Below are 57,347 nucleotides of genomic sequence, written 5' to 3' on the forward strand. Positions count from 1 at the left end.
CACGGGTTCAAATCCCGTACGGGGTACAAAGATACTCCCCAGTCAGTCGGCTGGGGAGTTTTTGTTTTTTAAGAATCGAGGCGGCTATGACCAGGGGCGACTATGACCAGTGAACGTTTCGCACGACTGAAGCTACTCCTAGGGGAGGAGGGGCTGGAAACGTTGGCTGAATCTACCGTCATGGTTGTCGGACTCGGAGGCGTGGGATCCAGTTGTGCCGAAGCTCTCGCGCGAGGTGGCGTGGGCAACCTCATCTTGATTGACGGTGACGTCGTGGAGCCAAGTAATCTCAACCGCCAGGCGCTGGCGTTTGTCTCTACTATTGGCCGCGTTAAAGCCGAGGTCATGGAGGCAATGGTTGCCGATATCAACCCGGACTGTACGACCTACGCCCGCCAGATCTTCCTTACCCGTGAGAACCTGTCAGAGACCTTCGAGCAGTTCCCGTGTCCGGATTACATCATCGACGCTATCGACGATGTCACCGGGAAAATTGAGATCGCGCAGTGGTGCGCGGAAAATCGTATCCACCTCATTTCCGCTATGGGCGGCGGAAATAAGCTCGACCCATCTCGGCTGACCTTCTCAAAAATCAATAAGACAAAGGTCTGTCCGCTGGCGAAGGTCGTCCGTCAGGTGTGTATCCGCCGACGCATTCGCGGTCTTGAAGTGCTGTACTCCTCCGAAGAACCAGTGAGAATTGCGGACAAAGGCAGCGGCACCAAAGCGGAAACCCTCGGTACCATGAGCTACATACCGCCAATCATGGGGCAGATGCTGGCCGGAAAGGTCATTCGCCGTCTGCTCGGTTTCGAGGAAACCCCGCTGGCCCCGCGAATCGGTGGTCCGGCCGACGAAAACCAGCCACCAACAGAAAAATAATGCGGCTCATCGATACCCACTTTCACTACGATTTCCTGCCACCGGCGTCGCGCGAGCGCTTCAAAGCCGGTATCGCGCGGGAAGGAGTGGAGATCATCGCGCAGACGGTTCGGCCCTCCGGATTTATCGAGCTAGAGCGCGAAAACCTACCCATGGTCGCCGTGGGCTATCACCCGTGGTACATCGATGATAATTATGAGCGTGAGCTCGAGATCTTTCGCGAGGCTCTTCCACGCACCCGTTTCGTCGGCGAGATTGGTTTGGACTTCGCGCCCCGCAGGCTTGACGACGTTTCCGCCGAGACTCAAATCCATGTCCTCACCAGCATCCTGGATGCTGTCCGAGCCTCGAGTCTGTTCCATATCCTTTCCATTCACACGGTTCGCAGCGCTGATATGGTCCTCGACCTGCTGGAACCGCGCTTGGACACCAGCTCCAGCGTCGCACCAGGCGAGACCTTCGTGCCCATCTTTCACCGCTTCGGTGGCACTAGCGATGAACTGACGCGGCTGATCCGCGCCGGTGGTTATATCTCCGTCAACCCGCTCATGTTGCGGACAAAGCGCGGACGGGCCTATGTGTCGCAGGTGCCCGTCGATAGGCTCTTGCTGGAGACAGATCTTCCGCGCGAACCTAGAAGCGGTGATGGGGCGGAGATGGTCGCTGCAGAGGTAATCGCTGCATTGCGGGAAACTGTCGCCGAGGTTGCGGCGCTGCGAAATATGGATGAAGCGGAGCTTACAGACGCTCTGGCAAACAATGCGAAAACGATAGGGATTTAAGGCGCTAACCTGCGGATTTGTAGTTACTATTCGTGTCTAGTGTATTGTTTAACAAGTCCGCAGCGCGTGGATGAAAAGTTCTAAGCCCCGTTCGTCTAGCGGCCTAGGACGCCGCCCTCTCACGGCGGTAACACGGGTTCAAATCCCGTACGGGGTACAAAGATATACAAAGCACAAGCCTTCGCCCGTGATTGGGTGGAGGCTTTTTGCTTTTCGTGCTTGTGCCCCTACATTGCCTACCCCTCCACCGCGGCACTGGATTTCCACAGTCCTAGTATCGAACCTATGAAACATTCAAAACTCGTTTGTATTGGTCTCGGTCATGTCGGTTCGTATGTCCTGACATATGCCATGGAATCCGGGCTGTTCGCTGAGATTGCCACAATTGACACAGCAGCAGGTGTCGCGCATGGCGAGGCTCTGGACCAATCCCAGTCCACTGGTGTTCCCGGCACGGACTATGTCAATGTGCATGCTGGCGACTACAGCGATTGCGCCGACGCGGATATGATTATCGTCGCTGCTGGTGCGTCCATTCTCCCGGACCCGGACGACCCGGATTCCCGTCCGGACCGTGCTGGATTGGCCAAGCTCAGCGGGGAAGTTGTTCGCGATGTCATGCCGGGAATCGTGAAGCATACGCTCGATGCGATTGTCCTCTTTATTACTAATCCGCTCGATGCGGTGGTGCACTTGGCACATACCGAGTTCGATTATCCCGCGGAAAAGCTCTTTGGCACCGGCACGATGCTAGATTCGGCCCGACTGCGGTGGGTAGTTGCCAAGCAGCTGGGAATTGACCCAAAGTCAGTGACTGGCTACATGATGGGTGAGCATGGTCTTACTGCCGTACCGATTCTGTCCACGCTGAACGTGCAAGGTGTGAGGTGGACAGAACTGGAAAAATGGCATGGCACGCCGCTGCCTTCACCGCAAGAAATTCAAGATGCCGTAGTCGGGGCAGCTTACGATGTTCTCAATGCCAAGGGCTGGACTAATGCCGGTGTTGCACGCTCCGCTTTGGAAATTGCCCGCGCGGTGATGCTGGATCAAAACAGCGTCCACCCGGTGTGTACACGCTTGGATGGTGAATACGGGTTGCCGGATGTCTCGCTGTCGATGCCAGCAGTGATTGGCCGAGGTGGAATTATTCGCCGTATGTCGCCACAGCTAAACAGCTGGGAGCTGGAGCGACTGCGTGAATCTGCTCAGTACATCTTGAGCACCGTCGAGAACATGTAGAAGAAATTATGTAGATTCCACTTTTGCCGAAATAACACGGGGAAGTACTTTGCGCTCCTAAAATATTGGCATGAATTCGGCCAAGTCCACCTATGTTCCGGAGTTAACCAGTATCCGTGCAATCGGCGCATTCGGCGTCCTGCTCACGCATGCCGCGTTCTGGACTGGACATTACACGGACGATTGGTGGGGGCGCCTCAGCGGTCGATTCGAAATTGGTGTCACCATCTTCTTTGTGCTCAGCGCGTTTCTGCTTACAGGACGTTGGCTCGGTTCGCCTGACGACGTCCCCGCGAAACCGCCTAGCCTGAGGAAATACTTCATCAGTCGTGCCAAGCGAGTCCTGCCGGCCTATTGGATTGTGGTCACTGCGGCATTCCTCATCCACGCCGCAGACGACCCGCCACCGGCCGGTGGCGGTCTGCAAGGCTGGCTGCGGTCGATGTCTTTTACTCAGACTCTCCAATTCGGCTGGATTCACCCGGGCTTGCCGCAGATGTGGTCGATGGTGGTGGAAGTCGGCTTCTACTTGGTATTGCCGCTGGTGGGGCTTGCCATCTGGACGGTTACAAAGGGGCGGCTGCGCCCCGGTCCGACGCTGGCCATCATTATTGGTTTTGGCCTCATTGGCCCGGTCTGGACTGTGCTGTCGCACCAGGAAAACCTGCTGCCGGTGGTGGCACGGCTGTGGCCGATGGCGTATTTTGACTGGTTCGCTATCGGTATGCTGCTGGCCTATGGGCGAAAGGTTGGCTGGCGCGTTAATTTGGCTGCAAGTTGGCTGATAGCGCTAGCGCTGTTTTTCCTATCCACGACCACGCATGTGGGGCCAGCAACCTTGGTGCCGGATGATGTCGATCAGGCGTTGTGGAAGACCACATTGTACGGCCTATCCGCTGGTGCATTCGTGGCCCCGATTGCACTGGGTACGGAGGTAAGGTGGCTTCGTCATCCAGCCTTGATGTGGTTGGGAGAGGTCTCATACGAGTTCTTCCTCGTCCACGTGCTGGTCATGGACTGGGTGATGACGTTGATGGGCTATCAGACCTTCCAAGGCTCGATGTTGGCAGTGGCAATCGTCACCGCTGCCTTTGCCCTGCCGCTGTCGTGGCTGCTGCGACGCATCACCGATGTGCTCACGCGGAGACCAGGGCCTGAGAGCCCGTGGGCTGCCTACCGATCGTCGTCGTCAAGCGGTCCGAGCTCAGCGACGAGCACTTCCTGCGCGACCTTCATCGCGGACAGTGCAGCTGGTGCGCCGCAGTAACCGGAAGCATGGACAATGGCTTCGGTGATTTCGGTGCGGGTCAGGCCGTTGGCGAGGGCACCCTTGATGTGGCCGCGCAGCTCTTCGGTGGCGCGCAGAGCGACGAGCATTCCAATGTTGAGCAGGGAGCGATCACGCTTGGCCAGTCCTTCACGGCTCCAGACGGAGCCCCAGACGGTGGCGGTGATGTGCTTCTGCAGGGTCTCTCCGTCGGAACCAGCGTTGCGGGCGAGGGCGACATCGACGAATTCGTCGCCCATTACCTGGCGGCGAATTTGGATGCCGGCATCATAGCGGTCGGAGGAAAAGAGTTCATCATTGGGATTGCTCATGCTTGCTAAGTATAGGACTTGCAATGCGGATAAATTCCGAAATGTCCCCGCTAGTTTCGCTGCCGCGACGCATGACGGCGCTGAGGTTGCGGGTGAAGCGGGTGTCAGTGGGGACAATGACGATGCGCCCAAGTGTTACCTGATCGCGGATTGCGCCACGGGCGATGATTGTTGGCGCTGCCAGCGCAATCATGCCGGCGCGCTGTGCTGAAAGGGAACCGAATTCGCCGGCGGGCTCGGTGAGAGTGCCGAGCGTATCTTCCACCACCTGCCGGCTGCCGGAACCGGGTTCGCGAATAACAAGCGGGGTAGTGCGCAGTTCCTCGGTGGATATTGCATTATGCACCGCAGCCCGCTCAGTCCACGGATGCCCCGTCGGCACGGCGAGGACCAGTTCGTCGGTGCCGATGATCCGTTCTTCGAGGTCGTGTCGACCAGCCTCGCCCTCTACCAGGCCGAAGTCCACCGCACTGTTGGCCACTAGTTGTCGCACCTCACGGGAGTTTGCCTGCACCATCGACAGTTTGACTGCGGGATGTTGCCGGTGGAACTCGGCGGCCCAGCCGGGGTAGTAGAGCTCAGCGACAGTGTTGGACACCGCAAGGGTGAGGTGGCGGGGAACATCGTCGGAACGCAAGCTGGCGGCAATGCCCGAAAACCTGTGGCAGGCGGCGAGGAGGTCTGGGAGGGCGTCGATAAGCACTTGCCCGTTTTCCGTGGGAGATACGCCGTAGGGGGAGCGTTCGAAGACGGTGATTCCCAGCGCTTTTTCCGCCCGCGCGATGCGTGCGGACATGGTCTGCTGATTGATGCCTAGCTCACGCGCGGCCTTGGAGATCGAGCCTGCACGGGCGGCGGTGAGAAGTGCTTCGAGTTCGGCCACAGCGAAGGGGTACATGCATTTATGGTACCCCTCACAGAGTCTGGTGATAGCTGTAGCTGTGGCAAGAACAAATACGGTATGAGCATGACCAACTCTTCTCGCCGTGATGTGCTGGCACCCGCCGGGCCCGCGTGGGCAGGATCTCTGATGGGTACGTCCATCTTCGCCACGCTTGCGCACATCCATGACGTGCCGGTGATTCCGGAGCTTCTTCTCGTCATGGCGGTGGGCATTCTCGGTTTTATCGTGGTCGGCTGGTTGCGTCTTCGAAACCCGCCTTTCCGCTCGAAGCTGATGGCGCCGTGGGGCATGCTCTCGATGGGCATCATGGCTCTCGGTAGTGCTGCGACTGCGCTAGCTAGTAACTCATCGTGGCAGCTGGTGTCCTGGTGGATCGGTGCGCCGTTGGCAATCTACGTCAGCCTTCGCCAACTGCGAGGATTCGAAGGCGAACCAACTTTTCAGTGGGGCCTCGCGCTGGTTGCCCCGATGGTGGCGGCGACAAGCGGTGCACAGTTGAGTATCGACTACGGCACCTTTTATCACGTCTGCGGGCAAATATTCTTCTGGATGGCGCTAATCACCGTCCTACCAATTTTCGTACGCTGCTACGTCGCGCTGCTCTCTGGCGCCATGCGCATCCCCGATTCCATCGCCGGTACTGCATGGATCCCGCTCGGGCTGGTCGGTCAGTCGACGGCTGCCGCGCAGCTGCTTTTCGATCGGACCTTCGCTGTCGCTTACGGCGCTGTGGTGCTCATTGTCGGCATCTTCCTCGCTGCCATTGCTTTACGACGATTCACTCGCGCCGTAATCCGTTGGGCCGGCTATAGCCCTGGTTGGTGGGGTGCAACCTTCCCCGTGGGCACGCTGAGCCTTGGTACGCACATGCTGGGCGACAGCGTTGGAGCGCAGTGGCTGTACACCGTCAGTGGTGTGCTGTTGTGTTTACTGGCTGTGCACTGGAGCGCGTGCGTGGCTCGATTTGTTTGGTGGGCGCGGGAGCAGGCAGTACGGATTTAGAGTTCAACGTGTTAAACTCCTCTTAATGAAACTGATTGGCAAGAAGGGGAGAATGGGCGATTCCGCGATAGTGCGCTTGCATGATGTCGATGTATCAGCTGGCGATTTGAATGTACTCCACATCGACAAACTTGATGTTTTTCCAAAGGACATTATCGCGGTGATGGGACAGTCCGGATCCGGAAAGACGTCGCTACTTCGCACATTAAGCCAACAAGGTCTGCGTACCAGCTTTATTATGCAAGACACCTTGGCGTGCCTTAATCCTCTTGTGCGCTGCGATAGGCAAGTACGAATTCTTGCGCGTAATAGTGGTTTCGATGCGCTCGAAGCTTGTGGTATTTCCCGAGAACAGGCTCATCGCTATCCCATGGAGTTGTCCGGAGGTCAGCGTCAGCGTGTCGCAATTGCGGCGGCGCTGGCAATGAAACCGTCTCCTTCGCTGCTGCTTGCCGACGAACCTACCTCCTCGCTGGATCCGATTGCGACTCTAGAGGTAGTAGGCGCGTTGCGGAAGCTGCATGAGCGCACGCAAACAGCCATTGTTATTGCCACCCACGACGAGCGAGTAGCGCGAAAGATCGCTACACGAATCCTCTATTTGGAGAGTGGCACTGTGCAAGAGCGAGTCTGCGCATGATCAGTATCGATGGAGTTACTTGCAAAGGTAGGCTCCTCGATGTCACTCTCACGATTCCGCAGGGAAGTGTGGTTGGCATCATGGGGCGATCAGGGGCGGGCAAGAGTAGCCTAATCAGTCTCTTGACAGGTCAGTTGTGTCCTGACAGTGGCACGGTCACTATGGCACAGGGGCCAATTGGCTATATTCCGCAGAATCCAGATACCACGTTATTGCCACATCGACCGGTAATCGACAGCATTTGTGAGTTTGCAACTGGAGATGTTCGAGCGATGTTGGAATCTCTGGGACTCAATCCGGAATTTGCGTATCGACGACCCCATGAGCTCTCTGGTGGTCAGCGACAGCGAATGGCAATTGCGCGTGCGCTCATTGGTAAACCTGAACTTATCATTGCCGATGAGGCTTTTTCTGCTCTGGACAGGGATACCGCTGCCATGTTGGAAGAGGTGCTCCTCAGCACTGAGGCGACGGTACTGCTGGTATCTCATGACATAAGCAGCTTGTTGCGATTGTGTAATCACATAATTGTCATGTCAGCAGGAGAAGCGGTCTTTAGCGGCCCGGTTGGAGAGCTCCATAAGACCGATATTCCTGAAGTTGTTGAGCTTCTGTCGGCTGCAGAGGAGCTAGCGTCGTGAAGCAGTTGCCCAAAAAGATTCAAGCACTGTTGATTACGCAGCTGCTTTTCAACATCGGTTTTTACCTCGTTGTCCCGTTCATTGCCGTCGAGCTCTCGAATAATTTGGGTGCCAGCGGTGTCGTGGTTGGTCTGGTGCTCGGTGTACGAACCTTTAGCCAACAGGGAATGTTCTTCCTCGGCGGCGGTCTTGCCGATCGTTTCGGGGCAATCAAGGTGTTGCTCGTTGGAGTTGCGCTTCGCGTTGTAGGTTTCCTGGTAACTGGACTGGCAACCTCTGTGCCAATGGTGTTTCTTGGCGTTGTCCTCATTGGCTTTGCGGCAGCACTGTTCTCGCCTGCAGTTGAGTCCTTGCTGGCCGGTGGGGGTGCCGAACTCGAGAAACAAGGAGTGTGTACACGGGCACAACTCTTTGCGCTTGACGAAAGCTATTCCCGTTTGGGCTCACTCACCGGCCCCGTGATTGGTGCGCTGCTGATCCCGATCGGTTTTTCAGCTGTCTCCTTTGCCGGCGCAGCCATCTTTGCCGGCATCTTTGTCATGCATCTGCTGTTAGCACGGAGATGGGAAGGTGTACATTCAGCTGGTGGCAGTATGACCGCTGCGTGGGGGCGAATCCTTCGCAATCGAGCGTTCATTGTGTTTGCGGTGTTCTACTCGACTTATTTGCTCGCCTATAACCAGCAGTATTTGGCTCTTCCGGTAGAACTGCGTCGCGCCACAGGCAGCGATGAATACCTGAGCTGGTTCTTTGTCATCTCAGCGGTATTTGTTATCGGGCTGCAAACCACCGTGACTAAGTGGGCCGAGAAATTGCCATTAGGGGTTGCTATCGGTGGCGGTTTTGGCCTGATGGCGTTTGCCTTCGCCATCATTGCGGTCTGCGCACCTATCCGCATGGAGGGATGGTGGGCCTTCGCGCCGGCAGTGACAATGCTGCTAGTGATGCATCTCGGAATGATGATTGCAGTTCCGATAGCCAAAGACCTCGTCGGAAAACTAACCGGGAATAGGGACCTCGGTTCTGCATACGGTTTTCTCAACAGCTTCGGTGGACTCGCCGTTTTAATGGGGTCGATTGTGGTTGGCGCCACCCTGGATTGGGCCGAGACCCCACAGTTGTTGGCAGCAGCGCCGTGGGCAATCATGACCGTTTTATTGCTGATATCAGCCGTGGGGTTAATCAAGCTGAGACAGCAGCACTAGACAGCAGCACTAGACAACATCAAACAACTATTCAAAATCCACCTAGACACTTGCGAAAGAGAAGTAGCCTTATGAATCGAAAAATTGGCCTAATTCTGGCCACTGCGGCTTTGCCGTTCGCGTTGACCTCCTGCTTTGCGCAGGGCAGCGGTGATGCGGATGCGCTGCGCGTAGCCCTGCAATTCGAACCGGTTGCAGAGTTCTCGCCATACTCCGATGACGCAGTCCTGTCGACCCGCGCAGGTGCCACGGAAATGCTTGTGGCGATTGATGACGAGGGCACCGTTAAGCCCGAACTGGCAGAGAAGTGGGAAGTGAAAGATGCTCGCACCGTTGTATTCACTCTGCCGGATGGATTGACTTTTCACGATGGAGCGCCAGTCGATGCACAGGCCGTAGCTAATTCGCTTACACATGCCATTGATGCGCCGACGAGGCCAAAGGGACTCGGCAAGGACCGACTTCAGGCTACCGCGACGGGAGACCGAGAGGTTACCGTCACTTCGGATAAAGATGATCCAATTCTGGTGAAGCGCTTTGCCGACCCGGGAACTATGGTTCTCTCACCCGCAGCATTTGAAGGGGACGCGCCTGATCCCTTTGGGCATGGTACAGGTCCGTTTGAGCTCGAGACGAAGAATCCAGACGGTACCGTATCCGCACGTGCATTCGCCGACTACCGGAATGGTAAGCCGGAAACTGAGACTCTGACATTGTCTTTCATTGGGGATTCCACAGCTCGTACGAATGCACTGCGCGCAGATGAACAAGACCTGGTGAAGGGGTTGCCAATCTCATCGCTTGGCGGCCTCGATGACGTCGACGTGTCCAAGGTGGATTTACCTCGTGTCAATCTCCTGCATTTTAATACCGAAAAAGGCGTGTTTGCCGACGCCGCACTGCGTAAGGAAGTAGCCGCTGCAATCGATCCCGAACCGGTGGTTAGGGACATTTTTGAAGCTCAAGCGGTGAATCCGAAGGGGGCGATTTTCAATCGTTCAGCCCCGTGGGCGGCAACAACTCCTGAGACCACTGTCAAGCCGGGGCCGGATGGCAAGGGGAAGGAAATCCGCTTGGCTACGTGGGATTCCCGCGCGGAGCTGCCCGAGGTTGCCAATCTCGTCGCAGATCAGCTGCGCAAGATGGGATTCACAGTCGACATCACGGTAGCCGACTACAACTCTTTGGAAGCCGACATGCTCGAGGGGAACTTTGATGTCATCATCGGCTCCCGTAATTACATGCTCGGTGCGGCTGATCCAATCAGCTTCCTACAATCCGACTTCACCTGTGAGAGCTCTTATAACCTCTCGCAGCTGTGTAACCAGACCATAGATGCCGATATTGAGAAGGCCGCTGAGCTTGGCAACGATGAGGAGCGCCTGTCGGCAGCAGCTCGAATCGGCGCGGAAATTGTTGCTGATGGTGCAGTAGTTCCGCTGTCTCATGAAAAATCACTAATCGGTGCGAAGAATGTTCGTGGTATCGCACTCGATCCGATGGAGCGCCACCTGATCACAGAGAAGACGGCTAAGTGATTCGGAAAGCTTTCGCGGTAGTTGCCTCAGTTGTGGGACTTCTCGTCCTCACGGCCCTGTTGCCGTGGTTGACAGGACGGGAACCCGCATACGCCGTTCTGCGTGCCCGTGAGCGGGAACGGGAGATAACACCGGAGCTTATTGAGGCTGTTCGCAGAGAATATGGCCTGCCGACAACGCCTTGGGAGTCACTCCAGCAGTGGACGACAAATATTCTTCACGGTGATTTTGGCACCTCGTGGGTAACCGGACAAGATGCTTTCGCTCAGGCCGTGAACGGCTTCGGTATTACGTTCGCATTGACTGCGACTTCCATGGCGTTGTGCGTCTTCGTTGCGCTGGCGCTCGTACTTCCGCGGATTGCGGGGATGCGAGCCGGGAAATGGACACCTAGCGTGCTAGCGGTTCTCGCCGCACTGCCAAACTTTGTGGTGGCGGTCTTGCTGTTGTGGTGGTTGGCTGTTGAACTGCGGATGTTTCCGGTAAGCGGTTGGGCATCACCTGCGCATATGGTGCTGCCAGTGCTGGCAATTGGCCTGCCCGCCGCGGGACTCTATGGGCGCGTGCTGCTGATTTCAGCTGATACTGCGTTGGCAGAGCCCTGGGTAGAATCTTGGCGCACCAATGGCGTTCCAAAATCAACAATTATTCGATTTGTCACTTGGCGTAGCCTGCTGCCGACACTGTCACAGTTGACGCTGTTCTTTGCGGGCACGTTATCAGCCACCGCAGCAATTGAGGTCACCTTTCATTTGCCGGGCTTTGGGCGCAACGTAGTTGCGGCTGCTACTGCGGGCGATATTCCTGTTCTGCAAGCTGCGGTGACTGTGGTGTTGGGAATCGGCATAATCTGTGGATTCGTGGCTCAGGCAATACGGGGACAGTATGCGCGGAAGCTGCGAGGAAGCATCGCCACTGTTGGCCGGCCTACAGGAGGTCGACGTTTCTGGAGTCTCATCCTGTCGATTATTCCTATCGTGCTAATTGCGCTGGGAGTCCCCCGCAGCGCGGATATCGACTCTGCGCAACGCTTCTTTTCACCGTCCTGGCAACACCCACTGGGGACCGATCAACTTGGTCGTGACATTTGGGCGCGGCTTGCCGACGGCATCGGCGCCACTATCGGAACTGCAATCCTGGTGACCGTAGTGTGCGCACTCATCGCCCTTGTGATTGGGCATCTAGGGGCGCCAGTGCAGTTCTTCGGAGACGCCATGAATGCGGTACCCGCAATATTGCTGGGCCTTATTCTGGCTGGTGTGTTGGGCCGCTCGATGCTGACAGCTGCGATAGCGGTGTTCTTGGTCGGGTGGATTCCACTTGCTGTACATTGCGTCGAAGTTGCTAACGAAGCCGCTGCATCCGGGCACTACCGATTTGCGCAAACCATGGGAGCCAGCCGTTGGCACCTTTTGAAGCTGCATGTTCTTCCCACGACCATTCCAGCAGTAGTTCGCCATGCCGTGACCAGGATTGCCCATAATGCTATAGCCCTTGCAGCACTCGGCTTCCTCGGCGTAGGCGCAGGTGTAGGCAGTCCAGATTGGGGCGTAATCCTCAACGAATCCACACAATATCTCGAGCGGGCGCCGTGGCTAGCGTGGGGGCCGATGATTGGACTAGCCAGCCTCGGTGTTGCCGCAACCATTGCTACCGACCGATTCGTCGGCAAGCGACAGACTAATTAGCCCAGCTCTACCCGCCCGTTGCGGTTCTGGTCTTCTCGTGGCGCAATACCCAGCGCGGCGGCGGGGAACAGGGCCGTGACGGCAAACAGCGCGGGGAAGCCCGCAGCGGCCACAATCGCACCCGAAACCGGAGGCGTTGCAGCGTAGATAATGTTCTGGAACGTGTTCTGCGTACCCATAGCGCGTCCGGACCAGAAGGGACCTGCGTATTCAGCAACTGCGGTGAAAGCAAGACCATTCGGGCTGACCACAGCAACGGCCAGTGCGCAGACCAGCAAAGTTCCAAGCGTGCGCCAATCAGCCCAGCTGGTAATCATCATTGCGACAGCCAAAACAAAGGTTGCACCCGAGACCCAGCGGTAGGGGCGGATGCGGGATCGCACTCGGTCGGAGACCACACCCATCAATGCTCGCGATCCGGCACCGAGCAGCTGCGAGACCATCACAATTGTGCCCGCCGTGCCATCGGCATAACCCACGGACAACAGCCACACGAGAATGTAGGCGCCCATCATCGACTGCGGCCAGGACAGCAGTGCCGAGGCGATGTGGATGCGCACGAGGTACTTGCCGTCCCGGTAGGGGCTGGCCGTGACGGTGGGGTTCGAGGCATCAGGGCGTGGGGGATTCTTCACGCCTATCAGTACAAGCAACGCCAGCACGGTGCACAGGATTGCGGGCATCGCGAGTGCGACTCCGATGCTGTAATTCTGTGCGAGCGGGTGCAGGGTGACTGCGGACAACGCCGCTCCGAGGGGCTGAGCCATTTGGCGAATGCCCATCGCAGTGCCGCGCTGATGCGGTGGGTACCAGCCCGACACCACGCGGCCGGATGCTGAGTTCACGCTCGCCGCCGCACATCCGGCGAGGAAGAGTGTGGCCCCGAGCAGGGCCGGGCTTGACGACGAAGCTAGCGCCGCAAGCCCCGTCGTTAAGGCAGTAGAGGTCAGGCCGGCGAACAGAGCTGCGCGTTCGCCATAGCGGTCGACAAACCAGCCCCAGGCGATGAGCGTGAAGACAATACCGGCCGCCGGCATTGCTGCGACGAGGCCGGCGGCGGAGAGGCTTAAGCCGTTTTCCTGTAGGGATGGGATGAGAAAAGGCACACCCATGTGAACGACGGACGAACCGACCGCCGCGAACATGGACAGAAGAAGGACAAGGTGACGGTAAGCGGGCATTACAGTCGGGAGCTCATCTCTTCAGCGGCGCCGAGAACCTTTGCGCCCCAGCATTCGTAGGGCGACGGAGTCATGCGCTCCACGGGGCCGGAGACGGATAGGACTGCAATCATGCGCTGGTTGCTGTCGAAAACCGGGGCGGAGACGGAGGCAAGTGCGGGGTCGCGCTCACCCATGGACTCGGACCAGCCGAGACGTCGGCAGTCGTCGAGGTCCTGTTGGTTGAAGTCGGCGTCGGGAAGCATTCGCTCAGCGAGGTTGGCCGGGCCAAAGGCCAGGAGAACACGTGCGGCGGAGCCGGCGGTTAGCGGCATGCGAGAGCCAACTGGCACGGTGTTACGCAGCCCGGTGGCGGGCTCCATGGAGGCAATACAGGTGCGGGTGTCGCCGGTGAGCCGGTAGAGCTGCACTGACTCGCCGGTGACCTCTACCAGCTTCGGCAGGATGTGCGCTGCGGCGTCGGCAAGCAGGTCAGTGGTGACAGGCGTGATCTCGGTGAGCCCGGGGCCCGTCGTCCAGCGGCCGTCCGGCGTGCGGGTGACAAGGCGGTGCACTTCCAACGCCGTGGCCAGCCGATGGGCGGTTGCGCGGGGCAGCCCGGTGTCCTCGCAGAGCTCGGCGAGGGTGCGAGGAGTTTCTGCAACGGACTTGAGAATGAGTACCGAACGATCGAGAACTTTAATGCCACTTAGAGCTGGCGTCTCGGATGTGCTAATCTGTCCCATGCCATGATATTAACATCTCATACTTTGAGATAAAAGCGATATATCCGGAAGGCGGCTCACCCACTATGCGCACCACGGACACTAGCCCGAAGACTCTGGCCGAGAAAGTCTGGCGTGACCACGTTGTCAAGCAAGGCGAAAACGGCGAACCAGATCTGATTTATATCGATCTGCACCTCGTCCACGAGGTTACCTCGCCGCAGGCTTTTGATGGCCTCCGTCTGGCAGGGCGCAAGGTGCGCCGCCCGGATCTGACCATCGCAACCGAGGACCACAACGTTCCGACGACTGTAGCCGGTGGCCAGATTGATTTAATTGAGGAACCGACCTCTCGCACCCAGATTGCCACATTGCGCAAGAATGCCGAAGAGTTCGGAATCCGCCTGCATCCGATGGGCGACCGTGAACAGGGCATCGTGCACGTTGTCGGTCCGCAGCTGGGCCTGACTCAACCGGGCACCACCGTTGTCTGTGGTGACTCCCACACTGCAACGCACGGTGCTTTCGGCGCGATGGCCTTTGGTATCGGTACTTCCGAAGTTGAGCACGTTCTGGCTACCCAGACCCTGCCACTGAAGCCTTTTAAGACCATGGCGGTCAATGTCACCGGCGAGCTGCAGGATGGTGTTACCGCCAAGGACCTGATTCTGGCGATTATCGCCAAGATTGGTACCGGTGGTGGCCAGGGCCATGTTATCGAGTACCGTGGCGAGGCCATCGAGAAGCTGTCGATGGAAGCCCGCATGACCATCTGCAACATGTCCATCGAGGCCGGTGCCCGCGCCGGCATGATCGCTCCAGACGAAACCACCTTCGAGTACCTGAAGGGCCGCCCGCACGCGCCGCAGGGCGAGCAGTGGGACGAGGCGGTCGAGTACTGGAAGTCCCTGGTTACCGACGAGGATGCAGAGTTCGACAAGGTCGTCGAAATCGACGGTTCCGCGCTGACTCCATTCGTTACCTGGGGTACCAACCCGGGCCAGGGCGTGCCGCTGGGGGAGACCGTGCCGGATCCGGAGTTCATCGCCGAGGACTCCGACCGCATCGCCGCCGAGCGCGCACTAGAGTACATGGATCTGAAGCCGGGCACCCCGATGCGCGATGTCAAGGTCAACGTGGTCTTCGTAGGTTCCTGCACCAACGGCCGCATCGAGGACATGCGCGCCGTCGCCGACGTGCTGAAGGACCGCAAGGTTGCCGACGGCGTCCAGATGCTCATCGTGCCGGGCTCCGCAAAGGTCCGCGCGCAGGCTGAGGAAGAGGGACTGGGCAAGATCTTCGAAGAGGCAGGCGCTGAATGGCGTATGCCAGGCTGTTCCATGTGCCTTGGCATGAACCCGGACCAGCTGACCCCGGGCCAGCGTTGCGCTTCGACCTCCAACCGCAACTTCGAAGGTCGCCAAGGTAAGGGTGGTCGTACCCACCTGGTCAGCCCGGCTGTCGCCGCAGCTACCGCCGTCGCCGGTCACTTCGCAGCGCCGGCTGATCTCTAACCGCCGATCGTTGTACAACAGCCCCAAGCAGAACTTCTAAGGACCTTTCACCATGGAAAAGTTTGATACTCACACCGGCGTCGGCGTTCCCCTGCAGCGATCCAACGTCGACACCGACCAGATCATCCCGGCCGTCTACCTAAAGCGCGTCACCCGCACCGGATTTGAGGATGGCTTGTTCAGCAACTGGCGCAACAACGAATCCGACTTCGTGCTCAACCGCCCGGAATATGCCAAGGGCTCCATCCTCGTAGCAGGGCCGGACTTCGGTACCGGTTCCTCCCGTGAGCACGCCGTGTGGGCGCTGATGGACTACGGCTTCCGCGTCGTCATCTCATCCCGCTTCGCCGATATCTTCCGCGGTAATGCCGGCAAGGCGGGCCTGCTCGCCGCACAGATGCAGCAGTCTGATGTCGAGCTGCTGTGGAAGTTGCTCGAGGCCAACCCGGGCATGGAGCTCACCGTCAACCTGGAGACCCGCACCGTCGAGGCCGGCGAGCAGGTCTTCCCATTCGAGGTCGATGACTACACTCGCTGGCGTCTGATGGAAGGGCTTGACGACGTCTCCCTGACCCTGCGCAACGAAGCGGACATTGTGGCCTACGAGAAGAGTCGTCCGGCCCACAAGCCGAAGACGATGTAGGTCAAAAATGCTCTAGTCCAATCCGCGGTAGGCGTTAAACTTGCCGTATGTATCTGGCAATCACTAAACACTCTCGGCTAGGTGAATCTTCGCCTGGTGAATCGGCACGCGATTTGGGATTTATTTTGCGAAAGCATCCCGATCGCGTGCATGAGGCCGAGTTAAAGTTCGGTGTTGCCCGCGTCTTTTTCCCCACTGCAACCGATGCCGAATGCACGGCAGCCCTCTGGGTTGATATTGACCGCGATGAGTTGCTGAAACTCAAGCAGTACCGTGCCGATACGTTCAATCTGACCGGCTACATTAATGATCGGCAGTGGGCTGCGTCATCGCTTTTGACTGTGGCGTTGAAGTCGGTCTTCTCCACGGCGATGGTCATGGAAAAGACTTCGCCTTACGACGAAACCCCAAGCGATCTCACCGCGACAGTCGCGGCGGTACCCGGCACCGAGGAAGAAATCCGTGCTTTGTTTGAGCCATTGGGGTGGAAGGTCACCTGCGATTTCTTCAACAACATTGCCGGGCAGAAGTTCTCACCGACGGTGACCCTCACAGGTCGAGCAACCGTTCGTGATTTGCTCAATCACCTGTATATTCTGCTTCCCGTCCTCGACGGTGGGAAACACTATTGGGTTGATGACCGGGAAATCGACAAGCTGGCCGCGCGCGCCCAGGACTGGCTGCCGGAGCACCCGCAGCGGGAGAAAATCCTAAAGCGCTACCTTGCCGATCAAAAAGGCCTGGTCAACGAAGCCGTCGTGAAGCTTGCCGGGGAAGCTGGTGCAATCGAACTGGCCAGCGGTGACCAGACAGCCAAGCCGCTCAATCGACAGCGTCAAGACCGAGTCCTGCGTGAGGTATTTAGACTGCGCCCGCGCAGCGTGGTGGACATCGGCTGTGGTTCCGGCGTGTTGCTCGGGCCGTTGCTGGAGAATCCGCGAATCGCGCAGATCGTTGGCACTGATGTCTCTGTAGGGGAGCTTCGTAAGGCGCACAAGGCGCTGAACCTAGATCGCATGCCGGAGCGCCAAGCTGCGCGGGTAGAGCTTTTCCAATCCTCGGTCACCTATGCCGACGAGCGCATTGCGAACATGGACGTGGCAATCCTGATGGAGGTCATTGAGCATGTTGATGCCGATCGGCTGCCCGCGCTGGAGAACAACGTTTTCGGGCTTGCCAGGCCGCAGTATGTCATCGTCACGACGCCGAACAGTGACTACAACGCGTGCTATCCAAACCTAGCGCCCGGACAGTTCCGACACCTTGATCACCGCTTCGAGTTCAGCCGCGTGGAATTTCGCCAGTGGGCGAAGGGCGTGGCCGAGAAGTTCGGTTATCTGGTGGACTTTGACGGTATTGGGGACGTGCACGAAACTTACGGCCAACCGACCCAAATGGCGGTCTTTTCCTTCGACTTCACCGCAGCAGAGGAGAGCTAATTATGAGTACCATCTCGCTTACTAACCTCAGCTTGGTCATGCTGGTCGGTGTCTCTGGCGCCGGAAAGTCGACTTTTGCGGCACGACACTTCGGCCCATTTGAAGTCGTATCCTCGGATACCTGTCGCGGCATTGTTTCCAACGATCCGAATAACCAGGCGGCGACGGCGCCTGCTTTTGAACTGCTGGAGACAATCGTCGGCACGCGCCTGGAAGCCGGATTGCTTACTGTTGTTGATGCGACGAATGTGAAACCGCAGGACCGTGCCCGGTTGGTGAAGCTGGCGCGCAGCCACCATGCTCTGAGTGCTGCCATCGTTTTGAACCTTCCGTTAGCGGAGCTGAAGGAGCGGCACAGCCAGCGCGCTGACCGCAACTTCGGAGTCGAGGTGTTGGAGCGCCAGCACCGCGATCTGCGCCGAGGGCTCAAACACCTCAAGCGCGAGAAGATTCACAATGTTTTCATCTTGAATTCCGCGGCGGAAATCGACAACGTCACCATTGAACGTGTGCCGCTGAAGGTCGACCGCAGCGATCTCCACGGTCCGTTCGACATCATCGGCGATGTTCACGGCTGCTACGACGAGTTGACCGCACTGCTGGCAAAGCTCGGCTATCAGCTGTCGGCAGATGGCGGCAATGCTCATCACCCAGATGGCCGTACGGCCATTTTCGTTGGTGACCTTGTTGACCGCGGTCCCAACAGTCCAGCTGTCTTGAAGTTGGTCATGGGGATGGTCGTGGCCGGCAACGCTCTCTGCGTGCCCGGAAACCACGACTCTAAGTTGGTGCGCGCCCTCGACGGCCACAACGTCACCACTGGTCACGGGCTGGCCGAGACGCTCACTCAGCTCGCCGATGAAAGCGAGGAGTTCCGGAAAGACGTCCGCGACTTCATCGACCACCTGCCGGTGCACTTTGTGCTTGACGACGGCGCCCTGGTTGTAGCCCACGCGGGACTGCCTGAGCACCTCCATGGCAGGGCCTCCGGAAAGGTCCGTGAGTTCGCGCTCTACGGTGCCACTACTGGCAAGATCGACGAAAATGGCCTGCCAGAACGACTGGATTGGGCAGCGGACTACCGCGGTTCCGCTCGTGTCGTCTATGGCCACATGGAAGCAGACTGGCTGCGCTGGGTCAATAACACCATGTGCATCGACACCGGTTGTGTCTTCGGCGGCAAGCTCTCTGCGCTGCGCTATCCCGAACTAGAGACCGTGCAGGTCGATGCAAAGCAGACCTGGTGGGAGGCTCCATCGCGCAAGACCACCAACCGCCCGGAGTCCGAGCTGCGCATCACTGACGTGCTAGATGTCGATGGTATCCAGACTGGTCGGCATGGCCGCATTCGCATTGATAGTGACCGCGCAGCTGCAGCGCTGGAAACTATCAGCCGTTTCACGCTCGCACCGGAGAAAATTCCGTACCTGCCACCGACCATGTCACCGGCGCCGACCTCGCAGCGAGAGGGATTCCTGGAACACCCGGAGGAGGCATTCCGCTACTACGCAGCGCACACTGACCAGGTCATGTGCCAGGAAAAGCACATGGGTTCCCGAGCTGTGCTGTGCCTGATTCGACCCGGGACAAAGACTCGTTTCGGTGCTCACTCGTACGCCTACACCCGGACGGGCCGCGCCTTCTTCGACGGTAAGAATCCCGCACTCGACGAAATGACCAAGGCGGCAGTTCGCGCCGGGCTTTTTGACCAATTCGGCAATTGGATCCTGCTCGACGGCGAAATGCTGCCCTGGAATCTCAAGGCACAGGGGCTTATCGACGAGATCTATGCACCCACTGCTGCCGCTGGTATCGGTGCAGCGACACACCTCGCGGCAGCGCTGCAGGCGGCAACCGACAGGGGAGTAGAGGTCGGTGGTCCTGCGCCAGAGCAGATTCTGGACGAGCTCGAGAAGTTCCGTGCTGCCTACAACCGGTATGTCGACAGTGACAAGAAGATTCAGTTCGCACCTTTCCAAGTGCTGGCAAGTGAGGATGCCACCTGGCACCACAAGCCCCACTCATGGCACTTGGATATCGCGAACCAGCTAGTAGCAGCTGACAGTGAGATCTACCGGCGGACGCGCTGCTTCGTCCTTGACCCCAGTGACCCGGAACAGGTGGAGGCCGCATCGCAGTGGTGGTTGCAGCTGACAGAGTCGGGCGGGGAAGGGGCCGTCGTCAAGCCGATGGAAAACGCCGCAGTGGACCGGCAGGTACAGCCCGGCATAAAGGTGCGGGGACGGAAGTATCTGCGCATGATTTATGGGCATGACTACCTGCACCCGCAGCGTCAAGAGCGGTTGAAGCGGCGAAATCTGCAGCACAAGCAGTCATCGGCGCTACGCGAATATGCCCTCGGCATCGAGTCGCTGGAGCGACTAGCGGCGGGCGAGCCTCTGCATCGGATCCATGTTCCTGTCTTCGGCGTGTTGGCGCTGGAGTCAGAACCGATGGATCCGAGGTTGTAGGGGGTTACTTCACCGGCAGCGCCGAGGCGTAGTAATCAGCCGTGGTCATCACACCGTCGTTGAAGCCGAGTACCCAGGCCGAGCCCTTCTTGCACAGGATTTCCTCGTCGAAGGGCAGGGTGCCCTCGGCGGACCAAGCGGCCAACAGGTCAGGGATGGTGATGCCCTGAGAGCAGACCACGCTGACTCCGCCTAGCGCGACAATGTCCTCGAAGGCCTTCTTGGACTCGACCTGGTTGGCAATCCAGTGTTCGTCGCCAAGCCGTTCGTCGACTGTGACCTGCATGCCCAGCTCTGCGGCGAGTGGCGCGACGGTGTCCTGGCAACGCACGGGCTCGGCGGAGTAGACGCGCTCGGGGCGGAAACCCTCCAGCGCAGAGACGAGCAGTTCCGCTTGACGACGTCCCTTCTTATCCAGCGGCCGCAGTGCATCATTGCCGTTCCAGTTGGTGCGGCGGTGCGCACGCCCATGGCGAACCAGAATGAGACGGGTGTCCGGTTCCTTGTTCATGCGCTTGCGGGCCTTGACCAGCACGTCGCGGTCGAGATCGTAGGACAGCAGCTCCTCGGCTTCGTCCCAGGAGACCCAGCGAAGCTCATTGACCTCGGAGTTCTGCTCGAAGTCGCCGCCTTGCACCTCAGCGGTCCAGTACCAGACCAACTTCGTGCGTCCAGCGACAGGGTAGGAGACGTTGCCGACCAGCTTGCCCAACCGGACTCGGTAGCCTGTTTCTTCCCAGATCTCGCGGACAGCGGTGGCAATCAGGTTCTCACCGGCGTCGAGCTTTCCCTTCGGCAGCGACCAGTCGTCGTAAGAAGGACGGTGAATTACGCAGATTTCAGGGTTGTGGACATCGCCTCGCCACAGAACCGCGCCGGCCGCAAAGGTCGGCTTGGTGACATCCTGACCTGGCTTCGTCGGAATCTGGCGCAGGCGACCGGTCACGGAGGTATCGCCCTTGAGGTCCTTGTCCTCTTCGTGCATCATCGTGAATTCCCTTTCAATCCTTTGTCGCCGACCTAGTTTAGTATCGCAGTGTGAGAACGTCTCGCTAGACTTGTTGGAGATTAGAGACTAACGGAGGAAGGTCGCGGCGATGGTGCAGGTTTCAGTGATGGGCGCGGGGTCGTGGGGCACGATGCTCGCCAAGGTTTTTGCTGATGCGGGCAATCCTGTACGGCTGTGGTCGCGACGTGCAGAGCAGGCACAGCGTATTCAGATCAGCCGCGAAAACCACGACTACCTACCTGGGCTGGGACTGCCGCGAAACATTGAAGCCACCTCGGATGCAGAGGCCGCGCTGAAGGGCGCGGATGTGGTGGTGCTGGGCGTGCCCTCGCAGACCCTGCGTGACAATCTCAAGGTCTGGAAGGACTTCATCGGACCGGAGACGATTCTGCTCAGCCTGGCGAAGGGCGTGGAGCGTGAGACACATCTGCGCATGAGTGAGGTCATCGCTGAGGTCACAGACCTGCCAGCAGAGCGTATTGCGGTGCTATCGGGCCCGAACCTCGCCCGCGAAGTTGCGATGGAGCAGCCAGCGGCAACGGTCATTGCTTGCGCTGATGAGAACAACGCCAAGATGATTCAGGCGGCAGTCGCCACTAATTACTTCCGTCCCTACACCAACACCGATGTGATCGGCTGCGAAATCGGCGGTGCCTGCAAGAACGTCATTGCGTTGGCCTGCGGTATGGCCTCTGGGCAGGGCTTGGGTGAGAACACGTTGGCAACCATCATCACCCGTGGTCTGGCGGAAATCACACGTTTGGGCGACGCGGTTGGCGCAGAGGATAAGACCTTCGCGGGTCTAGCCGGTCTCGGCGACTTGGTGGCCACCTGTTCCTCACCACTGTCGCGTAACCGCACCTTCGGTGACCGTCTCGGTCGCGGTGACACGATGGAGCAGGCGCAGCACGCTACGCGTGGTCAGGTGGCTGAGGGTGTGATTTCTTCAATCTCGGTCCGTGACCTCGCTCGCCGCAATGGCGTGGAAATGCCAATTACTGAGGCCGTTTACGCTGTCTGCCACGAAGGCGCGAAGGTCGATGAGACAATTCGTAAGCTGATGGGGCGCAGCCGCAAGTCGGAATAACCAATAATGCAGGGGCGGGGCTAAACTTAGTCACCATGACTTCGTCGAATAGCTCGTCTGCAGATCGCATTTCCGTCGCCGTTATCTACGGCGGCGCAAGCCCTGAACACAGTGTCTCCTGTGTCTCAGCTGGCGCAATTATGGATCACCTGGATGAGAACCGCTTCCGAGTGGTTCCCATTGGTATTACCAAGGATGGTGTCTGGACCGTCGGCACGCGTGAGACGGACACGCTGCGCACGCAGGGGCGTACGATGCCGGAGGTCATCCCAGGCGAGGAAGTTGCGCTGAGCACCTCGCCGTCACGCCGCGGTGAGTTCCGCTATGTCACCGGTGATCGCGCCGGCGAGGTTTTCGACACTGTCGACGTCATCTTCCCTGTTCTCCACGGTCCGCACGGCGAGGATGGCACAATCCAGGGGCTCTTTGAGCTTTCCGGCATTGCTTACGTCGGCCCGGGCGTGCTCGCTTCCGCGGCGGGTATGGATAAGGAACGCACGAAGAATCTCCTGCAGGCAGCGGGGCTTCCTATCGGCAAGCAGGTCGTTTTGCACGTTGGCGAGTCGCTTTCCGACGAGGACAAGGAGACCCTTGGCCTGCCGGTGTTCGTCAAACCTGCCCGTGGCGGATCGTCGATTGGTATCTCCCGCGTCGATGATTGGGCGAATCTGGATGCGGCGGTAGAGCTGGCCCGAGAGCATGACTGGAAGGTCATCGTAGAGGCCGGTGTAGACGGTGCCGAGGTGGAGATTGGCGTGTTGCAGCGCGCTGACGGCAGCCTGCAGGTATCGGTTCCGTCCTTGCTGCGTGGCACGGAGGACTCCGACGAGGGCTTCTACGGTTTTGAGACCAAGTACTTGGATGACATCGTTTCGGCGCAGATTCCGGCTGAGCTGCCAGAGGATGTTTTGAAGGCGCTGGAGAAGGATGCTCGTCGGGCGTTCAGGGCACTGGGCTCTGATGGTCTGACTCGCGTGGACTTCTTTGTCACGGATAATGGCCCGATTATCAATGAGGTCAACACCATGCCGGGTTTCACCCCGATTTCGATGTACCCGCAGATGTTTGCGGCCTCAGGTGTTGCCTACGAGGAGCTGCTCAGCGCCCTGATTGAGCGGGCGCTGGTAGCTCGTCGATAAAAGCTGGTTCTTACTTCTCTTCGCTCGGCGAGATGTTCTCCAGGTTGTCAGCGATGACCGAGGAGAGCACCGGCATCAGAGAGCTGGCCTCCGACATTGGCATTTCAACGGCGACGAAGCGTTCACGCCCCATGGCGTACCAGGTGGCGGAGGTACCGGAGGACAGCGTTGGTTCGTTGAACCAGACAATGTCACCAACCTGTGTTAGCTGCTGCGTGGTGGTGCTGTAGCCAGCCGGCTCGTCGACACCACAGCGCAGCACCACCGGATCGGCTGGGGTACCGCCCCAAATGACCATGTCCTTCGGCATGTCAGCCGGCATTTCCGCTGCGCTCAGACGGTGACGGTTGCCGAGATCGCGGGGGAGGGCAGCTTCCAAGCCGCTACAGCGCTTATCAGCTTCCGGAGCTGCCAATTCTGCCAGCGGGACACCGCCGCGCTCCGGTTTGTTCTTGTACTCGGAATCCGGGAGCAGCGCCTCGGCGAGATCACGCAGTGCGTCGTCCGCCTTTGCATTTCCTTCGGCGGTAATCGCAACCACTGGCTCACGGCCGACGGTGAACCAAGTCGCCAAAGATTCGTCGGTACTGTCGACAACGCGCAGCCACGAAATGCCCTTGACCTCTTCGGTCTTGGCCAGTTCGTTGTACTGGTTAGGTACGTTCGCGCCACAGCGCAGCGTGATGCGGTCTTGTTCCAAGTTTCGGTACACAGCGGCACCTTCTGGAGCCGGCTCTGCAATTTCGGCGCGAACCAGACCTGCGGCGCGTTCTGGCAGTCGGTCGAGCAGTTCCGCACACTCAGGCGAGTCATTGGCGGGGAGCTCCGGGTTGGAAATCGCGACTGGTTTCGCCGCCTGACTATCCTGGTAAATCTTTGCGGCAAAAATGATGCCGAGGATAGAGATAATGGCGATAGCGAGTGCGATGCCCGCGCGTGTCCGGCTACCCTTGGACTGAACTGTTTCTCCCGATCGGGGTGCGTCTACCATGGGCCTGATTCTACGTTGTCCGGTACCAACTCCAATTGGTTGGGGGCAATGCCGAGACGGGTTCCGTTATTAACGGTTAACCATCGACTATTAGGAATGTGACTCGACACTGTGACTGAATTGACCATTGGCGATATTGGCGAGTTTGGGGTCATTGAGGCTATTCGGGCTATCGCCCCGTCGGCACGCAATGGCGACGATGCCGCCGTCTTGACGCAGACAACCCCCAACGCCCGCTTTGTCACCTCCACTGACATGCTGGTGGAAGGGCGCCACTTCCGCCTGGACTGGTCGACACCTCAGCAAGTTGGAGCTAAGGCCGCGGTACAGAATTTCGCCGACATCGAATCGATGGGTGCACGTCCAACGGCAATGCTTTTCGCCATCTCAGCACCGTTGCATACTCCGGTGAGCGTGGTCACCGGTATCGCCGAGGGGTTGTGGCAGGAAGGCAAGCAATGTCCCGCGGAGCTCGTCGGTGGTGACATGGTCAGCGGAGATTCTCTGGTGATTTCCATCACTGCGATGGGCGAACTCGGTGGGCTGGGGCGGCCGCTGCTGCGCTCAGCGGCACGCGCGGGGGATACGGTGATTGCGTCGGGGCGCATCGGCTACTCTGCAGCGGGCCTTGCGCTGCTGCAGCACTGCGGAAGCCCGGCAAAGGTTCCAAGTGAGTTTGCGCAGCTGGTGGCAGCACACTGTACGCCCGAATTTGAATCCCGCAGGGGGGCCACGGCGCGAGCCACAGGAGTGCGTTCACTGACGGACAATTCCGATGGACTGGTGGTGGATCTCCGCGCTATTGCGCAGGCCTCCAGGGTTACTTTGGAAGTTGACAGCAGTGCGATTGCGCCCGATGAGTTGCAGATTGCCGCTGGCGAATACCTCGCCGTCGATCCATGGGAGTGGGTGCTCACCGGCGGGGAGGACCACACACTGATTGGTTCGACACCGGGGGAGCCTCCGACGGGATTCCGCGCTATCGGCACGGTGTCGAAGGAAAAGTTCGATTCGGTGCTTATCGACGGCAAACCCCCTGCCCGCGATGCCGGTTGGGTTTCCTTTTAAGAGTTCGACGAGGTTTTGAGAAGAAAGGCTGCATGACATGGATCCGTTGCCGGTCGAAGAAGGGTGGCAGAAAGCGCTGGAGCCAGTGGCCGATGATATCCACCGGATGGGGCAGTTCCTGCGCGAGGAAAACGCGGCCGGCTACGGCTACCTGCCCGCGGGCACCGATGTGCTGCGCGCCTTCACTTACCCATTCGATGAGGTCAAGGTGCTCATCATCGGCCAGGACCCGTATCCGACCCCGGGGCACGCGATGGGGCTCAGCTTCTCGGTCCAACCGGATGTGAAGCCGGTACCGCGGTCGTTGGCGAATATTTTTAAGGAGTACTCCTCCGACCTGGGGCTCCCGACTCCCTCCAACGGTGACCTCACTCCGTGGAGTAGGCAGGGCGTAGCTCTGTTCAACCGTGTGCTGACCGTGCGCCCGGGTGCTGCTGCCTCGCACCGTGGTAAGGGCTGGGAGGCAATCACGGAGCATGCCATCAAAGCATTGGTCGCTCGGGACAAGCCTCTCGTGGCAATTCTGTGGGGACGCGATGCGCAGAGTTTGCAGCGTTGGCTCCCGGGCGTGGACTGCATCTGTTCGCCGCACCCGTCACCGCTGTCGGCATCCCGTGGGTTCTTCGGGTCGCGCCCGTTCAGCCGGGCCAATGAGTCGCTGATTCGTCAGGGAGCTACCCCTATCGACTGGACGCTAGAATAGGAATTCATGTCTTCGCAGATTGGTTCTGCCGCGATTGTCGGCTGGGTTGCCCGGGGTATTGATGCGCTTCAATCCCGCCGCGATGAGATCAACAGTCTCAATGTCTTCCCAGTACCGGATTCCGATACCGGGTCGAATATGCTCGCGACGTTGAGTTCGGCGTATGAGGAAGCGCAAAAGGCAGACGCTTCCGATGTTCGCGCAGTCACCGCGGCGCTGGCTGCCGGTGCGGTGCGTGGTGCCCGCGGTAATTCGGGCACTGTGCTCTCGCAGGTTTTTCGTGCGGTGGCTGAGGCAGCTTCCGGTAGCGGCATTGGTGTTGAGTCGGTGCAGCACTCGCTAAAGCTAGCTGTACAACATGTCTCCCAGGCGATTGCCAATCCGGTGGAGGGCACGATTCTGACAGTCCTGCGTCACGCCGCGATTGTCGCGGAGGAATTTGAGGGCGACTCAATTGAGGAGCTCGCCGACACGATTGCAGATGCCGCTCGCGATGCGCTGGCGAAAACCCCCAGCCAGCTCCCGGCACTGCAGCAGGCGGGTGTGGTCGACGCCGGCGGCGTGGGGTTGGTTATTCTGCTCGACGCGCTTGCCGACGAAGTCAGCGGCCGCGCAGCCGCACCGGTTGATTTACATGTCGACGCGCCGCACGTAGCCACCGTTGAGATGGAGGTCATGTACCTGATTTCCTTGGCGGATACCCAGGCGGTGGAGACACTGCGAGAGCGGTTAAACCCGCTGGGAAACTCGCTCATCATCGCAGGTGACGCTGGTAATGCGGAGACCGCACAGTACATGGTGCATATCCACACAGTGGAGCCGGGCGCAGTTATCGAAGCGGCACTTGACTTCGGTCGTCCGGAGGGCATCCGCATCGAGGTGCTCGATGAACCGGAGACAACACCTGAGTCCACTCGCATCCTCATTGCGGTAGTGCCGGACGGTCCGCTGAAAGATCTCATCACTTCCTCTGGAGCGATTGCTATCAGCCCGACCCCCGCTCCGACTCCCACATCCACTCCAACAGATCGCGCAGCCATCGCCGACCAGGAGTTCGCTGAAAATGTGGTCACCAAGGCACTGACTGCCATGCGGGGTGCGGATGAGGTAATCCTGCTGCCAAATGGTCTAGTCAGCGACCAGGAATTGGCGGATATCGAATTCGCTGCTGCCGCGGCTAATCCGACACTCGCGGTAGTTTCTACAGACTCCATTCCGGCTGGCCTCGCGGCCTTGGCCGTGCATTCGGCTGAGCTGCCGCTGGAGGTTGCCGCGTACGCGATGGGCGAGGCTGCCAATGGCACGCGAACGGCTGTAATCGCTGCGGACGTCGATAAGCCTTTGACTGACGCGCTCACAGAGATCGTCTCAGACCTGTTGGCTGGCGGCGGGGAACTAGTGACTCTGCTGCTCGGGCGCGGAGCTGAGGACGTGGACATAGAGCAAGTGCGGGCGCGGCTGGACAAGCCTGTGGAGGTCGTAGCCTATGATGCAACTGGCATCGATGAGCCGGTGCAGATAGGAATCGAGTAGCACGATGCTCGGATGGCTCGGCTCGGATTATGCGCGCACGCCCCTGAATATCGTGGTGGGTCCAAAGATTGCGAAGAAACTTCACACAGGTTTCGGTATGGAGACCGTCTCGGATGCACTGACGAATTTCCCAAAGCGCTACGTGGCGCAGGGTAAGAGCTTAGATGTGTCATTTTCCGACATTGGCGACACCATCACCACAGTCGTGGAGGTGCACAGCATCTCGCCAGCGCCCGCCTTCGCCGACCGACGCAAGCCACTGAAAATCTATGTCAGCGACGGCGTGCGCATTCTTCCGGCCGCGATTTTTGGTGCCGAATGGCTGCGCAATATGCTGCACCCCGGTGTGCGTCTGCTCATTGTTGGCACACTCAGCGAGTTCCGCAATGAGCTGCAGCTGAAAAATGTTGACTGCATGGTGCTCAAAGCCGATGGTTCGGTAGGCGCAGCCACTGGCAAGCTGGCCACACTGACGAAAACGGCCAAGGGGATTGCGGAGATGCAGCGGCTTCTCACTCGCCCTTACCTGCCCATTTACCGTGGCCGCAAAGGAGTAGCGGGTATTCACCTGGCTCTGTTCATGCAGCGCATCCTCGAATGGTTACCGCTGCAGCCAGACCCGTTGCCCGCCACACCGGAGGGACTTACCGATTTCGACTCCGCACTGCGTGGCGCACACTTTCCCTCCATCGCGGGCCCCGACATTGCGCTCACCCGGCTGAAGTATGACGAAGCGCTTGAGCTCCAACTCGCCGTTGGTGCACGTAAACGCACTCAAGAGAGCCTCACCGCTCCGGCCTGCACGGAGGTCACCGGAGGGCTTCGCGACGAGCTACGCCGAGGACTGCCGTTTTCGCTTACCGACGGTCAGGTCGCGGTCGCGGCCGATATTGCGCACGACATGTCGCAGACCAGCCCTATGAACCGCCTGCTGGCAGGTGAAGTCGGCTCGGGTAAGACCGTGGTGGCCCTGCTGGGAATGCTGCAGGCAGTCGATGCCAGCCGACAGTGCGCGATGCTGGCGCCGACGGAAGTCCTGGCCCAACAGCACTACCGATCGCTGACAGCGATGCTGGAGCAAGCCGGAGTAGCAGTGACTGTGCGACTGCTGACGGGTTCGATGTCGACGAAGGAGCGCCGGGCAACCCTGTTGGAGGCAGTCAACGGGGAGGCGGACATTGTCGTCGGCACGCATGCCCTGCTCAGTGAGGGCGTGGAGTTCTTCGATCTCGGGTTGGTGGTCGTCGATGAGCAGCACCGCTTTGGTGTGCGCCAGCGCGATCAATTGCGCAGCAGGGGACGGGGCGGAATGACACCGCATCTGTTGGTGATGTCGGCAACCCCGATTCCGCGCACGGTAGCGATGACCATTTTTGGCGACCTTGCAGTTTCGCAGTTGACGGAATTGCCACGGGGACGTCAGGAGATCCAATCCTTTGTCGTACCGACGCTGGAGAAACCCCGCTGGGAGGCACGAACCTGGGAGCGCATTGGGGAAGAAGTGTCCAAGGGCAACCGCGCCTTCATTGTCTGTCCTCGTATTACCCGCGATGAGGAACAGTTCCTCGACGAGTCTGTGGAAGCGGTGTTCGACCGAGCGAGGAAGAAACTGCCCGGTGTACGTATCAGTCAGTTGCACGGCAATATGGCACCGGAGGACAAAGACCGCGTGATGCAGGCTTTTGCCGGAGGTCAGCTGGATGTGCTGGTGTCCACCACAGTTATCGAAGTCGGCGTGGATGTACCAGAGGCCACGATCATGATGATTCGCCGCGCCGAGAGCTACGGTATCTCGCAGATTCACCAGCTGCGCGGTCGCGTCGGCCGCGGTGACCGGGGTGGACTGTGTTTCCTGTGTACACACACGCATTCTCAGACACCGGAGCGTACCCGGTTGGAACGCATTGCCACCACCACCGATGGTATTCAACTGGCGGAGTTAGACCTGGCCACGCGTAGTTTTGGTGATCTACTCGGTGATGACCAATCGGGACTGGCAACTGGCCTCGGTCTGGTGGACCTCACCACCGACGGCGAGATCATCGAGCGCACCCGGCACGACGCCACGGCTCTCCTCGACAGCGATGAGAGACTTGTGGGGGAGCTCATCTCCGATATTGATGAAGAGCAGTCGAACTACTTGGACCGCTCCTAGTTAGACCTAAGTAGACTGTTGGGCATGGTAAATGTCTGTGCACCTTTTGCAGGAGTAGTCCGCTGGGAGGTCGCCGAGAAAGACTCGGTGACGACTGGCCAGGTCATTGCGGTCGTGGAGGCCGTCAAGCTAGAAGCGCCGGTTTTAGCGCCCTGCCCGGGTACGGTCGCGGAGGTGGCGGCAGATCAATTTGTGGATGTCGAAGGTGGTCAGCTGCTGGCACGAATCACGCCAGCAACTCACAGCACGATGGCACAGAACAACGGCAACGAGAACACATCGCACGAAGGGAAGTAGATGACCCGCATTATTGCAGGTGAGGCGCGCGGTCGCAGACTAGTCGCACCCAAGGGAGAGACCACTCGGCCAACCAGTGACCGCGCGAAAGAAGCCATCTTTTCATCCTGGTCCACACGCTTTGGGTTAGAGGGAACTCGCGTTCTCGACTTGTTCGCGGGCTCAGGTGCGCTCGGTTTGGAAGCGGCTTCCCGTGGCGCGCGTTCCGTCGTATTGGTGGAAAACGATCCGAACGCCATTGCCGCCATTGAAAAGAACATTCGCACCGTGGGGCATCCCGATGTGGCCGTGTCTCCGATGAAAGTGTCATCGTACCTTGCGGGCGCGCCGGGCGAGCCTTTTGACCGCGTCATCGCTGATCCTCCCTACGAGCTGGCGGGGGAGGCCGTTACAGAGATGTTGGAGGCTCTGCGCAGCTTCCTCGCGCCGGGCGCGGTAGTGACTGTGGAGCGTCACCGCGATGACGACGAGACGCAGTGGCCGGAGGGCTATGAGCAGCTCCAGCAGAAGCTGAAGCGCCGCATTCATGGATTGGCGCGCTTCGACACCGCTATCCACAACGCTTAACGTTCTTCTTTACGCTTTACGACGGCCAAAGGTGGTTTGACCTCTATGACTCACGCATGCTGCCCCGGCTCCTACGATCCCATGACCTGTGGTCACCTCGATGTGATTGAGCGTGCCGCGCGCCAATTCGGTCAGTTGACCGTGTTGGTTACCCACAACCCGAATAAGCAGGGCATGTTCAACGTCGAAGAGCGCATGGACCTCATTCGGCAGTGCACGCAGCACCTGGACAATGTGCGGGTGGACTCCTGGTCGAAGCTGTTGGTGGACTACACCTCCGCGCAGGGGATTACCTGCCTGGTCAAGGGACTGCGCTCGGCAGCAGACTACGAGTATGAGGCTCCTATGGCACAGATGAATCGGCGCATGACTGGCATTGAAACTCTCTTTGTGGAGGCTGATCCGAAGTACGGTCACGTGTCGTCGACACTGATGAAGGAAGTTGTTCGGTACGGCGGTTCGGTGGAAGGCCTAGTTCCTGAGCCTGTCTTGCACGCCCTGCAGCTCAGACTGAAGTAGCATGTAAGTCATGTTTCGCGTCTTCGAATCTCTTGATGAACTGGTCCAGATCCTAGAAGAGGCACACGGCGTGCCACTGTCGGCCAATTGTATGGTCCCGCGCCAGCGTGTTCTCGAGTTGCTCGATGAACTGAGGGATGCTTTCCCGGCTGAGCTCGATGACGCGCAGGATGTCTTGGACCAGCGGGATGAGATTATCAACGATGCTGAAGCCCGGGCGAACAACACCATTTCGTCTGCGGATGAAGAAGCCCATCGTATTGTCGACGAGGCAGAGGCCCGCGCTAACCACACCGTTGAGAATGCCAATGCTCACGCGGCTGGCACCGTTGCGGCCGCTGAGGACGACGCTCGTCGTCTCCGCGAGGATGCTCAGCACGAGTACGACAACATTGTGGATCGTGCTTCTGCCGAGTCCGATCGCCTGATTCACGCTGGTAACGAATCCTACGAGCGTTCCGTTGCGGAAGGCCGTGAGGAGCAGGCTCGCCTGGTCGCTGAGTCGACGGTCGTCCGCGAGGCCAACGACGAAGCGAATCGTCTGCTGTCCGACGCACACGCGGATTCCTCTCGCCTCCGCGAAGAGTGTGACCGTTACGTTGACTCCAAGCTCGCCGAGTTTGAGCAGACCCTCCAGGAGACCCTGCGCAATGTCGGTCGCAATCGCTCTGTACTGCGTTCAGGGGCCGGTGCCGTCGGCGGTGGTGCAGGGGCGCAGAACGCGCCGTCTTCCTTCTCCGAGGGGCAGGAACGCCGCCGGTACGAGCGTTAGCGCATCTTCGGGGTAGACTGAGGTCTATCATGACTGACTCATCCCCATTTGTTCTGGACGTTTCGACATGTCTGCAGGGCGGCATGCCCGAGCAGTTCCGCAAGGTAGGCGATAGCCCAGTCCGCGTTGGTGTCGAGATGATTGGCATCGCCGCTGGCGAGGAGGTTGTCGTTGACGGCATTGTCACGAACCTCGGCAGTGGTGTCATGGTTGACGCGACTGTGACTGCCAAGGCCACCGGCGAGTGCGTGCGCTGCCTAGCCCCGCTGAATCCGGAGCTCAGCTTCCATATTTCGGCTGTCTTTTCCAACAACGAGGACTTCATCACAGGCGACGATGCCGAGGAAGAAGACGTTGAGGACGAAGTTGGTCAGATCGTCGACAATACGGTGGATATCACTCAAGCCGTCATCGATGAGGCGGGCTTGAATCTGCCCTTCAATCCGACCTGTCTGGATTTCGATTCCAGCTGTGCTGAGTCGGACTCGGAAGTGCCGGAACCAGACGGCATCTCGGGTGAAGAGGAGCGTATTGATCCGCGTTGGGCTGGCCTGGCGGAAAAGTTTGGCTCGCTCGGGGACGATAAGTAATCGACGACGACTTAGACGAAGACTTTAAAGGAGATATAACGGATGAGCCGCAAGCGTCGGCTAACCGGTGAAGCGGCTAGAAAGGCGGCCTTTGAGGCCGTCGATCACGCCCCGCTGCTGGAAAAACTCGGTGTTGAACTACCAGAGGAGTCCCTGAAGCTCGCTCTGACCCACCGCAGTTTCGCAAATGAAAATGGCATGCTGACCAATAACGAGCGTCTAGAGTTCCTGGGCGACGCCGTGCTGGGCATGTGCGTTGCTGAAGAACTCTACCGTCGCTTCCCGGACCGTGCTGAGCAGGATATTTCCAAGATGCGCGCAGGTGTCGTGAACATGTACGCGCTGGCTGACCTGGCCCGCAGTATCGGATTGGGGGAGCACATTCTCCTCGGTCGCGGTGAGAAGGCCACCGGTGGCGCGGATAAGCACTCAATTCTCGCTGACACCACCGAGGCACTGCTGGGTGCCATTTACCTGCAGCATGGCTTTGAGGTTGCCCGCGAGACCGTTCTTCGCCTGTTTAACCAGATGATTGACGATGCCCCGACGGAGTCTCGCGGTCGTGACTGGAAGACGCTGTTGCAGGAGCGCCTGGCAGCCAAGCAACTACCGGCTGCTGAGTACACCGTGCGCACCACCGGCCCCGACCATGACCTAACTTTCTACGTCGACGTGCTGGTTGACGGCGTGGTTAAGGGCAGCGGTACCGGCGCCACGAAGAAGGAAGCCGAGATGCACGCCGCGCATCAGGCGCATACTGCACTTGCATAATGCCCGAGCTTCCTGAAGTCGAGTCCGTACGCCGCGGTCTCGACGCTTACGTCGTCGGTGGCCGCATCGAGGATACTTTCGTCTACAACGCTCGTGCCGTGCGGCGCCAACCCGGTGGTGCCGCAGAGTTTATCGGTCGTACGCGCGGGCGCACGGTTATCGCTACGGATCGCCGCGGCAAGTTCATGTGGCTCACGCTTGACGACGACTCCGCAATTGCCATCCACCTGGGTATGAGCGGCCAATTGCGTGTGGAAGCTCCGTACACGCCCGATACGCTGCCCGGACGCCACACCAGGGCCGCATTTGACATAGCCCTGCCGGACGGCGCTCGGCACCTTATCAACTTCAACGATCAGCGCACCTTTGGTTGGGTCTGGGCCTGTGAAATGGTCGAATACCACGGTCGCTTTGTTCCGGAACCCGCAGCCAAGATCGCGCCCGATCTATTGGAGCCAACTGTCGATGTGGTTGCACTTGCACACCGCATGATGAAGTCGCGTTCGCCAATCAAGGCGGTATTGCTCAATCAGAACATCGTGTCCGGCATCGGCAACATTTATGCCGACGAAATGCTTTGGGCGGCGAAGGTTGATGGTCGCGTGCCGGCGTGCGACCTTTCGGTCCGTCGATTAGCGAAACTTCTGCGGGAGGGCCAAGCGGTACTTCAGCGGGCGCTAGCGGCCGGCGGCACGAGCTTTGACGCACTATATGTACATGTCAACGGCGAAAGTGGCTATTTCGAGCGGAGCTTGAACGCCTATGGCCAAGCGGGGGAGCCGTGCTCGAGGTGTGGGCGCGCAATTGTACGTCTGCCATTTGGGAATAGATCGAGTTATCTGTGTCCCACCTGTCAGCGCTAGAATTCCCTTATGAGCTTCATGGAACAAGCGACCGATTGGGTCAACGCCTGGAATGACAAGTACTGGCTGTTCATGATTCTGCTACTCAGCGGTGCAGGCCTGTACTTCTGTTGGCGGACCATTGTGGTGCAGCTCCGGTACATCCCGGAGATGTTCAAGGCAATTACCGAAAAGCCGTCTGACATCTCCGAGGGGGTCAAGGGCATCTCGGCCTTTAAGGCCTTCACAATCTCTGCTGCCTCGCGTGTCGGTACCGGTAACGTCGCAGGTGTGGCGGTGGCAATCACTACGGGTGGGCCAGGTGCCGTGTTTTGGATGTGGCTACTCGCTGCGATTGGCGGTGCTACCAGCTTCGTGGAGTCGACGCTGGCGCAGCTGTACAAGGTGCGGGATAAGGACTCTTACCGAGGAGGGCCCGCGTACTACATCACCAAGGGGCTGGGAGAGAACTGGCGCTGGATGGCGTCGCTGTTCGTCATCGCGATCACGGTGACCTACGGTTTTGTGTTCAATGCGGTGCAGTCCAACTCAATCACGGCGGCTGTGGCTGAGTCGACTGGTCAGGAAACGCCGATCTTTAAATTCTGCGTCGGCATTGTGCTGGCAATCTTGGTCGGCGTCATCATCTTCGGTGGTGTGCAGCGTATTTCGGCGGTGACACAGATCATCGTGCCGATTATGGCCGTGGCTTACATTATCCTCGGCCTGATTGTCTTGGCTCTCAACATCACCGAGGTGCCGGGCCTGATCAAGCTGATTTTTGAGCACGCCTTCGGTATCCGTGAGATTGCTGGTGCCGCTGTCGGTACCGCCATGATGCAGGGTATTCGCCGTGGTCTGTTCTCCAACGAGGCCGGTATGGGTTCCACACCAAATGCGGCGGCTACGGCGTCGGTGTCGCACCCGGTCAAACAGGGCCTAATCCAGACGATGGGTGTCTACTTCGACACCTGGGTCGTCTGTACCATCACCGCAGTTATCATCCTGTTGTCCGATCCGACCTTCGGCGGCGATGCGGAGGGCACCGCGTTGACTCAGGCTGCGCTGTCGGCGCAGGTGGGTACGTGGGCCATCCACGCGGTCACGGTTATCATCTTCTTCCTCGCGTTCTCCTCGCTGGTGGGTAACTACTACTACGCCGAGGCGAATATCCCGTTCCTGTCAAAGAGCAAGGCTGTCTTGAACACCGTGCGCGTCCTGGTTATCCTGTGCGTGATTGGCGGAGCTGTCGGTTCCGTGCCGCTAGTCTGGTCGCTTGCAGATACGTTCTCCGCACTCATGGCCACCATCAATATCATCGCGATTCTGCCGCTAGGCGGTGTCGCAGTCGCCCTGTTGAAGAACTATTCCGAGCAGAAGGCCAAGGGACTTAATCCAGTATTCCACCGCGATGATCTGCCTAACCTCCGCGGTCACGACAAGATCGAGTGCTGGGATGGTTCCGACCCGATGACGGTGCGTGAGTCCGATGCCGCTTAACGACGTCCGCCTCACCGCATGGGTACACGGACGCGTTCAAGGTGTCGGTTTTCGCTGGTACACCCGCGCGACGGCACTGGAGTTGGGGTTGGTTGGTTACGCCCAGAACTATCCGGATGGTCGGGTGTTAGTTGTTGCCGAAGGGCCACGGGCAGACTGTGAGAGTTTGCTCGCTTGGCTGGAGGGGCCGAATACTCCAGGCAATGTGACGGCAGTGGTGCCCCTATGGCAGGAACCGAAGGGGGCATTTAGCACGTTTGACCGTCGTTAAGCGGGTGCTAACTGTCTTCCTCCCCCCCCCCATGTCGGTGTAGGAAACCGAAAAATTCGAATACGTTTTATCCCTCGCTCTGTGTGATTGATTTTGCGCAGTTGGCGGGGGATTTTTTCGTGTCTTGGGGTAGTTGATTGGGGCGCTAAAGAGCTCCCGGAGCGCTAGAAAAATACGCAAGTGAGAAAAAGACTACGCAAATACGGAATCAGGGTGGTTTAAGTTAATAACTACCTACTGACAGACAGGGGAGGCACAAATGACGCCTGAAGAAGTGATTGCACAGTCGGGAAACTCAGCGTGGATGCTGATCTCGGCTTCGTTGGTCTTGCTCATGACACCGGCGCTCGCGCTGTTCTATGGCGGCATGTCGCGACAGAAGTCGGTGCTCAACATGATGATGATGAGCTTTGGCGCTGTCGGCGTTGTCGGTGCCATTTACGTCCTGTGGGGCTGGTCGATGTCCTACGGGTCGCAGCCAATCGGTGGTGTATTTGCCAACCCGTTCGAGTTCTTTGGACTGCGTAACTCAATCACGGACGATGACGGCAACTATATTACGGGTGCAAACGGTTACCCGAACATCATCGACATCGGATTTCAGCTCACGTTCTGCTCTATTTCTGTAGCGCTGATTTCTGGCGCGCTGGCCGAACGCGTGAAGTTCTCCACCTGGTTGATTTTCGTCGGTATCTGGACAACGCTGGTGTACTTCCCAATGGCATACATGGTCTGGGGTGGTGGTCTGCTGAGCCACTCTGCAGAGAGCCTTTCGGGAAAACTGTTTGGGGCCGCTGACGGCGAGGCTGCCATCGCTCCAATTGACTTCGCTGGCGGTACGGTTGTGCACATTGCTGCTGGTACCGCCGCTTTGGTGCTGGCGATTATCGTCGGCAAGCGCAAGTCTATCGATGGCAGCCAGCATCGCCCGCATAACCTGCCACTCGTCATGCTGGGTGCTGCACTGCTGTGGTTCGGCTGGTTCGGCTTCAACGGCGGTTCGGCATTTGCTGCCGACGGTGTCGCTGGTCTGGCATGGCTAAATACGACGGTGGCAGCGTGCCTAGGCATGCTCGGCTGGATTTCACTCGAGCGTTTTCGTGATGGACATCCCACCTCGCTGGGTGCTGCTTCGGGGGTCATCGCAGGGCTTGTGACTATTACTCCGGCCGCAGGAGATATGAACCCGGTGACTTCAATCATTCTGGGCTATATCGGCGGTGTGCTGGCTTGCTCGGGCGTTGGTTTAAAGTACAAGTTCAACTTCGATGACACCCTGGATGTGGTTGGTCTGCATCTGGTTGCAGCCATGTGGGGAACGATTGGTGTTGGCCTGCTGGCTAACGACCGCGGACTGCTTACCGGCGGTGGCATCGACGGCCTGAAATTGTTCGCCATCCAGATCATTATTGCGGTCATCGCAGCGGTGTTCTCGGGCGTGCTGACGTACATCATTGCCCGAGTTCTGAAGGTAACCGTCGGCTGGCGTATCCACGGCGAGCAGGAACATTCTGGTATCGACGTTGCTCAGCACGGTGAGTCGGCCTACACGTCGGCCAAGCAGGCGGCTGTGTAATCCAGGCTGTGTAAATGAGGCTGTGAAAACAAGTGGGTCCTTGGGTTAATTCAGCTCCAGTCCACAACTGCAGGTAAGATATTGCCCCATGTATTTGAAATCGCTGACTCTGAAGGGCTTTAAATCCTTCGCTTCGGCGACGACGATGAAATTCGAGCCCGGCATCTGCGCAGTTGTCGGCCCGAATGGATCTGGTAAGTCGAATGTTGTCGACGCCCTCGCGTGGGTTATGGGCGAGCACTCCGCCAAGACCCTCCGTGGCGGCAAAATGGAAGATGTCATCTTCGCGGGTACTTCCGGGCGAAAGCCCTTGGGGCGCGCGGAGGTTACTCTTACCATCGACAATTCCGATGGGGCACTTCCCATTCAATATAAAGAAGTCTCTGTCACGCGTCGCATGTACCGCGACGGCGCCAGCGAATACGAAATCAACGGTTCTCGCGTCCGCCTCATGGACGTCCAAGAACTCCTCAGCGACACCGGCATTGGCCGTGAGATGCACATCATCGTCGGCCAGGGCCGGCTTTCTCAGATTCTGGAGTCTCGGCCAGAGGAGCGTCGTGCGTTTATTGAAGAAGCCGCAGGCGTGCTCAAACACCGTCGTCGCAAAGAAAAGGCGCAGCGTAAACTGCAGTCGATGCAGGCCAATCTCGACCGGCTGCAGGACCTGACAGGTGAGCTTTCCCGTCAACTCAAGCCGCTAAAACGTCAGGCTGAGGCTGCCTCTCGCGCTCAGACTGTGCAGGCAGACCTGCGCGATGCCAAGTTGCGTTTGGCTGCCGCGGACTTCGTGGACTTGCAGGACAGCCTCAATGACATTGCTGGTCAAGCCAAGCTCATTGAGGAAAAAGTAGAAGCTGCCACGGAGCGTGCTGAGATTGCCGCTGAGCGCACTGCAGAACTCGAAGCCGAATTGGAGGACATTACTCCAGCTGCCGATGCTGCCCGTGACCTATGGTTCCGTCTCTCCGCACTCGGTGAGCGTATTCAAGCGACGGCCCGCATCGCCGCCGATCGCGCGGCCGACCATTCCGTCGCTCCGTGGGTAGGCCCGGACCCGGACTTCCTGGAGCAGCGTGCCGACGATGCCGCCACCGAAGAAGCCACGCTTGCAGAGGCAGAGGCAGAGGCTCGCGAAAAGCTGGAGGAAATCGGCGAAACGCTTTTCGATGCCGAGGAAACGTTCCGCGAAGCAGAGGCCGAGCACCTCGCGGCCGTTCGCGCAATCGCCGACCGTCGCGAAGGAGTGGTTCGCCTCATTTCCGCCGAAGAATCTCTGCGCACTCGCTTGGAAGCCGCCGAAGCCGAAGCTGCACGCCTTGCCGAGCAAACCAATGAGGCCGACGAACGCCGGGCCGATGCCACCGAAGCCGTGGAAAACGCCGCACAGGAACTAGCCGAGGCCGAATTCGAAGGTCCCGAGCTGCAGAGCGTTTATGAACAGGCTAACCGGGAAGCAGAGCTGGCCTCTACACGGTTGAAAGAACTCCGTGCTGACGAGCGCGACCTCGAGCGCAGCGTCTCAGGTTTGTCCGCTCGCATCGAAGCTCTAGAGACCGCCCGCACCGCTGCTGCCAACGACGGCACCGCGTGGCTACGCGAAAAGCACGAGCTCGGCGTTCTCTCTGAAGTCATCGATGTCGACGCTGGCTGGGAAAAAGCGCTCACCGCAGCCCTCGGCGCGGCCGCCGAAGCACTAGTCAGCGAGGGCAGTGGAGATTCGCTTATCGACGAGCTGGTGGCTGCAGGCAAAGGCAGTGCCGTCGTTATCAGTTCTGCGGATGCATCCGACTCCTGGCGCTTGGACATCACTTTGCCCGCACAGGCATCCTGGCTGCTCGACCATGTGACAGTGCCCGCGAAGCTTTCGGGTTCGTTGACCTCTCTGCTCGTTGATGTCGTGGCCTGCGACGACGAACTCGTTGCCCGTGAGCTGGTGACGCAGGATACTCGACTGCGCGTTGTTGACCGCGATGGTGTGCTGCGTGGCTCTGGTTGGGTAGCTGGCGGTGCTGGTGGCACTGCATCAGGTGTGGAAATCGCCGCCGACATTGCCAAGGCCCGCGAAGAGCTGGCGGAGGCGCAGGTGCGTTTGAGTGACCTCGGTGGTGTGCTCTCCGGTGCACAGGCCGAAGAAGAGGACCGCCGCACTGACGCTGCGGCCGCCCGTGCTGCGCTGCGTGAGCATCAGAGTCGTATGAAGGTCCTCACGGATGCCCGAACTCGGGCCACGGCGCAGCTGTCCGGCGTGGTGCATGATGCCGAACGTGCTGAGCAGCGCGGAGCCGAAGCCGTGGACCGAGTAACGAAGCTCCAGAAGGAATTGGCGGAGGTTGCGGACCGCTTGGCTCGCGTTGACCGTGACCCCGAGGAGGGGGAACCGTCGACAAGCGAACGTGACCGTGCCTCGGAGGCTCTGACGGCAGTGCGCGCCATGGAGACAGAGGCGCGTCTGTCGCTGCGTACGGCAGAGGAGAGGCTGTCGAGTGTACGAGGTAAGGCCGAGCGGCTTCGTCGCCAGGCTGCGTCGGAGCGCGTAGCGAAGGCGCGCCATGAGCAGGCGCAGATGGCTAAGGTTGCCCAGCGCGAATTGGCAGAAGTCGTCGCGGAGCTGGCTGAGGATTTGCATGCGAAGGTCAACGTGTCGTTGGCGCGGGCAGAGGCCGATCGCGACGATGCCGAGGCGCAGAAGAAGACGGTGTCGCAGGCACTATCGGCGGCACGGACGGAGGCAAATGGGGCGCAACGTGAGCTGGCACAGCTAACGGATTCCGCGCACCAGGGAGACATCGCCCGTGCACAGGCGCAGGTCCGCGTGACCGAGGCTGCAGAGCGCATCGTCGACCAGTTGGGGCTGTCTGTCGATGACCTGCTCGCGGACTTTGCTCCTGATGAGAACTTTGACCGCGCAGCCGTGACGAAGCAGCTCAAACAGGCGGAGAAGGATCTGCGTGTGCTCGGCCGCGTCAACCCGTTGGCGCTGGAGGAGTATAAGGCGATGGAGGAGCGCTACTCTTTCCTATCCACGCAGCTCGATGATGTCCTCAAGGCCCGCCAGGACCTCACCGATGTTGTCGAGGAAGTCGATGCCACGATTCTGCAGCTCTTCACAGACGCGTGGAACGATGTCGAGGCAGAATTCCCCGCGGTCTTCCAAACGCTTTTCCCGGGCGGTGACGGACGACTGGTTCTCACTGAGCCTGACAACCTGCTAACCACAGGTATCGAGGTTGAAGCTCGCCCACCGGGCAAAAAGGTCAAGCGACTCTCGTTGCTCTCCGGCGGCGAGAAGTCGCTGACGGCGCTGGCAATGCTCGTTGCTATTTTCCGCGCTCGCCCGAGTCCGTTTTACGTGCTCGACGAGGTGGAGGCAGCGCTTGACGACGTTAACCTGCGTCGCCTTATTGCGTTGCTCGAGGAACTCCGCGCGACCAGTCAGCTGATTGTCATTACGCACCAGAAGCCAACAATGGACGTTGCGAATGTGCTCTACGGTGTGACCATGCGGGGCGATGGTGTGACTCGAGTAATCTCGCAGCGAATGTCACCGGCATCCGCAACTCCGTCGACAGGAGCGGAGTAGGCGCGGAGTAAGTGAGGAAGAGTCGTTGATACTGCATAATGAGAGTTATGACTCCAACTCAGTGGATACTCCTTGTCGTCGCGATTGTCGTTATTATCGCGCTGCTTTTTGTTGTGGGCTATGTCCGCAGGAAAAACCAGCGCATTTCCTTTGCGAAGGAAGATACTAAGGAACTCACCCAGCAGGAGAAGTCTGGAAATTACCAGGCCACTAGTGGTTTTAACTTCGCTCCGGCCGGTAGTGGAACTGATACCCGTGAGAAGCAGCCGGTTGAAAAACCGATGCCCAAGCCGGTGGAAAAGCCCATTGAAAAGCAGGTCCCGGAACCAGTTGAAAAGCGGGCAGATGAGCCCGTTGATAAGTCGACGGATGGCTCCCTGCTGAAGCCGGAAGGCCAACTGCCTATTCCCGATAACCCCACCGAAATGGAGGGGGATCACGACCGCGTAATGCGGGAAATCCCAATCGATTTGCCTACGGCCGGAGAAGAGGAATCAGAGCCCGAGCCGGAACCACAACCAGAGCCCCAAGCAGAGCCTGAGGTAGAGGTAGTTTCTGCTCCTGAACCGGTGCCGGAGCCGGAGCCGACTCCCGAACCAGAACCGACGCCAGAGCCGACGCCAGAACCGACGCCAGAGCCGGAGCCGACGCCGGAGCCAGAAGCGGAACAGCAGATTGACTCCATTGACCCGGCTGAGGGACGTCTGGGTCGCCTGCGCGGTCGTCTGTCCCGGTCGCAGAATGCAATTGGCCAGTCTGTGCTCGGCATCTTGGGCGCGGGTGACCTTGATGAGGACGCGTGGGAAGAGGTCGAGGACATCCTGGTGATGGCTGACCTCGGTGCGGCTGCGACGCAGCGTGTCGTCGATAAGCTGCGTGAGCGTATTGCCAGCCAGAAGGTGAGCACGGAAGAACAGGCACGCGCCCTGCTGCGTGAGGTGCTGATTGAGGAGTGCAAGCCTGAGATGGATCGCTCCATTCGCGCACTTCCGCACGAGGGCAAGCCCGCAGTGATTCTGGTGGTCGGTGTCAACGGCACTGGTAAGACCACGACGACGGGCAAACTGGCTCGTGTGCTGGTGGCCGGTGGCCACCATGTTGTTCTCGGTGCAGCGGACACTTTCCGTGCCGCTGCTGCAGATCAGCTGGAAACCTGGGGCCGTCGTGTCGGTGCCGAGACCGTTCGTGGCGCTGAAGGCGCGGATCCTGCTTCTATTGCATTTGAGGCAGTTGCTCACGGTATCGAGTCCGGCGCTGATGTGGTGCTCATCGACACCGCCGGCCGCCTGCACACCAAGGTCGGACTGATGGACCAACTGGACAAGATTAAGCGCGTGGTGGAGAAGAAGGCTCAGGTTGATGAAGTCATCCTGGTTTTGGACGCGACGGTTGGCCAAAATGGTCTGCTGCAGGCTCGTACTTTCCGGGATGTTGTAGACATCACCGGCGTTGCTCTGACCAAGCTGGACGGTACCGCGAAGGGCGGCATTGTATTCCAGGTGCAAAACGAGCTCGGTGTACCGGTGAAGTTGGTTGGCCTTGGTGAAGGTGCTGACCACCTGGCGCCGTTTGAGCCGGAGAGCTTTGTAGACGCACTGCTCGGCGGCCGCAAATAGTAACTAACATCGATGAGTGAATTTTCCATTGATTGGTGAGTACAGCGTCGGTCGTTGCCCCCTCCCGGCAAAAAGTAAAGGCCTCGGAGCCACCGCGTAGATTTCTGTAGAGGATACGCGGGGCTCCGGGGCTTTTACTGTTGAGGGGCTAGGAATCTAGCGGAGAGTTGTGCTAGGAATCCTTAGAATTCTTGCGTGCGAGGCGGGTAGCTGCCACGCCACCGACCAGGAGTGCGAGAGCCGCACCGCCGAGGGCAGTCGCCTGAACACCAGTGACTGCTAGACCAGTGTTCTTGGTCCCGGTTTGCTTACCGTCATTCTTAGGGTTGTCGGGCTTGTCTCCTGGATTTTCCTCCCCAGGATTCTTGTCGTCCCCAGGCCGTTCGTCACCTGGGTTTTCATCATCCCCCGGTGCGTCATCGTCTGGGTTTTCATCGTCGGAAGTTGGACAGTAGCCGTAGACTCCGGTTGCCGGGTCGATCTTGCTCATATCCCGCGGGGAACCATCGGGGCACGTTGCGGTGTCATCGACTCCCGGCGGAATTCCGTCATTCTCTGGGGCATCTTCGTCAGGCTCCGGAGTTGGGCCGGAATCATCTGAAGTGCCACACGCGCCGTAAGCTCCGGTTGCCGGGTCAATCTTGCTCATATCCCGCGGGGAACCGTCGGGACAGGTCTGGGTGTCCTCAACGCCCGGTGGGATGCCATCGTTCGATGAACCTCCTGGATCCGGGTTTGCCGCGTCATCTACACACTGGAAAGTACCGCCAACATTTTCAAAATGTTGACCGGCGGGGCATTCCGATGGGGCGGGGTCAGGAATCTGTGCGGTGGCGGCGCCAACGCCGATGAGCATGCCGGCTGAAGCGGCAGCGGCCACCATGGTCGAAGAGAGCTTCTTCATTTGGAAACCTCACAATGTCTATAGGAAAGCCCTGCAATCAATGGGCTTAAGGGGGAACACTGTTCACACATTTGATTCTAATAACTAATTAAAGTCTTTAGTGGCATGGGTTTGGGGAGGGGGTAAAGCAAAATTGTTGACTCGTCCAAACCTCAGTAGAGGAAAGTGGGAACTTATATTTACAACGCTGAGTGTGTACACCCGTTGTGGTTGGAGCGTTTATAGAACTTGCCACTGTCGACTCGGCATAGGGCTTTTCTGTCTTCGCTAATGGAGCCGAGTCTTCTAATGTCTTATAGCTTTCGCTCATCTTTGCTGGCGAATGGTGCTTCCTAATCGTGTCGGGGTGGCGAAAGGCGGGTGGGGCGTAGCGGTTTGGTAAAAAATCGGTATCTGTGCGGTTTATGGTTCGAGCTATAGGAGTTATAACGTTTCGAAGATATGACACGCAAAAATGCTCCCGATGCTGAATTGGCATCAGGAGCAGTTTACGTTTCGCTAGCGGGGTAGAACCCTAAGCTTCTTAGCGGTTCTTGCGGGCGATGCGGGTAGCAGCGACACCGCCGACCAGAAGAACCAGAGCGGCTCCGCCCAGGGTGGTGGCGTCAACGCCGGTGGCTGCTAGGCCAGTGCTCTGAGTGGAAGAAGCCTTCTTGGACTCAGAGTTATTCTGCTCAGACTTCTTGGAGTCTGAAACCTTCTTTACGTTCTCGGAATAGGTCGTCTTCTTGGACTCGGACGCCTTCTTCTCAGCCTTTTCCTTGGCCTTCTTCTCTTCCTTCGTGCACTTGTTTTCGTTCTTGCACTCAGCAGAGATCTTGATGTCAACGTTTACCTTGACATCCTTGCCGTCCTTGCCGTCTTTGCCCGGTTTGCCGTCCTTGCCTGGCTTGTCAGTATCCGGCTTGTCCTTGCCTGGCTTGTCAGTATCCGGCTTCGTCTCGTCCTTGACGCAGGCACCGAAGACGTTCGGGTTGCCCGGAACTGGCTTGCTCATGTCGAAGTGCTCGCCCTCCGGGCACTGCTTATCAGAAATACCTGGGTTTCCGAGGTTGCCGGGCTGGGACTCATTGTTGCCCGGCGTTTCAGGCTTAGGGGCTTCCTTGTCCGCGACGCACTGGAAGGTTCCGCCGACGTTTTCAAAGTGCTGGCCGTCTGGGCACTTGTCCGGCATTGGGGCCGGAATTCCGTCAGCGGAATCCTGCTCAGGCTGGTCTGCAACGCACTGGAAAGTGCCGTCGACGTTTTCAAAGTGCTGGCCGGCGGGGCACTCGGTCGGCATTGGGGCCGGAATCTGTGCAGTAGCGATGCCTGCGCTTGCAATCATGCTGGCGGAGAAGGTGGCGGCGATAGCCGTAGTGAACTTCTTCATGAAAACCTCCCAAGGAGTCAAACGGTCAGAGACCGATGAATATGATTTCGCCGTTCATCCCTCATCGTGCACGGCGGAAAATAAAACCAGGCCAACTGCGGTTAACTAGGTTCATGGCTAACCATAAACTGGTTGATATATGCATGGCATTGGAAGTAGTTATAGGGATAACTCTAGGTGTGTAGTGGCACACTTTGACCTGCTGTAATGCTGCCGGTTTGCAATTTAGTTTGCACCATTTCGGGGGAGGCGTGCACTAGGATCGTCCTTAGTAAAAGTTGGCTATTGGCGTTACTTGTCTGTTATCTACCTGGCGGTAGATAGGTTGTGTAAACGTTCTTTATGCAGTGGGACAACCCTGTCTTAGGTCGTGTTTAATTGTCACGTTAAAATAACGAATAGTAATTTAACGTTCCCGAGAATAAAAGAGCTTCACTCTATTGCCGATTTCTACTTCCTATTGGTTACACCCGAATCGGGGTGTTTAGGGTGGATGGGATGCAATTGTTGTCGATAGGCGAAGCTGTAGATATGTGCCAAACGGAGTAGCCAGCGGGTACGGTAGAACAGTTAAGAAAAGATAAGGCAAAAGGGGAGCTGGAAACTTGTTTGAGTCTCTTTCCGATCGTTTGACGGGTGCCCTGCGGGGGCTGGGCGGGAAGGGTCGCCTGACTGAGGCGGATATTAACGCCACCGCCCGCGAGATTCGGCTGGCTCTTCTGGAAGCCGATGTCTCCCTTGAGGTTGTCCGTACCTTCATCAAGCGCATCAAGGAACGCGCTAACGAAATTATTGGCAGCCAGACGGTCAACCCGGCCAACCAAATCATTGAGGTTGTCAATGAGGAACTGATCAACATCCTCGGTGGCGAGACTCGACGTCTCAATATGTCGAAGCAGCCGCCAACGGTTATCATGCTGGCCGGTCTGCAGGGTGCTGGTAAGACCACCTTGGCCGGTAAATTGGCCAGGTACCTCACGGATCAGGGGCACACCCCAGTTCTCGTCGCCTGCGACCTGCAGCGCCCAGGTGCGGTGCAGCAGCTGGAAATCGTGGCTGAGCGTGCAGGCGTGCCGTGCTTCGCACCGTTCCCGGGCACCAGCCTCGATTCCACCCATGAAATGGGCACCAGCGAGGACAACCCAGTTGACGCCGCGTTCCGTGGCCTCGCTTATGCTCGCCAGCATCGCCACGATGTGGTGATTATCGATACCGCAGGTCGCCTGGGTATCGATGAGGTTCTGATGAAGCAAGCCCGCGATATTCGCGATGCCATCAACCCGCATGAAGTTCTGTTTGTCATCGACTCCATGATTGGTCAGGACGCGGTAGAGACCGCCAAGGCCTTCCGAGATGGCGTTGACTTCACCGGTGTTGTACTGACCAAGCTCGATGGCGACGCGCGCGGTGGCGCTGCACTGTCTATCCGTGAGGTCACAGGTAAGCCGATTCTGTTCGCCTCCACGGGCGAGAAGTTGGAGGACTTTGACGTCTTCCACCCAGACCGCATGGCCAGCCGCATCCTGGGCATGGGTGACCTGAAGACGTTGGTTGAGGTCGCTTCCAAGGAAATTGATCATGAGCAGGCTGCAAAGTCTGCCCAGAAGATTGGTTCGGGCGAGTTGACTCTCGAGGACTTCCTCGAGCAGATGATGATGGTCCGCAAGATGGGCCCAATCGGCAACATCCTCAAGATGCTCCCCGGCGGCGCGGAAATGTCCAAGGCCGCGGAAATGGTCGATGAAAAGCAGCTTGACCGCATCGAGGCGATTATCCGCGGTATGACTCCGGAAGAGCGCGAGAATCCGAAGATTCTGAACGCTTCACGACGTCGTCGTATCGCCAACGGTTCCGGTGTGTCTGTTTCGGAGGTTAACCAGCTCATCGAGCGCTTCAATGAGGCACGCAAGATGATGGCTCAGATGGCCGGTCGTTTCGGTATGGGCGGTGGCCGCCCATCGAACCGCAAGGCCAAGCGTGGCCGAAAGGGCAAGGGCAAGAATAAGCGCAAGGGCGCTAACCGCGGCCCGACGCCGCCGAAGGCAATGCGCGGTGGCGGAATGCCCGGTATGCAGGGCATGCCGGGGATGCCTAGCATGGCCGAGCTGCAGAAGCTACAGAAGCAGATGGGCAACCAGCTGCCAGAAGGCATGGAGGGCTTTGACCTCAATAATCTCGACTTCGGGCAGGGCAAGAAGTAGCTGGGGCAAGAAGTAGCTAGCCCCGCAGGCTCTCCTGGATCTGGCGGCCCATTTCGGCACTGAAGGTGGCCGCTAGTTCATCGGTGATGTGATTGCTGTCGCGGTAGACGTAGATATTACCGATAACATTGCGGCAGGTAGTCGGGCCACAGAAGATGTCGGAAAAATCTAGACTGTGCCCGTTGGGGAAGTTTGCAAGAATTTCCTCAGCGGGATTTTCTGCATTTAGAGCAGTTTTGCGGTGGATGGTGCAATCTTCGTTCGCTTCGTCGCACACGCTTGGGGAGAACTGACTCAAGTCCTCCCGTAGCGCCCACGGGTTATCGCGGATTGCGAAGAAATCAATTTCGCGTTCTTGTAGAGCAGTGAAAAACGAGACATAGCCATCCGGCGTATAGTCGCCGGGCTGCGGTGGGTCCGCCTGGAATAAGGGCCTGGTCGAGGTGGTGAAAACCATCTCTGGCTGAACCTCGTCAATTTTCTGCAGTGCCTCGAAAGTCCAGGGCACGCAGATGTCGCCGACTCCGTGGATTGGTTCTAAAGTCGCTGGACAGCCCTGTCGAAGGAGAACGACCACTCGGTAACCGTGCTTCTTGCCGTAGGCATCAATTGGGGCGAACCAGTGTTCCATGTGCGAGCCCCCGATGATGACAATCGATTCACTAGCATCCGGGTCACCGTAAACACACGGTTGGGTCTCATCGCGCCAACGGCGATTCGGCGGGAAATACCCGACGTCTTCGCCGCCTGTCACAAGGCAACCATCGAGGGCGGGTTCCGGCCAGAGGTCAGTGATGAAATCGGTATTCGGCTTTGTGGCTGCCTTCGGCACCTCGTACCCGTCGGTAAGCGCGAGCGCACCTGGATAGACCATTGGATCTAGGCTGGTGGCAGAGGCACGATTGACGCGCAGCTGCTGCACGTTGACAAGGCTGGTCATGCCAACCAACGCAATGATTACAACAGCGCCGGCTACCGCTTGGCGACGAGCCGGGTGACGATGCTTAATTGCGTGGATTGCATCGCCGACGACGGGCTGAGTCCGGGTCGGTCGGCGAGTCGATTGAGCCAGTGGCAGCTCGACATACTTGTTGGTGAGCTTGGCCAAAATGAAGGAAACGACAATCACTGCGGTGCCAAGCTTCAACCCCGGAGTATCGCGGTTGAGGTAGTTTATGGCCAGGATGAGAAGAGGCCAGTGCCACAGGTAGAGCGCGTAGGCGCTCTGGCCTATCTCGCGCATTGGGCGGCTGGCCAGGAACTTGGAGATCCAACCCGCCTCGGGGCCAGCGATAATAATCAGCGCAGCACCTCCGAGGGGCCATAGTGTCCAAGGGCCTGGGAACTGTGCGGCACCGTCGAAGATGAAACCGGTGGAGACCACCAGTGCGAGGCCGATGCCTGCTAACAGCACTCGTAGAGGCGTGGGCATGGGGATGGAGCCCCGGACAAGAATCAGTCCGAGTAGTGCGCCGAGGCAGAGTTCCCAGAGGCGGCTGACAGTGGAGTAGTAGTTCCACCCCTGGTTCTCGGAGTGCATATAGAAGGCATAGGCAAGCGAGCCGAGAGTGATAACTGCCAGCAACGGGGTGAGGATTCGGCGGAGTCTACCGCCAGTAGCGTCGGTACGCTTCGCCTCCACTGGTGAGGTGACAGTCCCGACAATCCGGGATGAGCGCGTCATCCAGGCGAGTAGGGAGATGAGCAAGATTGAGCCGAGGTAAAACTGACCCTGCACCGACATTGACCACAGGTGCTGCAGTGGGGAAGTTTCGCTCTCTGCGGCAGCGTAGTCCGAGCCCTGGAGTGCCAGTTCATAATTTTGGTAGTAGAGCAGGCTGGCGCGGAGTTGCTGGGCAATGTCAATGGTGCGAAGCGATGGAATGAAGTAAATGACAAACAGGGTTGTCGCGAAGAGGACCAGCACCAGTGTCGGGATTAGGCGACGCAGCGTGCGCCAGATGCTCCACCACGGATTGATGGACTGCCGGGGATTGATGGCATTGCGGTACTGCGCGCCGAAGAAGAAAAACCCGGAGAGCAAGAGGAATACGTCCACACCACCGGAAACGCGACCGACGTAAACGTGGAAAAGGACTACGAGGGCAATTGAAATGCCCCGTAGTCCGTCCAAGTCATACCTATACTGGGTGCCGGTGGTTTTCATAGAATGTTACGTTACCGCACTGTCAACGACGTTCAGCTTTAGTGGGTATGCAGAGTTTCGAGTGCGCAGTTTTGTTAATTTCCAAAACTGCTGGTAACATACCTCGAGTTGCCTCAATGAGAATCCTCAGCTGAGGCACGACTGCGAATTCATCGGATCCGGCCACGGCCGCCCGGTGGTCACGCGCAGTGTAAATATCCCAAGGGCAAAACCGGTTCAAGGCACCTCGTTAGTAATTACTGGTGAGCTTGGATGCATAAGTATTGTCCAGTGACATAGAAGAAAGAGGAACTCCTCATGGCAGTCAAGATTAAGCTGCAGCGCCTGGGTAAGATTCGTACTGCTCAATACCGCGTTGTCGTTGCTGATGCTCGTACCCGCCGCAACGGTGCGGTCATCGAGAACCTGGGTATCTACCAGCCGAAGGAAGAGCCGTCGATCATCAAGATTGACTCCGAGCGCGTTCAGTACTGGCTGGGCGTCGGTGCACAGCCGACCGAGCCGGTTCTGGCTCTTCTGAAGGTCACCGGCGACTGGCAGAAGTTCAAGGGCCTCGAGGGTGCTGAGGGCACTCTGAAGGTTGCTGAGCCGAAGCCGACCAAGCTCGAGCTGTTCAACAAGGCTCTGGAAGAGGCCAACAATGGCCCGTCCGCGGAGGCCATCACCGCTAAGCGCCGCGAGGCCAAGGAAGCAGCTAAGGCTGCTAAGGAAGCTGAGGAGGCCGCAAAGGCTGCCGAGGCTGAGGCTGCTGAGTCCGAGGCTTCCGAGGACGCCGAGTAATAAGGACGCTGAGTACGCCGCTTAGCTAATCCGGGCGCTACCTTATACTTCAAGACGAAGTGTTGGGTGGCGCCTTTTTGCTTTATGCGGGTGTTTTACAGAGCCTTTATAAGAGAGGGAGTGTGCGCGTGTCGGTAGCTGACATGGTGCTTATTGGCCGAGTGATTAAGCCCCACGGTGTGCGCGGGGAAGTCGTCGTTGATGCAACAACGGATGACCCGGAAGGGCGTTTCGCAGTCGGAACCACGCTGTTGGGTGTACAGGCGGGCCGTGAAGAACAGCTGACTGTGAAAACGGCGCGTCCGCACCAGGGCCGTCTGCTGGTTCGCTTCGAGGAGATTCCGGGCCGCAATGAGGCCGAGCGTTATCGGGGCATGAAGTTTTATGCCGAACCCGTCTTCGAAGACGAGGGTTTTTATGACTTTGAACTCGAAGGCCTGCGCGTTGTCCGCAACGGCACCGATATCGGCGAGGTCACTTCTATCGTCCGTGCTCCCGCTCACCGTCTCCTTGAAGTCACGCTTGACGGAGGCGGCCGGGAGGTACTTATTCCTCTGGTAGAGGAAATCGTTCCGGAAGTAGACCTTGAGAACTCAACCGTCACCATCACGCCGCCGGAAGGACTGTTGGAGCTGTGAGCTTACGTCTCGATGTAGTCACAATCTTCCCGGAGTACCTCGAGCCACTGCGTCATGCGCTGCTGGGCAAGGCAATCGAACAGGGCATTTTGAGCGTCGGAGTGCACAACCTGCGCGACTGGGCGCCAGGTGTACACCAAGCCGTGGATGACTCGCCCTACGGCGGTGGCCCCGGCATGGTTATGAAGCCGGATGTCTGGGGTCCCGCCCTCGACGAGATCGCGACGCTGAAAGTGGAGCAGTCGTTGACATCCGCTGTGCCGCATTCGGACAATGTCCGCCATGATCAGAAACTGGGTCTGGCCGAGGAATCTTCCTATGCTGCAGCGGAAGTGCCGTCGTTAAGTGAAGAAGATTCAGCGAAGCCCCTGCTGATTGTCCCGACCCCGGCGGGCGAGCCGTTTACGCAGCAGATGGCGCAGGAGTTCTCACACGAGGAGCACATTGTGTTCGCGTGCGGGCGCTACGAGGGCATTGACCAGCGCGTTATTGATGATGCCGCTAATCGTTATCGCGTGCGTGAGGTCTCTATTGGGGACTATGTGCTGATCGGCGGGGAGGTGGCGGTGCTGGTGATTGCGGAGTCCGTCGTGCGGTTAATCCCAGGTGTGTTGGGCAACCGCAAGAGCCACGAGGAGGACTCTTTCTCTGACGGTCTGCTCGAAGGGCCGTCCTACACAAAGCCGCGCGAGTGGCGTGGACTAGAAGTGCCGGACGTTCTCCTCAGCGGCAATCACGCGCTGGTGGACCGTTGGCGGCGCGATCAGTCACTCATTCGTACGGCCGAACGTCGTCCGGATTTGCTTGCCGACGTCGACCTCAGCGTCCGTGACCAGGAAATAATTCAAGAGGTCATTGGGGAAGTAACCGAGGAGAACTGCTAGTGGCACGTGTTCGAATTGCGCGACCCCGGCACGTCATTGGTTGGTTAGCTGTCCTAGGGGCACTGGCGTGGTTCACTCAAACGCAGCTGGCGGGGAGCGTAGATCAGTCGTTTGCAGGCTGGGTCAGTGACCTGCATGGGGCACGGAATGGCCGCGTCGATAGTTTGATGCTGACTTTGAGCGAGATTATCCGGCCGATTTACGTCGCGCCGGTCACGCTTGTTGCTGCGGCACTCCTGTGGTTCCGCTTCCGTGCGTGGGCGTTGCTACTGCCAGCGTCATTCGGTTCGTCGATTGCGGTGACTTATGCCATGAAGTGGTTTTTGGACCGCGACCGACCGGGCGAGGAGTTCTCGCTGGTCAACCTGCACGATGCAGCGTTTCCTTCTGCACATGTGGCAGCGGTTACCTCCAGCGGCATGGCCGCGATGCAGCTTGCCATCCCCGTATTGCGGCGCACAGCCCGCAAGCTGCTTGACCTGGCCATCGTCGCGCTTATCGGTGCCGTGGCACTATCACGCGTGTGGGTCGGGGCGCACTGGCTCACCGATGTTATCGGCGGACTTATCGCCGGAGTTATCGGCTTGGCAGTTGCGTTGTTGGTTCTTAGGAGATGGCCACGAGCACGGCGCTACGCGCTGCTTTAGTCTCCTCATAGAAAGCTAAGAGTTCGCGGTAGCGCTGCGTCGCAGTGGCTTCGTCGATAAGCGAACCATTGTCCGTGATACGGGCGTCTAAGTCGATGCTTGCCAGCGTCTGGTGCACGTCGCCGACGCGATCGGCGCGGATGACCGCGGACAGCGGCTTGCGGCAGACGCGGTCGGCGCCGAGGATGGCCTCCGCCAGCGGGTCGCCGAGCGCCTGGCCGTCGATGGGATTACCGGTCAACGTGCGAAGCAGGGACTCCCAGTCGGTGTCGATGTCCAGGGCATCTTCGTCCGGAACGTCGACGAAGTGCTGCAGGATAATCTTCTCCGCGCCGTCGTTAACAAGCCCCGCCGTGCCGCCGTCGCTGGTCGCCGCAGGTGCTGCGACCTCAACTAACCGTGCTGCCTCCTCATCGGAAATGCGCAGGTATTCGGCACAGAGTTTCTGCTTCATGGGGCTCCTTTTCCGGTGTTAACTGCGAGCCTTCTGTGGGGCGTTCGCCAATTGGTACTTCCACGATAGTAAAGTTGCCCGGGTGATTTCATCAGTAATTGCCCGAGAACTCGCCGCCACTGGTGCGGACATTGCCGAAAGTGCCGTCGCCGCCGCTATCAAGCTTCTCGACGAAGGCAACACCGTGCCTTTCATCGCCCGCTATCGCAAAGAAGTAACCGGCGGGCTCGATGACACACAGCTGCGTTTCATCGAGGAACGCGTCGTCTACCTGCGCGAACTAGAAGAGCGCAAGCAGACGATTCTCGCCGCCATCGAAGAGCAGGGAAAGCTTAACGACGACCTCAAGGCCGCCATCCTCGCCTGCGACACCAAGGCACGGTTGGAGGATCTCTACCTGCCGTACAAGAAGAAGCGCAAGACCAAGGCCGATATTGCGCGTGAGGCCGGGTACGAACCGCTGGTGGAGGAGCTACTGGCCGACCCCGCCGCGGACCCTGAGGCTCTGGCCACTAAATATGGCGAGGCAGCTGGTAAGGATGCGAAGGACGCTCTGACCGGTGCCCGTGCCATTTTGGTCGATCGCTTCGCTACTGATGCTGATTTGGTGGGCTCTGTCCGTGAGCAGGTGTGGTCTTCCGGTTCCGCCGCCGCTGCCGTGGTGGAGGGCAAGGAGACTGCGGGCGCGAAGTACCGCGACTACTTCGAGCACAACGAACCGCTGGAGACCATGCCCAGCCACCGTGTGCTGGCCGTGCTGCGTGGAGAGGCCGAGGGCATCCTGACTCTCAACATCGATGCGGGTGAAGATGAGACCTACGAACACATGATTCGTGAGGCCTTTGAGCTTCCCGACGGCGGTGCCTCCAAGTGGATTGACCAGGCCGTTCGTTTCGGCTGGCGTACCAAGTTGGAGGTTTCCGCTGCCCTCGATGCCCGCACTCGACTGAAGGAGCGCGCCGAGGCTGAAGCTGTGGATGTCTTCGCCCGTAACCTGCGCGACCTGCTGCTGGCTGCCCCTGCTGGTCAGCGCGCCACTCTCGGCCTGGATCCGGGATACCGCAATGGTGTGAAGTGCGCCGTTGTCGACTCCACCGGCAAGGTGCTCGACACTGCCATCGTCTACCCGCACCAGCCGCGCAATGACTGGTCTGGCGCCAAGGAGCAGCTGGCCACTGTCTGCGCCACTCACCGCGTGGAGCTCATGGCCATCGGCAACGGCACCGCTTCCCGCGAGACCGAAACCCTGGCCCGGGAAATCGCCGACCTGATCGCTCAGGCCGGCGGCAAGAAGCCGACCCCAGTGGTGGTCTCTGAGGCCGGTGCTTCCGTGTACTCCGCATCGTCCCTGGCAGCAGCCGAGTTCCCGGACATGGATGTTTCGTTGCGCGGTGCCGTGTCGATTGCCCGCCGCCTGCAGGATCCGCTTGCCGAGCTCGTCAAAATCGATCCGAAGTCCATCGGTGTCGGTCAGTACCAGCACGACGTTTCCCAGACCAAGCTCGAGCACTCTCTCGATGCCGTGGTTGAAGATGCCGTGAATGCTGTCGGCGTGGAGGTCAATACCGCCTCCGCGCCGCTCCTCGGTCGCGTTGCTGGCGTGTCCTCGACCGTTGCGGACAATATCGTCGCATACCGAGACGAAAACGGCGCCTTTACCTCCCGAAAGGAACTGTTGAAGGTTCCGCGTCTCGGCCCCAAGGCCTTCGAACAATGCGCCGGCTTCCTGCGCATTCACGGCGCTACCAACCCGCTGGATGCCTCTGCAGTTCACCCCGAGTCCTACCGCGTCGTCGACGCTATCGCAGCGTCGGCTGGCGTCAGCGTCCAGGAGCTCATCGGCAACTCCCGCGTCCTGTCCAAGCTGCGTGCCGAAGACTTCGTCGACGACTCCGCCGGCATCGGTCTGCCCACCGTCCAGGACATCTTGGCTGAGTTGGACAAGCCTGGCCGCGATCCACGTCCCGAGTTTGTCACCGCCACCTTTAAGGAGGGCGTGGAGAAGGTCTCCGACCTTAAGCCCGGCATGATCCTCGAGGGCACGGTCACCAACGTCGCGGCCTTCGGCGCCTTCGTCGACGTCGGAGTCCATCAGGACGGCCTCGTTCACGTCTCCAACATGGCGCGCGGTTTCGTCTCCGACCCACATGAGGTCGTCCGCTCGGGCGAGGTGGTCAAAGTGAAGGTTCTCGACGTTGACGTTGAACGCAACCGTATCGGTCTATCGCTCAGGCTTGACGACGACACCTCGGATGCCAAGCCAAAGCGTGGCGACGGTCGCCGTGAAGGTCATGGAGATGGTCGTCGTGGTGATGGTCACGGTAAGGGGCGCAAGCGCGGTTCCCAGAACAAGAAGCAGGGCGGTTCCATGGCTGACGCGCTGCGCAGGGCAGGCTTTTAGCGCTTGAGCTGTTAGCGCATAGCCTATTAGCGCATAGCGTCGATGCGGCTGTTGATCTCTCCCGCGACAGTCGCAGCCATTCCATCCGGTACGACGATGGTGTAATCGGACCCTGAGGTCTCAATCTTGACTGCCTCGCCTGACCGTGCCGCCACGGTGATGCGGCCATCATTGCCAAGTCGAAGCCCAATACCGCCACCGTCGGCCCAGTTATATTTCGCCGGTGCCGCGTACTTAACGGTTCGAAGCTCGATGCGGTGCTTCATCTTCAATGGTCCGCAACCGTTAAAAATAGTGATGGAATCTGTCTTTGGGTCGGTATCTAGTGTCATGCCGGTCTCATATGCAATGAGGAATAGCGGCGTGCACAGGAGAAAAATGATGCCAAGGATCGGAAGGAATATTGCGAGCACTATAGACACTGTGCACCAGACTGCGAGGGCAGCCTTGACGCCATTAGAGATAGTCACGCTGACATCGATGGGAGTCGGGTCTCCTTCTCGATGGGGCAACTCTGGCGATGCAGGTTCGGTGACCGTGGCGTCGGTAAGCGAAGAGTAGTCCTTGAGGCGGCGCGCCACGAACAGGGCAGCTGCTAGACCGATGACGACACCGGCGATTGCATAAAACCAGCCGATTCGGGCGGTCATAGGGTCCGTCGTGCCGATTTGCGGGATGATAATCGCGAATTCAACACCGATTAAGAAGCCGCAGAGGGCGAGATTGGTTACTGCAATTGGCTTGCGTACGACAAGCGGCGTACTGGTCTTGGCACCGAGCCAACCGATCTGTGCACATGCGATGACGATGATGGCCGTAATCAAGGTGCTTTGAATTGGCGGCATGAAACCGTCGGGAGCGTCGTTACCGCTCCAATGCGTTGCTATTTGTTCCGGTAGTCGCTCGGAAATAGCAATCACCCACAGAAGCTGTGCAATGGCCAGTACACACGGGGCGATGATTGTTCCTCGAACAATCCAGGGGTCAAAGCGTGGAATCTGCGGCATGGAGACAATTTTAGCAGTTGAGGTGGGGCGGTATTGCACGTTGGTGATGCACGTTGCTCGTGCGCCTTGGTAATGCATGGTTCGCCTCGAACAATAAGGCCGAAAAGAAGTGCGATAAAAGTTGTCAAAAAAGGGTTGCGTAATCGAACGGGAGTGCTAAAATAGGGGTAGCAAGAACATGAAGTGTTTGAGCATGTTTTCTCGGTGTTGGGGCTTTTGGGGGAACAATGTCTAATCAAATTAGTCCAGCCAACCGACCGTCCGATGTGTACGAAGCGGCTTTGCTGCCTGAAGCGCCGCAGTTTTTCCATGAGGCATCCACTAATCCGTTGGCCGTAGCGGGGATTCAACGCAATCGCCTAGAGCTGGATATTTCTTTGAGCTGTGCGCCTCAGTCGCTTGAAATAGATGTGGATGCCTACATTGCTGAGATTGCACCTGAGCTGGGGATTGCCCGCGGTAAAGCGTTGGAGTATGTGGAGGTCGGCATCCAGCTAGCCCTCATGCCTCGCCTGGGTGCTTTCGTCAAGGCTCGTGCTCACTTGCCTTTTCGGCATCTGCTCACCATCGCCCGCGCAACGGCGCCGCTGCAAAACCCAGAGGTGCGCGAGGTCGTAGAGGAAGAGATTGCGCGCTTTGTTATTCCTCGCAGACAAGGTGAAGTTCTCCGAGGAATTCGTAGTCTGCACAAGTTCTTGCAACAGGTAATCGAGCAAATTGAACCCCAGCTGCGTCCGAAAAATCTTCCGGGGGACGTTGACCCGCTACTTCCCGCCGGTGAGCGCGAGATAGTGGGGGAGAGCATCGGTTTTGAAGAAGGCGACAACTTCGCGGAAGTTTTCATGGAGCTGGAAAAGACCCGCGCTCTCGAATTCAAGACCACTCTCCAAGCTATCTCAACCTCGGCGGGCTGTACCCGTGTCGAAGCTCTAACGCATCTCATCCGTGGCACCGCGGAGGCGAAGGTCGTTCTCAACCTGTACTGTCCCGCCACCGAGGAACGCCCGCGCACGGCTTGGCTTGGTGGTGTGGGGTGGATTTCGCAGTTGGCAACGCAGGCGTGGATTGACAAGGTTACGCATATCCGCTTGCTTGCCGACGAATCTGCGGAGGGCTACACCCCAACCGAAAGTCAGCGGGCGTACATCCAAGGCCTTGACGGGACATGCCGCTTCCCCGGCTGCGATGTCCCAGCGGAATTCTGCGACATTGACCATATCGAGCCCTA

The 57,347-nt window shown here is 58.8% G+C and carries 50 protein-coding genes and 1 tRNA gene (1 of these 51 running past the window's edge); 40 read left to right on the top strand and 11 right to left on the bottom strand.

Annotated elements, in window-relative coordinates:
- Positions 1–102 precede the first annotated feature (102 nt).
- The 5 genes from HMPREF2614_RS07935 (at position 103) to HMPREF2614_RS07955 (ending at position 4,173) form a co-directional block, all read left to right on the top strand.
- Positions 103–882, top strand: coding sequence for a tRNA threonylcarbamoyladenosine dehydratase (locus HMPREF2614_RS07935; RefSeq protein WP_038628579.1), 780 nt, complete (start codon positions 103–105; stop codon positions 880–882).
- Positions 882–1,664 carry a TatD family hydrolase gene (locus tag HMPREF2614_RS07940; protein WP_038628581.1) on the top strand — a complete coding sequence of 261 codons (783 nt, stop codon included), beginning with the start codon at positions 882–884 and terminating at the stop codon, positions 1,662–1,664. Before HMPREF2614_RS07935 ends, HMPREF2614_RS07940 begins: the two co-directional genes overlap by 1 nt.
- A gap of 84 nt (positions 1,665–1,748) precedes the next feature.
- Positions 1,749–1,821 (top strand) — tRNA-Glu (locus HMPREF2614_RS07945).
- A gap of 128 nt (positions 1,822–1,949) precedes the next feature.
- Positions 1,950–2,906 carry a lactate/malate family dehydrogenase gene (locus HMPREF2614_RS07950; protein ID WP_038628582.1) on the top strand — a complete coding sequence of 319 codons (957 nt, stop codon included), beginning with the start codon at positions 1,950–1,952 and terminating at the stop codon, positions 2,904–2,906.
- 70 nt (positions 2,907–2,976) lie between these two features.
- Positions 2,977–4,173, top strand: coding sequence for an acyltransferase family protein (locus HMPREF2614_RS07955; RefSeq protein WP_236658489.1), 1,197 nt, complete (start codon positions 2,977–2,979; stop codon positions 4,171–4,173).
- Here HMPREF2614_RS07955 and HMPREF2614_RS07960 read toward each other — a convergent pair.
- Together HMPREF2614_RS07960 and HMPREF2614_RS07965 are read right to left on the bottom strand one after the other, a co-directional pair.
- Entirely contained in the window at positions 4,080–4,505 is a 426-nt protein-coding gene (locus HMPREF2614_RS07960; RefSeq protein ID WP_070432194.1) for a carboxymuconolactone decarboxylase family protein, read from the bottom strand. The genes HMPREF2614_RS07955 and HMPREF2614_RS07960 overlap by 94 nt on opposite strands.
- Positions 4,489–5,403 carry a LysR family transcriptional regulator gene (locus tag HMPREF2614_RS07965; RefSeq protein WP_070432195.1) on the bottom strand — a complete coding sequence of 305 codons (915 nt, stop codon included), beginning with the start codon at positions 5,401–5,403 and terminating at the stop codon, positions 4,489–4,491. Before HMPREF2614_RS07965 ends, HMPREF2614_RS07960 begins: the two co-directional genes overlap by 17 nt.
- A 69-nt stretch (positions 5,404–5,472) precedes the next feature.
- Here HMPREF2614_RS07965 and HMPREF2614_RS07970 point away from each other — a divergent pair, with 69 nt between their 5' ends.
- The 6 genes from HMPREF2614_RS07970 (at position 5,473) to HMPREF2614_RS07995 (ending at position 12,123) form a co-directional block, all read left to right on the top strand.
- Complete coding sequence (locus tag HMPREF2614_RS07970) at positions 5,473–6,411, top strand: TDT family transporter (protein ID WP_246815691.1); 939 nt, start codon at positions 5,473–5,475, stop codon at positions 6,409–6,411.
- A 52-nt stretch (positions 6,412–6,463) separates the two neighbouring features.
- The gene (locus HMPREF2614_RS07975; protein WP_038629542.1) at positions 6,464–7,051 is read left to right on the top strand and encodes an ATP-binding cassette domain-containing protein; all 588 of its coding nucleotides are present in this window, start codon (positions 6,464–6,466) and stop codon (positions 7,049–7,051) included.
- Positions 7,048–7,692 (top strand): ABC transporter ATP-binding protein, encoded by a 645-nt coding sequence (locus tag HMPREF2614_RS07980; protein ID WP_038628588.1) that lies wholly within the window; start codon positions 7,048–7,050, stop codon positions 7,690–7,692. The genes HMPREF2614_RS07975 and HMPREF2614_RS07980 overlap by 4 nt, the downstream gene beginning before the upstream one ends.
- Positions 7,689–8,897: an MFS transporter gene (locus tag HMPREF2614_RS07985; RefSeq protein WP_038628590.1), complete on the top strand. Its 1,209-nt coding sequence runs from the start codon at positions 7,689–7,691 to the stop codon at positions 8,895–8,897. The genes HMPREF2614_RS07980 and HMPREF2614_RS07985 overlap by 4 nt, the downstream gene beginning before the upstream one ends.
- Positions 8,898–8,968: 71 nt before the next feature.
- Positions 8,969–10,435: an ABC transporter substrate-binding protein gene (locus HMPREF2614_RS07990; protein ID WP_038628592.1), complete on the top strand. Its 1,467-nt coding sequence runs from the start codon at positions 8,969–8,971 to the stop codon at positions 10,433–10,435.
- A complete protein-coding gene (locus tag HMPREF2614_RS07995) occupies positions 10,432–12,123 on the top strand; it encodes an ABC transporter permease subunit (RefSeq protein ID WP_038628594.1) in 1,692 nt (563 codons plus the stop codon). Before HMPREF2614_RS07990 ends, HMPREF2614_RS07995 begins: the two co-directional genes overlap by 4 nt.
- Here the strand turns inward: HMPREF2614_RS07995 and HMPREF2614_RS08000 are convergent.
- Both HMPREF2614_RS08000 and HMPREF2614_RS08005 read right to left on the bottom strand, forming a co-directional pair.
- Positions 12,120–13,304 carry an MFS transporter gene (locus HMPREF2614_RS08000; protein WP_038628596.1) on the bottom strand — a complete coding sequence of 395 codons (1,185 nt, stop codon included), beginning with the start codon at positions 13,302–13,304 and terminating at the stop codon, positions 12,120–12,122. The two genes, HMPREF2614_RS07995 and HMPREF2614_RS08000, sit on opposite strands and share 4 nt — an antisense overlap.
- A complete protein-coding gene (locus HMPREF2614_RS08005; RefSeq protein WP_038628598.1) occupies positions 13,304–14,029 on the bottom strand; it encodes an IclR family transcriptional regulator in 726 nt (241 codons plus the stop codon). The genes HMPREF2614_RS08000 and HMPREF2614_RS08005 overlap by 1 nt, the downstream gene beginning before the upstream one ends.
- A 65-nt stretch (positions 14,030–14,094) precedes the next feature.
- Between HMPREF2614_RS08005 and leuC the strand changes: the two genes are divergently transcribed.
- From leuC to HMPREF2614_RS08025, 4 genes are read left to right on the top strand one after another with little or no spacing between them, the layout of a single operon-like run.
- Positions 14,095–15,522, top strand: coding sequence for a 3-isopropylmalate dehydratase large subunit (gene leuC, locus HMPREF2614_RS08010; protein WP_038628600.1), 1,428 nt, complete (start codon positions 14,095–14,097; stop codon positions 15,520–15,522).
- 52 nt (positions 15,523–15,574) lie between these two features.
- Complete coding sequence (gene leuD, locus HMPREF2614_RS08015) at positions 15,575–16,165, top strand: 3-isopropylmalate dehydratase small subunit (protein WP_038628602.1); 591 nt, start codon at positions 15,575–15,577, stop codon at positions 16,163–16,165.
- 47 nt (positions 16,166–16,212) lie between these two features.
- Positions 16,213–17,604, top strand: a complete 1,392-nt coding sequence (locus tag HMPREF2614_RS08020) for a 3' terminal RNA ribose 2'-O-methyltransferase Hen1 (RefSeq protein WP_038628604.1) — start codon at positions 16,213–16,215, stop codon at positions 17,602–17,604.
- Positions 17,605–17,606: 2 nt separating this feature from the next.
- A complete protein-coding gene (locus HMPREF2614_RS08025) occupies positions 17,607–20,075 on the top strand; it encodes a polynucleotide kinase-phosphatase (protein WP_070560640.1) in 2,469 nt (822 codons plus the stop codon).
- Between the two features lie 4 nt (positions 20,076–20,079).
- Here HMPREF2614_RS08025 and HMPREF2614_RS08030 read toward each other — a convergent pair whose 3' ends face one another.
- Entirely contained in the window at positions 20,080–21,060 is a 981-nt protein-coding gene (locus HMPREF2614_RS08030) for an NUDIX hydrolase (RefSeq protein WP_187402694.1), read from the bottom strand.
- A gap of 112 nt (positions 21,061–21,172) precedes the next feature.
- Between HMPREF2614_RS08030 and HMPREF2614_RS08035 the strand changes: the two genes are divergently transcribed.
- Positions 21,173–22,171: an NAD(P)H-dependent glycerol-3-phosphate dehydrogenase gene (locus tag HMPREF2614_RS08035; protein WP_070560642.1), complete on the top strand. Its 999-nt coding sequence runs from the start codon at positions 21,173–21,175 to the stop codon at positions 22,169–22,171.
- Positions 22,172–22,206: 35 nt separating this feature from the next.
- Complete coding sequence (locus tag HMPREF2614_RS08040; RefSeq protein ID WP_038628611.1) at positions 22,207–23,310, top strand: D-alanine--D-alanine ligase family protein; 1,104 nt, start codon at positions 22,207–22,209, stop codon at positions 23,308–23,310.
- Between the two features lie 10 nt (positions 23,311–23,320).
- Here HMPREF2614_RS08040 and HMPREF2614_RS08045 read toward each other — a convergent pair whose 3' ends face one another.
- Complete coding sequence (locus HMPREF2614_RS08045; RefSeq protein ID WP_038628613.1) at positions 23,321–24,301, bottom strand: DUF3515 domain-containing protein; 981 nt, start codon at positions 24,299–24,301, stop codon at positions 23,321–23,323.
- A gap of 111 nt (positions 24,302–24,412) precedes the next feature.
- On the opposite strand from HMPREF2614_RS08045, the gene HMPREF2614_RS08050 reads away from it, so the two are divergent.
- The 16 genes from HMPREF2614_RS08050 (at position 24,413) to ftsY (ending at position 42,664) form a co-directional block, all read left to right on the top strand.
- Entirely contained in the window at positions 24,413–25,369 is a 957-nt protein-coding gene (locus HMPREF2614_RS08050; RefSeq protein WP_070560643.1) for a thiamine-phosphate kinase, read from the top strand.
- Between the two features lie 37 nt (positions 25,370–25,406).
- Positions 25,407–26,072 (top strand): uracil-DNA glycosylase, encoded by a 666-nt coding sequence (locus HMPREF2614_RS08055; RefSeq protein WP_038628617.1) that lies wholly within the window; start codon positions 25,407–25,409, stop codon positions 26,070–26,072.
- Between the two features lie 6 nt (positions 26,073–26,078).
- Positions 26,079–27,605 (top strand): DAK2 domain-containing protein, encoded by a 1,527-nt coding sequence (locus HMPREF2614_RS08060; RefSeq protein ID WP_038628619.1) that lies wholly within the window; start codon positions 26,079–26,081, stop codon positions 27,603–27,605.
- 4 nt (positions 27,606–27,609) lie between these two features.
- A complete protein-coding gene (locus HMPREF2614_RS08065; protein ID WP_038628621.1) occupies positions 27,610–29,760 on the top strand; it encodes an ATP-dependent DNA helicase RecG in 2,151 nt (716 codons plus the stop codon).
- A 24-nt stretch (positions 29,761–29,784) separates the two neighbouring features.
- Positions 29,785–30,057 (top strand): acyl-CoA carboxylase biotin carboxyl carrier protein subunit, encoded by a 273-nt coding sequence (locus HMPREF2614_RS08070; RefSeq protein WP_005509454.1) that lies wholly within the window; start codon positions 29,785–29,787, stop codon positions 30,055–30,057.
- Positions 30,058–30,624 carry a 16S rRNA (guanine(966)-N(2))-methyltransferase RsmD gene (rsmD, locus tag HMPREF2614_RS08075; protein ID WP_038628622.1) on the top strand — a complete coding sequence of 189 codons (567 nt, stop codon included), beginning with the start codon at positions 30,058–30,060 and terminating at the stop codon, positions 30,622–30,624.
- 45 nt (positions 30,625–30,669) lie between these two features.
- Positions 30,670–31,143 carry a pantetheine-phosphate adenylyltransferase gene (gene coaD, locus HMPREF2614_RS08080; protein WP_038628624.1) on the top strand — a complete coding sequence of 158 codons (474 nt, stop codon included), beginning with the start codon at positions 30,670–30,672 and terminating at the stop codon, positions 31,141–31,143.
- A gap of 10 nt (positions 31,144–31,153) precedes the next feature.
- Positions 31,154–31,915, top strand: coding sequence for an SPFH domain-containing protein (locus tag HMPREF2614_RS08085; protein WP_038628626.1), 762 nt, complete (start codon positions 31,154–31,156; stop codon positions 31,913–31,915).
- Between the two features lie 29 nt (positions 31,916–31,944).
- Complete coding sequence (locus HMPREF2614_RS08090; RefSeq protein WP_038628628.1) at positions 31,945–32,505, top strand: YceD family protein; 561 nt, start codon at positions 31,945–31,947, stop codon at positions 32,503–32,505.
- Between the two features lie 42 nt (positions 32,506–32,547).
- On the top strand, positions 32,548–33,276 hold the full coding sequence (gene rnc, locus HMPREF2614_RS08095) for a ribonuclease III (protein WP_038628630.1): 729 nt from the start codon (positions 32,548–32,550) through the stop codon (positions 33,274–33,276).
- A complete protein-coding gene (gene mutM, locus HMPREF2614_RS08100) occupies positions 33,276–34,139 on the top strand; it encodes a bifunctional DNA-formamidopyrimidine glycosylase/DNA-(apurinic or apyrimidinic site) lyase (RefSeq protein WP_038628632.1) in 864 nt (287 codons plus the stop codon). Before rnc ends, mutM begins: the two co-directional genes overlap by 1 nt.
- An 18-nt stretch (positions 34,140–34,157) precedes the next feature.
- On the top strand, positions 34,158–35,618 hold the full coding sequence (locus HMPREF2614_RS08105; protein ID WP_038629544.1) for an alanine/glycine:cation symporter family protein: 1,461 nt from the start codon (positions 34,158–34,160) through the stop codon (positions 35,616–35,618).
- Positions 35,608–35,889, top strand: coding sequence for an acylphosphatase (locus tag HMPREF2614_RS10935; protein WP_081914014.1), 282 nt, complete (start codon positions 35,608–35,610; stop codon positions 35,887–35,889). The genes HMPREF2614_RS08105 and HMPREF2614_RS10935 overlap by 11 nt, the downstream gene beginning before the upstream one ends.
- A gap of 259 nt (positions 35,890–36,148) precedes the next feature.
- The gene (locus HMPREF2614_RS08110) at positions 36,149–37,465 is read left to right on the top strand and encodes an ammonium transporter (protein WP_070560644.1); all 1,317 of its coding nucleotides are present in this window, start codon (positions 36,149–36,151) and stop codon (positions 37,463–37,465) included.
- Between the two features lie 88 nt (positions 37,466–37,553).
- On the top strand, positions 37,554–41,048 hold the full coding sequence (smc, locus tag HMPREF2614_RS08115; RefSeq protein WP_038628636.1) for a chromosome segregation protein SMC: 3,495 nt from the start codon (positions 37,554–37,556) through the stop codon (positions 41,046–41,048).
- A 47-nt stretch (positions 41,049–41,095) separates the two neighbouring features.
- Complete coding sequence (gene ftsY / locus HMPREF2614_RS08120; protein WP_038628638.1) at positions 41,096–42,664, top strand: signal recognition particle-docking protein FtsY; 1,569 nt, start codon at positions 41,096–41,098, stop codon at positions 42,662–42,664.
- Between the two features lie 172 nt (positions 42,665–42,836).
- Here ftsY and HMPREF2614_RS08125 read toward each other — a convergent pair whose 3' ends face one another.
- Positions 42,837–43,568 carry a hypothetical protein gene (locus HMPREF2614_RS08125; RefSeq protein WP_038628640.1) on the bottom strand — a complete coding sequence of 244 codons (732 nt, stop codon included), beginning with the start codon at positions 43,566–43,568 and terminating at the stop codon, positions 42,837–42,839.
- Positions 43,569–44,091: 523 nt separating this feature from the next.
- Positions 44,092–44,940 (bottom strand): hypothetical protein, encoded by an 849-nt coding sequence (locus HMPREF2614_RS08130; protein WP_070560645.1) that lies wholly within the window; start codon positions 44,938–44,940, stop codon positions 44,092–44,094.
- Between the two features lie 605 nt (positions 44,941–45,545).
- Here HMPREF2614_RS08130 and ffh point away from each other — a divergent pair.
- Complete coding sequence (gene ffh / locus HMPREF2614_RS08135; protein WP_038628644.1) at positions 45,546–47,141, top strand: signal recognition particle protein; 1,596 nt, start codon at positions 45,546–45,548, stop codon at positions 47,139–47,141.
- Positions 47,142–47,157: 16 nt separating this feature from the next.
- Here ffh and HMPREF2614_RS08140 read toward each other — a convergent pair whose 3' ends face one another.
- Positions 47,158–49,308 (bottom strand): acyltransferase family protein, encoded by a 2,151-nt coding sequence (locus HMPREF2614_RS08140; RefSeq protein ID WP_038628646.1) that lies wholly within the window; start codon positions 49,306–49,308, stop codon positions 47,158–47,160.
- A gap of 297 nt (positions 49,309–49,605) precedes the next feature.
- Here HMPREF2614_RS08140 and rpsP point away from each other — a divergent pair, with 297 nt between their 5' ends.
- From rpsP to HMPREF2614_RS08160, 4 genes are all read left to right on the top strand, one after another.
- Positions 49,606–50,088: a 30S ribosomal protein S16 gene (rpsP, locus tag HMPREF2614_RS08145; protein WP_038628648.1), complete on the top strand. Its 483-nt coding sequence runs from the start codon at positions 49,606–49,608 to the stop codon at positions 50,086–50,088.
- A 143-nt stretch (positions 50,089–50,231) separates the two neighbouring features.
- Positions 50,232–50,726 (top strand): ribosome maturation factor RimM, encoded by a 495-nt coding sequence (gene rimM, locus HMPREF2614_RS08150; RefSeq protein WP_038629546.1) that lies wholly within the window; start codon positions 50,232–50,234, stop codon positions 50,724–50,726.
- Entirely contained in the window at positions 50,723–51,610 is an 888-nt protein-coding gene (trmD, locus tag HMPREF2614_RS08155) for a tRNA (guanosine(37)-N1)-methyltransferase TrmD (protein WP_038628650.1), read from the top strand. The genes rimM and trmD overlap by 4 nt, the downstream gene beginning before the upstream one ends.
- On the top strand, positions 51,610–52,257 hold the full coding sequence (locus HMPREF2614_RS08160; protein WP_038628652.1) for a phosphatase PAP2 family protein: 648 nt from the start codon (positions 51,610–51,612) through the stop codon (positions 52,255–52,257). Before trmD ends, HMPREF2614_RS08160 begins: the two co-directional genes overlap by 1 nt.
- Here HMPREF2614_RS08160 and HMPREF2614_RS08165 read toward each other — a convergent pair.
- Positions 52,217–52,711 (bottom strand): DUF1877 family protein, encoded by a 495-nt coding sequence (locus HMPREF2614_RS08165; RefSeq protein ID WP_038628654.1) that lies wholly within the window; start codon positions 52,709–52,711, stop codon positions 52,217–52,219. The genes HMPREF2614_RS08160 and HMPREF2614_RS08165 overlap by 41 nt on opposite strands.
- Positions 52,712–52,793: 82 nt before the next feature.
- Between HMPREF2614_RS08165 and HMPREF2614_RS08170 the strand changes: the two genes are divergently transcribed.
- On the top strand, positions 52,794–55,112 hold the full coding sequence (locus HMPREF2614_RS08170; protein ID WP_038628656.1) for a Tex family protein: 2,319 nt from the start codon (positions 52,794–52,796) through the stop codon (positions 55,110–55,112).
- A gap of 26 nt (positions 55,113–55,138) precedes the next feature.
- Here HMPREF2614_RS08170 and HMPREF2614_RS08175 read toward each other — a convergent pair whose 3' ends face one another.
- Entirely contained in the window at positions 55,139–56,119 is a 981-nt protein-coding gene (locus HMPREF2614_RS08175; RefSeq protein WP_070560656.1) for a DUF1648 domain-containing protein, read from the bottom strand.
- A 227-nt stretch (positions 56,120–56,346) separates the two neighbouring features.
- On the opposite strand from HMPREF2614_RS08175, the gene HMPREF2614_RS08180 reads away from it, so the two are divergent.
- Positions 56,347–57,347 carry the 5' portion of an HNH endonuclease signature motif containing protein gene (locus HMPREF2614_RS08180; protein WP_070560646.1) on the top strand. 418 nt of this gene lie beyond the right edge of the window, so the window shows 1,001 of its 1,419 coding nt (coding positions 1–1,001); it begins with the start codon at positions 56,347–56,349; its stop codon lies beyond the right edge, outside the window.

The sequence above is a fragment of the Corynebacterium sp. HMSC074C11 genome, assembly GCF_001809455.1.
In the GTDB taxonomy this organism is placed as follows: Bacteria; Actinomycetota; Actinomycetes; order Mycobacteriales; family Mycobacteriaceae; genus Corynebacterium; species Corynebacterium amycolatum.

Excerpts from the sequence above, each read along its gene's own strand:
- HMPREF2614_RS08060 (WP_038628619.1), top strand. The coding sequence starts at position 26,079 with ATGTCTTCGCAGATTGGTTCTGCCGCGATTGTCGGCTGGGTTGCCCGG.
- HMPREF2614_RS08130 (WP_070560645.1), bottom strand. The coding sequence starts at position 44,940 with ATGAAGAAGTTCACTACGGCTATCGCCGCCACCTTCTCCGCCAGCATG.
- HMPREF2614_RS07940 (WP_038628581.1), top strand. The coding sequence starts at position 882 with ATGCGGCTCATCGATACCCACTTTCACTACGATTTCCTGCCACCGGCG.
- HMPREF2614_RS08065 (WP_038628621.1), top strand. The coding sequence starts at position 27,610 with ATGCTCGGATGGCTCGGCTCGGATTATGCGCGCACGCCCCTGAATATC.
- leuC (WP_038628600.1), top strand. The coding sequence starts at position 14,095 with ATGCGCACCACGGACACTAGCCCGAAGACTCTGGCCGAGAAAGTCTGG.
- HMPREF2614_RS08110 (WP_070560644.1), top strand. The coding sequence starts at position 36,149 with ATGACGCCTGAAGAAGTGATTGCACAGTCGGGAAACTCAGCGTGGATG.
- HMPREF2614_RS07950 (WP_038628582.1), top strand. The coding sequence starts at position 1,950 with ATGAAACATTCAAAACTCGTTTGTATTGGTCTCGGTCATGTCGGTTCG.
- rnc (WP_038628630.1), top strand. The coding sequence starts at position 32,548 with ATGAGCCGCAAGCGTCGGCTAACCGGTGAAGCGGCTAGAAAGGCGGCC.
- HMPREF2614_RS07955 (WP_236658489.1), top strand. The coding sequence starts at position 2,977 with ATGAATTCGGCCAAGTCCACCTATGTTCCGGAGTTAACCAGTATCCGT.
- HMPREF2614_RS10935 (WP_081914014.1), top strand. The coding sequence starts at position 35,608 with ATGCCGCTTAACGACGTCCGCCTCACCGCATGGGTACACGGACGCGTT.
- HMPREF2614_RS08140 (WP_038628646.1), bottom strand. The coding sequence starts at position 49,308 with ATGAAAACCACCGGCACCCAGTATAGGTATGACTTGGACGGACTACGG.
- HMPREF2614_RS08040 (WP_038628611.1), top strand. The coding sequence starts at position 22,207 with ATGACTTCGTCGAATAGCTCGTCTGCAGATCGCATTTCCGTCGCCGTT.
- HMPREF2614_RS08005 (WP_038628598.1), bottom strand. The coding sequence starts at position 14,029 with ATGGGACAGATTAGCACATCCGAGACGCCAGCTCTAAGTGGCATTAAA.
- HMPREF2614_RS08165 (WP_038628654.1), bottom strand. The coding sequence starts at position 52,711 with ATGAAGCAGAAACTCTGTGCCGAATACCTGCGCATTTCCGATGAGGAG.
- rpsP (WP_038628648.1), top strand. The coding sequence starts at position 49,606 with ATGGCAGTCAAGATTAAGCTGCAGCGCCTGGGTAAGATTCGTACTGCT.
- HMPREF2614_RS07990 (WP_038628592.1), top strand. The coding sequence starts at position 8,969 with ATGAATCGAAAAATTGGCCTAATTCTGGCCACTGCGGCTTTGCCGTTC.
- mutM (WP_038628632.1), top strand. The coding sequence starts at position 33,276 with ATGCCCGAGCTTCCTGAAGTCGAGTCCGTACGCCGCGGTCTCGACGCT.
- HMPREF2614_RS08175 (WP_070560656.1), bottom strand. The coding sequence starts at position 56,119 with ATGCCGCAGATTCCACGCTTTGACCCCTGGATTGTTCGAGGAACAATC.
- HMPREF2614_RS08000 (WP_038628596.1), bottom strand. The coding sequence starts at position 13,304 with ATGCCCGCTTACCGTCACCTTGTCCTTCTTCTGTCCATGTTCGCGGCG.
- HMPREF2614_RS08055 (WP_038628617.1), top strand. The coding sequence starts at position 25,407 with ATGGATCCGTTGCCGGTCGAAGAAGGGTGGCAGAAAGCGCTGGAGCCA.
- HMPREF2614_RS08070 (WP_005509454.1), top strand. The coding sequence starts at position 29,785 with ATGGTAAATGTCTGTGCACCTTTTGCAGGAGTAGTCCGCTGGGAGGTC.
- HMPREF2614_RS07975 (WP_038629542.1), top strand. The coding sequence starts at position 6,464 with ATGGGCGATTCCGCGATAGTGCGCTTGCATGATGTCGATGTATCAGCT.
- rimM (WP_038629546.1), top strand. The coding sequence starts at position 50,232 with ATGGTGCTTATTGGCCGAGTGATTAAGCCCCACGGTGTGCGCGGGGAA.
- smc (WP_038628636.1), top strand. The coding sequence starts at position 37,554 with ATGTATTTGAAATCGCTGACTCTGAAGGGCTTTAAATCCTTCGCTTCG.
- HMPREF2614_RS07970 (WP_246815691.1), top strand. The coding sequence starts at position 5,473 with ATGACCAACTCTTCTCGCCGTGATGTGCTGGCACCCGCCGGGCCCGCG.
- HMPREF2614_RS08035 (WP_070560642.1), top strand. The coding sequence starts at position 21,173 with ATGGTGCAGGTTTCAGTGATGGGCGCGGGGTCGTGGGGCACGATGCTC.
- HMPREF2614_RS08085 (WP_038628626.1), top strand. The coding sequence starts at position 31,154 with ATGTTTCGCGTCTTCGAATCTCTTGATGAACTGGTCCAGATCCTAGAA.
- HMPREF2614_RS08105 (WP_038629544.1), top strand. The coding sequence starts at position 34,158 with ATGGAACAAGCGACCGATTGGGTCAACGCCTGGAATGACAAGTACTGG.
- HMPREF2614_RS07960 (WP_070432194.1), bottom strand. The coding sequence starts at position 4,505 with ATGAGCAATCCCAATGATGAACTCTTTTCCTCCGACCGCTATGATGCC.
- HMPREF2614_RS08030 (WP_187402694.1), bottom strand. The coding sequence starts at position 21,060 with ATGCACGAAGAGGACAAGGACCTCAAGGGCGATACCTCCGTGACCGGT.
- rsmD (WP_038628622.1), top strand. The coding sequence starts at position 30,058 with ATGACCCGCATTATTGCAGGTGAGGCGCGCGGTCGCAGACTAGTCGCA.
- HMPREF2614_RS08125 (WP_038628640.1), bottom strand. The coding sequence starts at position 43,568 with ATGAAGAAGCTCTCTTCGACCATGGTGGCCGCTGCCGCTTCAGCCGGC.
- HMPREF2614_RS08090 (WP_038628628.1), top strand. The coding sequence starts at position 31,945 with ATGACTGACTCATCCCCATTTGTTCTGGACGTTTCGACATGTCTGCAG.
- coaD (WP_038628624.1), top strand. The coding sequence starts at position 30,670 with ATGACTCACGCATGCTGCCCCGGCTCCTACGATCCCATGACCTGTGGT.
- HMPREF2614_RS08045 (WP_038628613.1), bottom strand. The coding sequence starts at position 24,301 with ATGGTAGACGCACCCCGATCGGGAGAAACAGTTCAGTCCAAGGGTAGC.
- leuD (WP_038628602.1), top strand. The coding sequence starts at position 15,575 with ATGGAAAAGTTTGATACTCACACCGGCGTCGGCGTTCCCCTGCAGCGA.
- HMPREF2614_RS08025 (WP_070560640.1), top strand. The coding sequence starts at position 17,607 with ATGAGTACCATCTCGCTTACTAACCTCAGCTTGGTCATGCTGGTCGGT.
- HMPREF2614_RS08020 (WP_038628604.1), top strand. The coding sequence starts at position 16,213 with ATGTATCTGGCAATCACTAAACACTCTCGGCTAGGTGAATCTTCGCCT.
- HMPREF2614_RS07980 (WP_038628588.1), top strand. The coding sequence starts at position 7,048 with ATGATCAGTATCGATGGAGTTACTTGCAAAGGTAGGCTCCTCGATGTC.
- ftsY (WP_038628638.1), top strand. The coding sequence starts at position 41,096 with ATGACTCCAACTCAGTGGATACTCCTTGTCGTCGCGATTGTCGTTATT.
- HMPREF2614_RS07935 (WP_038628579.1), top strand. The coding sequence starts at position 103 with ATGACCAGTGAACGTTTCGCACGACTGAAGCTACTCCTAGGGGAGGAG.
- HMPREF2614_RS07965 (WP_070432195.1), bottom strand. The coding sequence starts at position 5,403 with ATGTACCCCTTCGCTGTGGCCGAACTCGAAGCACTTCTCACCGCCGCC.